Raw genomic sequence first — 57671 nt, forward strand, 5'->3', positions numbered from 1 at the left:
GCTGGAGATCTCGGCCAGACGACCGCGTTCCCCGAGTTCTTCGCGCAGTTCGGAGAGCTCCTCGCGCATCCCCTCCATCTCGGCGCGCTGGGACAACAGGGCCTCCTGGAGCAGTTCCTCGGAACCTCCCTGCGCCACACCGGCTTCAGCGTCTTCCGGCAGCAGATCGGCCACGATCTCCAGGCGGTCCTCCACCCCTTCGTCAGCGACGGACTCCTCGGCAACCGCCGGAACATCCTCGGCCGCCGCCGTATCGGTGTCAGCGACCGCAGCCGCGTCATCCTCCGCCGCTGGCTCGGACTCTTCGGCCGCGACCGTCTCTTCGTCCTCGACGGCGGCCGCATCGTCCTCCAGCGACACGTCATCTTCGGCGGCGGCCACGGCGTCATCGGCCGGTGCCGGCTCGGGCTCTTCCCGCGCGGCGCGCGCAGACTCCTGCCACGAGCGGGTCTGGTCGGCCACCTCGGCGCGCGCCGCGGCGGCGCTGCGGGCCTCCAGTTGCTCGCGCGACGGCGTGCGCAGCTCGGCGTCCGCCCGCAGCGTGTTGATGTTGTTCCCGATAAAGGCCTGGGGATTGGCATCCAGGAACGCGAGCATGGCCTGCTCGTCGCTGTAACCGGAGATCCCGCTGCGCCGCACGATCGCGTAGAGCGTATCGCCACTGCGAACCTGGAGGGTTTCACCGGCGCGGGGCGTGCGCGGTGCCGCGGCGTCGGCCTGGCTCACAGAAGGTGCCGAGGCCCCGGACGGCATGGTCCCGGGCGGGTCCAGCAGCAGGGAGACCTCTCGCATGGCACGCCCGCCATCCCAGCGCGCCTCCAGCAGAATCCCGACGTACGGTTCGCGCACCGGCCGGCGGGTGGTCAGGATCACGCGATCGCCATCCAGCTGGATGTTCAGGTCACCCGGAACACTCCCGCGGTTGAGACCGGCACGGCGGTACGCATCCTCGGACGCCTGGCGAATGCGGAGGGAGTCCGCGACCCCCGAGGCGCCGCGCAAGGGAATCTCCGCCCGCAAGGGCTGATTCAGGAAGGATTGCAGGTTGACTTCACCAAAGCCCACGGAGCTTGACGACGCCGGGGCCACCAGCAGCAAGAACAAAAACCCAACCAGAAACTTGCGCACGAATTCCCCCTGAAAGTGCCGCGTGGCCTAAACGCCCCCGCCGGTACGGCTGGCGACCCCCTGGCCACGAATGTGCCGGGCCGATGCCCGGCGTTTTCCCGGATTAAATCACAGGTAATCGCGGATCAAAACCTCCGCGATCTGGATTGTGTTCAACGCTGCGCCCTTGCGCACGTTATCCGAGACTACCCACAGGTCCAGCCCGCGCGGGTGCGAGATGTCCTCGCGGATACGCCCGACGAAGACGGCATCCTTGCCGGAACCTTCGGTCACGGCGGTCGGATAGCCGCCATCCTCGTGCTTGTCCAGCACCGTGATCCCCGGTGCGGCGGACAGGATCTCGCGCGCCTTCTCGGCGCTGATCTTCTCGCGGGTCTCGATATGCAGGGCCTCGGAATGGCCGTAAAACACCGGGATGCGCACCGCAGTCGGGTTCACCAGGATGGACTCGTCGCCCATGATCTTGCGGGTCTCCCAGACCATCTTCATCTCTTCCTTGGTGTAGCCGTTGTCCTGGAAGACGTCGATGTGCGGCAGCGCGTTGAACGCGATCTGCTTGGGATAGACGTTGCACTCCACCGGGCGGCCGTTCAGCAGTGCCGCCGTCTGGTGCGCCAGTTCCTCGATCGCATCCTTGCCGGTGCCGGAGACGGCCTGGTAGGTGGCGACGTTGATGCGCTCGATGCCCACCGCGTCGTGCAGCGGCTTCAGCGCCACCAGCATCTGGATGGTGGAGCAGTTCGGATTCGCGATGATCCCGTGGCGCGTGTAGTCCCCCACCGCGTCCGGGTTGACCTCCGGCACCACCAGCGGGATCTCCGGGTCGTAGCGAAACTGCGAGGTGTTGTCGATCACCACGCAGCCGGCCGCAGCCGCCTTGGGCGCGTACTCCGCGGACACCGAGGCCCCCGGAGAGAACAGCCCGATCTGCACGGTGGAGAAGTCGAAGGTCGCCAGGTCCTCGACCTCCAGCTCGCGCCGGCCGAAGGCGACCGTCTTGCCCACCGAACGCGAACTGGCCAGCGCATGGACTCGCCCGATCGGCAGGTCGCGCTCCGCCAGGATGGAGAGCAGGGTCTCGCCGACGGCCCCGGTTGCGCCCACCACGGCCACGTCAAACTTGCGATCACTCATCGTTCATTCCCGGTTTAATTTTAATCTTCAAGCTACTGATATTTGGTTATTCATCCAGCGCGGCCACCAGGGCATCACCCATCCCCTGGGTGCCGACCAGCGTCATGCCCTCGCCGAAGATATCCGGCGTGCGCAGACCCTGATCCAGCACCCGGCCCACGGCCTGCTCGATACGCTCGGCCAGGTCATTGCGGTTCAGGCTGTGGCGCAGCAGCATCGCGACGGACAGCACGGTGGCCATCGGATTGGCTTTGCCCTGCCCGGCGATATCCGGCGCGGAGCCGTGGATCGGCTCGTACAGACCGACCCCCTCGCTGTTCAGCGAGGCCGAGGGCAGCATGCCGATGGAGCCGGTCAGCATGGCCGCGGCATCGGACAGGATGTCGCCGAACATGTTGCCGGTGACCATCACGTCAAACTGCTTGGGATCGCGCACCAGCTGCATGGCCGCGTTGTCCACATACATGTGAGACAGCTCGACCTCGGGGAATTCCTTCCCGACGCGCTCGACCACCTCGCGCCACAGCTCCGAGACCTCGAGCACATTGGCCTTGTCCACCGAGCACAGGCGCTTGCCGCGCTTCATCGCGGACTCGAAACCAACCCGCGCGATGCGTTCGATCTCCGATTCGCTGTAGGCGGCAGTATTGAAGCCATAGCGCTCGCCGTTACGCTCCTCGATCCCGCGCGGCTGGCCGAAGTAGATCCCGCCAGTCAGCTCGCGCACGATCAGGATATCCAGCCCGCTGACCACCTCCGGCTTCAGCGTGGAGGCCGAGGCCAGCTGCGGATACAGGATCGCCGGGCGCAGGTTCGCGAACAGGCCCAGGTCCGAACGGATGCCCAGCAGCCCGCGCTCGGGGCGGAGATCACGTTCCAGCGATTCGTACTGCGGGCCGCCGACCGCACCCAGCAGGATCGCGTCTGCGCGGCGCGCCGCCTCGCGGGTGGCCTCCGGGTAGGGATGCCCGGCCGCATCATGCGCCGCGCCCCCGATCAGGCCCTGCTCGATCTCCAGATCCAGCCCGCCGATCTCGCCCACACGCTCCAGCACCTTCAGCGCCTCGGCCACGATCTCGGGCCCGATCCCGTCCCCGGGCAATACCAGAATTCGGCTCACAAACCTCTCCTAACCATCAGATCAATCGAATTTCTTCTCTACCTGTAGGAGGCCAGCCCCCTGGCCGATGGGGCGCCAGGACAGGCCCAATCGGCCAGAGGGCTGGCCTCCTACAAGGGGTGCCATTCAGCCCTGCGAGTGCTCCGCCATCCACGGCCACTCGCGGCGCTGGCGCTCCTCAAAGGCGCGGATGTCATCGGCGTACTGCAGCGTCAGGGCGATATCATCCAGGCCGTTCAGCAAGCGGTGGCGCCGGTCCTCGTCGAGCGTAAAACCGAATACGGTACCGTCCGGCGCCGTTACGGTCATCTCTTCCAGGTTCACCTCGACCTGTGCGCCCGGGTTCGCCTCGACCTGCTCGAACAGCGTCTGCACCTCGTCTTCCGCCAGCACCACCGGCAGCAGGCCGTTCTTGCAGCTGTTGGAGAAGAAGATATCCGCGAACGACGGCGCGATCACCGCGCGAAAACCGAAGTCGGTCAGCGCCCACACCGCGTGCTCGCGCGAGGAGCCGCAGCCGAAGTTCTTGCGCGCCAGCAGGATGGTCGCCTGGTCGAACGGCGCCTGGTTGAGCACGAAGTCCGGGTTGATGCGGCGCTGCGAGCTGTCCATGCCGGGCTCGCCCGGGTCCAGGTAGCGCCAGTCGTCGAAGGCATTGGGCCCGAAGCCCGTGCGCTTGACCGATTTCAGGTACTGCTTCGGGATGATCGCGTCGGTATCAACGTTGGAGCGATCCAGCGGCGCGACAATCCCCTTGTGTACGGTAAAGGCCTGCATCGCTTACGCCTCCTTCAGTGCCGACGGTTCGACGAAGTGCCCGGCCACGGCGGCCGCGGCGGCCAGCGCCGGGCTGACCAGATGGGTACGCCCACCCTGCCCCTGACGCCCCTCGAAGTTGCGGTTCGAGGTCGAGGCGCAGCGCTCGCCCGGCTCCAGCCGGTCCGCGTTCATCGCCAGGCACATGGAACACCCCGGCTCGCGCCACTCGAAGCCGGCGTCCAGGAAGATCCGGTCCAGCCCTTCCTGCTCCGCCTGCTGCTTCACCAGCCCGGAGCCCGGCACCACCATCGCCAGCTTGATGTTGTCGGCCTTCTTGCGGCCCTTCACCACCTCGGCGGCGGCGCGCAGGTCCTCGATCCGCGAGTTGGTGCAGGAGCCGATGAACACCTTGTCCGGCCGGATCTCGGTCATCGGCGTGTTCGGCTGCAAATCCATGTACGCCAGCGCCCGCTGCATGCCCTCGGCGCGCACCGGATCGGACTCGGCCGCCGGGTCCGGCACACGGCCGTCGATCGGCGCGACCATCTCCGGCGAGGTGCCCCAGCTCACCTGCGGGGCGATCTCGGCGGCATCCATCTCCACCACCGCGTCGAACTCGGCGTCGGGGTCGGAGACCAGCGTGCGCCAGTATTCGGCGGCCTGTTCAAACAACTCGCCGCTCGGCGCCTGCGGCTTGCCGCGCACGTATTCGATCGTCTTCTCGTCCACCGCGACCATGCCCGCGCGGGCCCCGGCCTCGATGGACATATTGCAGATGCTCATACGGCCCTCGATCGACAGACTGCGGATCGCCGAGCCGGCGAACTCGATCGCATAGCCGGTGCCACCGGCGGTACCGATACGGCCGATGATCGCCAGCACCACATCCTTGGCGGTCACGCCCGGGCGCAGCTCGCCCTCCACGCGGATCTGCATGGCCCTGGTCTTCTTCTGCCACAGGCACTGCGTGGCCAGCACATGCTCGACCTCGGAGGTGCCGATGCCGAAGGCCAGCGCGCCCAGCGCGCCGTGGGTGGAGGTATGCGAGTCACCGCAGACGACCGTCATGCCCGGCAGGGTCGCCCCCTGCTCGGGGCCGATCACATGCACGATGCCCTGGCGCACGTCCGCCATCGGGAAGAACTTCAGCCCCAGGCTCGTGACATTGCTCTCCAGCGTCTCCACCTGGGTGCGCGACACCGGATCCTCGATTCCGCGGTCGCGATTGGCAGTGGGCACATTGTGGTCCGGCACCGCCAGCACGGAATCCCCGCGCCAGGGCTTGCGCCCGGCCAGACGCAGACCCTCGAAGGCCTGCGGGCTGGTCACCTCGTGCACCAGGTGGCGGTCGATGTAGAGCAGCGTCGAGCCATCCGGCTCCTCGCGCACCACATGCGCCTCCCACAGCTTGTCGTACAGTGTCTTGCCTGCCATTACCTGCTCCCGCGATCGTGCCGCGTTCTGTCGTTCTTGCGTCCCACCGCCGGCGATCCACCGGCGCTATACAGGCTCGCCCTTGCACAGCGTCGCCACTGGCACCGTCATTGCACAGCGCCGCAACACGCACCGTCATTGCGAGGAGCCGAAGGCGACGCGGCAACCTCCGAAAGCTGGCAGAGCGCCAGTGTTGGTATCCGGTGGTTCCGGACGGAGGTTGCCACGGCCCCCGCGGGGCCTCGCAATGACGGTGCCAGTGGCCACGCCGCGCAATGACGTCGTTTCTTGACGACCGTTGCTACAGAGTTTGAGGACCGCCTTCTATTCTTTCAAATCCGATATATTATCTTTACCATTCCATCTGGTTATGGGTCAGCAATCCGGCGGCGCACCCGTCAGCCGGTCATTATCCCACGGAGGCGGTGGATGCGCCCGGAACAGTTGAGCGTAGAGTCCCTGCAGGCCTTCGTGGCGGTGGTCGATACCGGGGCCTTTTCCGCCGCGGCCGAGCGGCTGCACCTGACCCAGCCGGCGATCAGCAAGCGCATCCAGTCGCTGGAGGCCACGCTGCAGCGCCCTCTGTTCGAGCGCCAGGGGCGCCGCGTGCGCCCCACCGAGGTCGCCGAACGCCTGCTGCCGGAGGCCCGCGAGATCCTGGCCCGTCTGCGCGCGATCGAGCAGCAGGTGGCCGACCTCGATCAGGTCGTCCGGGGCCGCATCCGTCTGGCCACCTCGCACCACATCGCCCTGCACCGCCTGCCCGGACCGCTGGCAAGCCTGCGCACCCGCTACCCCGAACTGGAGCTGGAACTGGCCTTCATGGATTCCGAGGCGGGCATCGAGGCCGTGATGCACGGCGACGCCGATCTTGCCCTGGCCACCCTGCCCGAGGATCTGCCAAAGGGTGCCGAGGCCCACACCGTCTGGACCGACGACCTGGTCCCGATGATCGCCCGCGACCGCGCCCGGGATGCCCCGCAGGACACCCTGCAGCGCCTGCACGACTGGCCGGCGATCCTGCCGCCGGTGGACTCCACCACCCGCCGCCAGATCGACCAGGCCCTGGCCGCACAGGGCCTGCGCCCCGCCGCCGCCCAGGAGAGCCCGTACCTGGAGGTCATCCGCATGATGATCGCCGCCGGCCTCGGGATCGGCTTCCTCCCCCGCACCATGGCCACCAACGACCTGGCCATCCTCAAGTGGCCCGCCCCACCCATCACCCGCCAGCTCGGCTGGGTCCGCCACGCGGACCGCTACCGCTCGCGTACCCTCGAGGCAGTCATCGAGGAATTGCATAACGGGGTGGATCAGGAGCCTCCGGGCCTTATCGATCTCTAGGTTCGAGTCGACTAGGCAAGTCCATTGCATCATGGAGCACACGCAATAGCTCCACACAACGGGGGTTGTCGGATGCGGGCCGGAAAACGAGCATGTGTCGGCCTTTCCGACCTGCTCGTGCGACATGGAGCGTGCAGATACCCGGACCGATATCCTCGCGGCTGCGCACAGTCGGGATGGCGGGCCCGCCCTGCAATGCCCTGATCGCCGCGGAAAGGGTACCGGCATAGGCACGGGCCTGTTGCTCGCCAAAGTGCTCCGCCGTCCACGAAACAACCTCCCGGAGATCCTGCTCGGCACGCGCCGCAAGACGGACAGTCCATTGTCCGGATGATTCGTTCACGGCTTATCTCTTCGCGATGGCCTGTTCGGTCAGTGCCTGCAAATGCGCCTCGAGGACGCGCTCCGTATCGAGTTCGGTGTAGCGGCCTGCCTCGACGTCCGCAATACCTTCCGCAGTCGCCCGCCGCAGGGCTTCCAGACGCGCCTCCTGCTCCCGCTCACGAGCCTCTACGAGGCGGAGCCCGTCACGCAGAACCTCGCTGGCGTTCTGGTAGCGACCGGATCGAACCAGCTGCTCCACAAACCCGCTTTGCTCCGGCGTCAGGACAATGTTTCGGGTGGGCATGATCAACCTCCGTCCATCATTATTGGCAGTTTATGCCAAGGACAGTGGACGATCCAGCCGCCGCCCCGCGACATGCCCTTTCTCTACGGGCATCGCACTCGACAAAGCGAGCACTGCGATCCGGGACACCGGCAACCGAGCCTTGCCGGCATCAGGCGCGGGCGGCCTCGCGGGGGAGCAGGGAGGAGATCATCCAGGTGGCAAAGATGAACGCCGTGGAGGCGATCAGCGCGCCTTCCAGGCCCCAGACCATGAAGATGGCGCCGGAGGCAACGGTGCCGACCAGACGCCCGCCGGCGTTGGCCATGTAGTAGAAGCCGACCTTCATGGCGACCCGGTCGGCCTCGGCGTAGTCGAGGATCAGGAAGGAGTGCACGGCGGAGTTGATCGCGAACACCACGCCGAACACGCCCAGCCCCACCATTAGCACCCAGGCCGGGTCCAGGCCGACCTCTAAACCGATTACGATGGCGATCGGCAGGAGCATCAGGATGAACGCCCACAGGCGCGCGGTCAGCCCGGTCGGGTGCACCCCACTCTTGCCCAGCAGGCGCGGCACCGAGGCCTGCACGATCCCGTAACCGATCACCCACAGCGCGAGGAACGCACCCACCTGCATGTGGTTCCAGTCCAGTGTGGCGCTGAGGAACACCGGCAGCGCGACCACGAACCAGACATCGCGCGCGCCGAACAGGAAGAAGCGCGCAGCCGAGAGTACGTTGATCGCGGTGGAGTTGGAGAACATCTGGGTGAACTTTGGCTTGCCCCCGACCTTCCCCAGCCCGCGTGGCAACCCGACCACCGAGAACAGCATCACCACGGCCAGCATCCCGGCCAGGATCACCAGGGCCATCTGGAACCCGACGCTGTAGAGCAGCGCCCCGCCGACGAAGAACCCGACCCCCTTCAGCGCGTTCTTCGAGCCGGTGAGGACCGCCACCCAGCGAAACAGCCGTCCCTCCCCGTCGCCGGCGACCAGCTTCACCCCGGACTTCGCACTCATCTTGTTCAGGTCCTTGGCGATCCCCGACAAGGCCTGCGCGAACATCACGTAGGCGACCCCCAGCCACGCCTCGGGCAGCGTGAGCATCAGCAGTGCCGCGACCTGCAACAGCGTCCCGCCGATCATTGTGGTGTTCACCCCCAGCCGCGCGGCCAGCCAACCGCCGGTCAGGTTGGTGATCACCCCGAACAACTCGTAGAACAGGAACAGGAAGGCGATCTCCAGCGGGCTGTAACCCAACTGGTGAAAGAACAGCACGACCAGCATGCGAATCGCGCCGTCGGTGACGGTGAACGCCCAGTAGTTCGCGGTGATGCGCGCGTAGGCGCCCAGTCCCAGGGTGGGCGGGGCGCCCGGATTCGGCTGTTCGGCCCCTTCGCTCACGCCGCCGTCAGACGCCCAGCCGGGCCACGCGCGCGACCAGCTCCACCAGCCGGTTCGCGTAACCCCACTCGTTGTCGTACCAGGCCAGGACCTTCACCTGCGTCCCGTCGACCACCATCGTGGACTGCGCATCGACAATCGACGAGCGCGAGTCGGTGCGGAAGTCGCTGGAGACCAGCGGACGTTCCTCGAAGCCCAGGATGCCGGCGAGCTCGCCCGCGGCCGCCGCGCGCAGCAGTTCGTTGACCTCCTCCGCAGAGGTCTCGCGCGCGGCCTCGAAGGTGAAATCCGTCAGCGAGGCGTTCATCAAGGGCACGCGCACGGCATGGCCGTTCAGCCGCCCGTTCAGCTCGGGGAAGATGTCGCCGATCGCCTTCGCCGACCCGGTGGTGGTCGGGATCAGGTTCAGGCCGGCGGCCCGGGCCCGGCGCAGGTTGTCGCGCGGCAGGTCCACCGGCGACTGCGTGGCGGTCATGTCGTGTACCGTCAGGATCGTCCCGTGGCGGATCTCCAGGGCCGGGTGCAGCACCTTGACCAGGGGCGCCAGGCAGTTGGTGGTGCAGGAGGCAGCGGTGACCACATGGTGCCGCGCCGGATCGTAGGCCGCATCGTTGACGCCCATCACCACGTTCAGCGCCCGCTCGTCCTTCACCGGAGCCGCGACGACCACACGCCGGGCCCCACGGTCGAAGTGCGGCTGCAGGGTCTCCATGGTGCGGAAGGCGCCGCTGGCATCGATCACGATATCCACACCGGACTCGGCCCAGGGCACCTGCCCCGGCTCGCCCAGCTGCGTGTGGCGCAGGCTGCGGCCATCGATCTGCAGGGCGTCCGGCTCGGCCTGGATGCCGTGATCCCAGCGCCCATGCACCGAATCGAACTCCAGCAGGTGTCCGGTAACCGTACCGTCCGCCGCGACCTCGTTCAGGTGCACGATCTCGAGATCGTCCCGATCCCAGGCCGCGCGCAGCGCCAGGCGGCCAATCCGCCCCATGCCATTGATGCCAACTCGTACGGCCATGACGCCCTCCCGCGAAAAATCGCGTCAGGATACTCCGCCCACATGACCAACGCATGACACCCGGCCGCTGCAAAGCCCGGTTCCACCACGAAGCTCACGAAGGCACGAAGAAGGGCGAGGTCAAGGGCGATTTCACCACGGAGAGCACGGAGGACACGAAGAAGGGCTAAGGCTGAAAAGCGGGAAGGCCTGATAAACGCGGTCGCTGGTTCTGTCCTCTTTCGTCACCCGAAACGCCGTAGCCGCTTCGGTTTCTCTGTGTCCTCTGTGCACACTCTGTGGTAACAAGCCCTTGCCCTCCTTCGTGCCTTCGTGGGCTTCGTGGTCGAACCAGGTTTCAGCCGCAAGCCATCAGTTGAGCCAGACGATGCCGGCGTTGAGGTAGATGGCGAAGCCGACCCACAGCAGGTAGGGCACCAGCAGCGCGCCGGCGATGCGGTCGATGCGCCAGAAGGCGATTAATGTCGCCAGGATCAGCGGCCACAGGATCAGGATCTCGGCGAGCGCCAGATCCGGGCGCTGCAGGCCGAAGAAGAGCACCGACCAGCCCAGGTTCAGGGCGAGTTGCGCCAGGAACAGACCCAGCGCGACCGGCGCCCCGGTCAGGCCCACGCGGCGCCACACATGCCACGCCGCCAGCCCCATCAGCCCGAACAGCACGCTCCAGACCGGGCCGAACACCGCATCCGGCGGGTTCAACGGCGGCCGGGCCAGGGTCGGGTACCAGTCGCCCACCGAAAGACTGGTGGCCCAGCCCCCCAGCCCCGCCACGGCAAACACCAGTACCATCCAGGCCAGCAGCCCGAGCATGTCCCCACCGAAAGAGCGTCGCCGCGGACGCGGCGCACGGGCCGTATCGCGTGTCATTACAGAATTCTCCTCGAGATTCGCGGTCGCATGGCAGGATGTCCCGAACAAGGCCCGGATTCCGAACCGAATTCATTCAGGATTCAGTGAACCACGCCACACTCCCCCTGACCACCCCGAACAAAAGCGAGCTGCAATGCCCCGCCCCGCCACCCTGATCACCGCGGTTCTCTTCCTCCTGGCCGCCGGCCTGCTGGGCTGGATGCTGCTCGCTCCGGATGACGATGCAGCGCCCAGCAGTCGCCCCGGCGGTGGCGAGACGCGACCGGTGGCCGTGGCGGTGGCCGCCATCGAGACCCGTGACCTGGTCGAGCGCCGGCGCTTCACCGGGAGCATCGAGGGTGCGGACCGCATCGAGATCACGCCCCGTGTCGGCGGCCGGGTCGCCGAGATCTTCGTCAATCTGGGGGACCGCGTGGAACCGGGCGACCCCTTGCTGCAACTGGACACCGAAGAGTTCGAGCAGGACGTCGCCCAGGCCGCGGCGGAACTGGAAGTGGCCGAGGCCAGCCTGGCGGAGGCCATCGCCAGCCGCGACGCGTCCCGGCGCGAACTGCAGCGCACCCGTGAACTGCGCGATCAGGGGATCGCCTCGCGTTCCGAGCTGGAGGCCGCCGAGACCGAACTGGCCCTGGCGCAGACCCGAGTGGCCCTCGCCGAATCGCAGATCCGGCAGCGACGCTCCGCACTGCGCACCCGCGAGATCCAGCTCGGCTATACCCGCATCGAGGCGGATGCATCCAGCAGCACGCGCTGGGTGGCAGAACGGCATGTGGATCCCGGCACGGTCATCAGCGCCAGCGAGCCGGCGCTGGCGCTGGTCCGGCTCCAGCCGGTCCGGGCGATCCTGGCCGTGACGGAGTCCGACTACGGTCGGCTGTCTCCCGGTAAGGCCACTGAGGTACGCACCGGCGCCTACCCCGACACCGCATTCGCGGGGACCATCGCGCGGATCGCACCGGAGTTCCGCCCCGGCTCGCGCCAGGCGCGGATCGAGGTGGAACTGCCCAACGACGACGTCCGCCTGCGCCCGGGCATGTTCGTCGAGGCCGCGATCACCCTGGGCCAGCGCGACGGCGCGCGGGCCATCCCACGCGACGCGATCATCCAGCGTGAGGCCGGGCCCACCGTATTCAGCGTGGAACGCAGTGGCGAGCGCCCAACGGCCCGGCGCCATCAGGCCGTCACCGGTGTCCGTGACGGGAACTGGGTCGAACTGCTGGAACCCGATCTGCCGCCGGGCACCGAGGTCGTGATCCTCGGCCAGCACCTGCTTGCGGACGGTACCCCGCTGCGGCTGAGCGAACCGGGCCGCATCCCCGACCGCGATGACGCGCGCGAGGCACAGACCCCGTGAATCCCGCGCGCCTGACCGTCCACCGCCCCGTGCTGACCAGTATGGTGGCCCTGATCGTGGTCATCCTCGGGCTGACCGCGCTGACGCGCCTGCCGGTGGACCTGCTGCCCGACATCACCTACCCCGTGGTCACCGTGATGACCTCCTACCCCAATGCCGGGGCCGAGGAGGTCGAACAACTGGTCACACGGCCGGTGGAACAGGCAGCGGCCGCGATCACGGGTGCCCAGGAGATCCGTTCCACCTCGGCCGAGGGCAACAGCAACGTCCGCATCAACTTCGCCTGGGGCACGGACATCCGCCAGGCCGTGGACGACCTGCGCGATCGTCTGGCACGCATCGAGGACCGCCTGCCGGATGATGCCGACCGCCCGCTGGTGCGCCAGTTCGACACCCAGGACTCGCCCATCATGCGCCTGGGGGTGGGCTCGCAGCTGGACGCCATCCACCTGCGCACCCTGATCGACAACCGCATCGCCCCGCGCCTGGAGCGCATCCCCGGTGTGGCCGCGGTCGACACCTTCGGCGGGCTGGAGCGCGAGGTCCGCGTGGAGGTGGACCCGGAGCGTCTCGAGGCCATCGACCTGGGCCTAGACGACCTGCGCAACCGCATCCGCGACGCCAACGTGATCACCCCCGGCGGGCCGATCATGGACGGCCGGCGGGAGTACCGCCTGCGCACCCCGGCCGAGTTCCGCTCGGTGGACGAGGTCCGCGACACCATCGTGCAGCGCAGCGAGGATGGCGTGACCCACCTGCACCAGGTCGCGGAGGTACGCGATACCCATCAGCGCGTCACCCGCCGCTTCCGGGTCAACGAGGAAGAAGGCGTCCAGCTCGCGGTGCGCAAGCTGGCCGACGCCAACACGGTCGAGGTCTCCGAGGCGGTGCACGCCGAACTGGTGCGCCTGAACCGCGACTTCCCTCAGATCGACATCCGCGCGGTCACCGACGAGGCGGGGTTCATCCGCAACTCCATTACCAACGTCGGCCAGGCCATCCTCTACGGCAGCGCACTGGCCGTACTGGTGCTGCTCGTGTTCCTGCGCAATATCCGTTACACCCTGGTGGCGGCCACCGCGATCCCGCTGGCCGTGATCGCGACCTTTGGCCTGGTGTACTTCGGGGGCTACTCGCTGAACCTGATGACACTTGGCGGGATCGCGCTAGGGGTGGGGCTGATGGTGGACAACGCCATCGTGGTCATCGAGAGCATCGCCCGCCGACGTGAAGAACACGCCGAGCAGACCGCCGCCGAGGCCGCGATCAGCGGCACCGGACGGGTCGCGCCCGCCATCATCGCCAGCACCCTGACCACGGTCGCGATCTTCCTGCCGCTGTTCTTCGCCGAGGAACTCGCCGGCCAGCTGTTCAAGCCCCTGGCGGCCGTGGTCGCCTTTGCCCTGGCCGGCTCGCTGATCGTTGCCCTCACCCTGGTGCCGATGCTGATGGCCCGCGCTCCGATGCCCAGGCGCGACACCAGCGCCCTCGCGCGCATGGAACATCGCTACCAGGGCCTGCTGCAGCGCACCCTGACCCAGCCGTGGATGGTCATCGGCATCAGCCTGCTGCTGATGATGATCGCCCTCGCCGGCCTGCGCGGCGTGGGCACCGAGTTCCTGCCCGCCACCGACGAGGGCGAGCTGCGCGTGCATGTATCCATGGAACCCGGCACCCCGCTGGAAGAGCTTTACGCCACCATGGCCGGGCTGGAGGCGATCATCCGCGACGAGGTCCCGGAACTGGAAAACCTGGTCTCCAGCTCGGGCGCCTCGGCGTTCCGGGCCTCCTCGCCGGCCTCCGGCAACATGCGCGTAATGGTCGGTTCGCGCGCAAGCCGCAGCCGCTCCTCCGATGCCATCGCCGCCGCGCTGCGCGAGGCGCTGGGCAGCCCGCCCGGGGTCGAGATCCGCGTACGCGCCTCCAGCGGGATCTTCTTCCGTGGCTTCGGCCGTGGCGCGGACGAGGAGAGCCTGTCCATCGAGGTCCGTGGCTTCGAACTGCCCACGATGAACGCGGTGGTCGAGCGGTTCGAGGCCGCGCTGGCCGACATCCCCGGCGTGACCGATACCCGCGTCGGCTCCGACGGCGGTCAGCCCGAGTTCGCCACCCGCATCGACCGCGCCCGCGCCGCCGACCTGGGCGTGGACGTGCGCACCATCGCCCAGACCCTGGAGACCGCGCTGGGCGGCTCCAGCGCCGGGCAGCTGCGCGCCGGGGGCGAGGAGACCCGCATCTGGGTCCAGCTGCGCGACGCCGACCAGAGCTCGCTGGACGACCTGCTGAACCTGACGGTGCGCAGCGAGGACGGCGAGCGCGTCGCCCTGCGCAGCCTTGTTTCCTTCGATACCGCGATGGGCCCCGACAGCATCCAGCGCCGCGAGCAGGCGCGCATCAGCACCCTGTTCGTGAATATCGGCGACCGCTCGCTGGGCGAGGTCGCGGCGGACGTGCGTGCCGCCCTGGCGGATATCCCGCTGCCGGAGGAGATCGACTTCTCGGTCACCGGCGACATCGAGGAACAGGAGGCCGCCTTCTCCGAGCTGCTGCTGGGCACTCTGCTGGCCACGCTGCTGGTGTACATGGTCATGGCCAGCCTGTACGAATCCCTGCGCGACCCGCTGATCGTGATGTTCTCCATCCCGCTGGCCCTGATCGGCGTCACCGCGGCGCTGCTGATCACTGACACCACGCTCAACGTGCAGTCGCTGATCGGCATCCTGCTGCTGGTCGGGATCGTGGTGAACAACGCGATCCTGCTGGTGGACCGGATGGCCCGGCGCCACCGCGACGACGGCATGGAACTGAACGCGGCGATCGTGGCCGCGGCCGGCGAGCGTCTGCGCCCGATCCTGATGACCACGCTGACCACCATCCTCGCGCTGTCGCCGCTGGCGATCGGCATGGGCGACGGTGGCGAGGCCCAAGCCCCGATGGCACGGGTGGTGATCGGCGGGCTGCTGTCGTCTACCCTGATCACCCTGGTGCTGATCCCGACGCTGTACCTGCTGTTCCACCGCCGGGGCGAACATCCACAACCGGTCTATCGAGTCGCAACGGAACATGCCTAGAAAAACGCTGACCTTCCTCGTCGCGCTCGCCCTGACCCTCCCGGCCCAGGGCGCCGACGCCCAGGACGCCACCGAGGGCCTGCGCCTGTCCCTGCCCGCCGAGGCCCTGCTGGACACCCGCCCGTTCGAGCGCGAGGCGGTGGCGGAGGAGACGCTGTCGCTGGAGGAGGCCGTCGCCCGCGCCCTGGAGAACAACCGCGGCCTGCGCGCCGAGCGCCTGCAAACGGCCATCCAGGGCACCTTTGAGGCTCAGGAACGTTCGGTCTTTGATCCGGCGCTTTTCGCTGAATTCGATGTCTTTCGTGATCGCGAAGAGCGTGAATTCGAAGGCTTCACACAGGATTCCTTCTTTAGCGAAAGACGGGGACAAGCCGGATTGCAACAGTCCCTGCCGACTGGCACGGACCTGACCTTGTCCGTTCGCAGCTCTCGGGTTAGCAGCTCTTTTCAAAACCAGATCGAATACACCACCCGCGCCGGCCTGAGCCTGACTCAGGCATTACTGCGCGGGGGGCGGATCGAATCCAACCTGGTGCGCCTGCGCCAGGCCAGCCTGGACGTGGAGGCATCGGAATACGAGGTGCGCGGCTTCGTGGAGCAGCTGATCACGGACGTGGAGGGCCGCTACTGGGACCTGGTGCTGGCCGACGAACAGATCGCCATCTTCGAGGAGGCCCTGGCGGTCGCCCGCGCCCAGCTGGACCAGACCGAACGCCGCATCCGGGCCGGCGACCGTCCGGAGACCGAGGCCGTATCCGCGCGCGCCGAGGTAGCGCTGCGCCGCCAAGGCCTGATCGACGCGCGGGCCGACCGTGCCCGCGCCCAGGACGCGCTGGCCCGCCTGCTGCAGGGCGACAACGGTGGGCTCTGGGATACCCGGCTGGAGGCCCGCTCGGAGCCGGAGCTGGAGCGCTACACCCTGGAGCCACTGGATGCCTACGTGGCGCTGGCCCGCGACCACCGTGCCGACCTCAACGAGACCCGCCTGCGCGTGCAGCGCAACCAGCTGGAAGTGGTACGCACCCGCAACGGCCTGCTGCCGCGCCTGGACTTCTTCGTCACCCTGGGCCAGTCCGGCTACGCCGACAGCTTCAGCCGCACCTGGCGCGACCGCCAGGGCGACGGTTACGACCTGGCCGCCGGCCTGCGCTTCGAGATGCCGATCGGCAATCGCGCGGCCGAGGCCGAGCACACCCGCGCGCGCCTGACCCGCCAGCAGATCCAGGAGACCCTGGCCAACCTGGAACAGCTGGCCATCGAGGACGTGCGCGCCACCTGGTTCGACGCCGCCCGCGTGCGCGAACAGATCCAGGCGCAGAAGGAGACGGTGGAACTACAGGAAGAACTGCTGCGCGTGGAACAGACCCGCTTTCGGGTCGGGGCCGGGACCGCCCTGGCCGTGGCCCAGGCCCAGCGCGACCTGCTGGAGAGCCGCCTGAACCTGACCGAGACGGTGGTGCGCTTTCGCCAGCTGAGCACCGAACTGCTCAATGCCAGCGGCACCCTGCTGCTGCACCGCGGCATCGACGCCCCGGGTGCCGAACGCGTGGAGATTCGCCTGTAATCCGAATGCTGGAAGGACCGGCGCCCCGCTCAGGACGCCCGCCTATTGTCCCACCGGACGGGCACTGCCATCGGCGTCGATCTCGACGACGAGCATCGCCCCGGCCCCGATGCTGCGCCCGCTGAGCTCCATGATGTTGGCCCGGTGGGTCACGTAGACCGCAGGTCCCTGCGCCTGCCGGTATTCCTCCGCCAGGTGTTCGCGCCACGCCCGCATGCGCCGCTCACGGTGCGGGGCGTTGGTGCGAAACACCGATCCCAGGGCCTCCAGGACCACCGGTTCGCCATAGCCCAGCAGCTCCGCGGTATCGAAATTGCGACACCAGGGACCCGCGAATACCCGGATCGCATCCAGCCCGGCGGCCCGCAGGCGTTCGCCGGTCTCGCGGGCCTGCGCGCGGCCCTCCTCGGAGAGATTGCGCTGCGTGGCGCAGTCGTCGACATCAAAGCCCGATGGGTCGCCAATCCCCGGCGCCAGGGCATGACGCATCAGCAGGATGCGCTGCGGCTCCTGCAACTGCGCCACGATCACACGTTCTTCGGCCAGATCGTCCGCCGCCAGCGGCACAGCGAGTACCAGCACGATCACGGCCCAGACCCCCGGGAATACAGAGCGTTTCATGACGCCGTTTGCCTCGTACGACGACGCCGGCAGGCGTCGGAACAGTAGCGCACCTCGTCCCAGCAGCGCGCCCACTTTCTGCGCCAGGCAAACGGCCGACCGCACACGGCGCAGGTCTTTTGCGGCAGATGAGGCTTGGCATGCGCCACGGCGGCCGTTATCCCCCCGGGCGGCAGACCCCGTCGTCGCAGCGGGACCGCCAGCGATAGCGGGCGATCACGTTGTAGACGCGGTCCATCAGCCAGACGACCGGCGGTAGGCGATGCAGCACGCCGCCGAGCCAGCGGTAATACGGCAGATGCCGCCAGACCAGCACGAAGGCCCACGCGCCACTGCGAATGCGGCCCTCGGGACTGACGGCATGCATGCGCTGCATGGCCTGGTCCCAGGTGATGCCCCAGGCGGCGAGCGGCGCCGCATCGGCGTGGATGTCGCGCCAGTCGACCGCGGCAGCGGTATCCAGGCGCTGGTAGTGGCCGATCTCGCGACGGCACAGCGGGCAGCCGCCATCGAAGAACACGATCGGGCGTCCGGGGGCCTTTGGCGGTCGGTTCGCGGCCGGGTCAGGCATGTCCCACCGGCCCGGTCTGCTGGTGCTGCGCCTCGCCCAGCGATTTCAACGCGCGCTCCACCACATCGCGCGCGAGTCCCTGGGTCATCTCGGGGTCGGCCGGGATCATCTCGGTACGCACCGCCAGGGCCATCGCCAGGGCCTGCAGCACATCCCCGTTGCAGGTGTCCCCCAGCACCCCGATCTCGTTATCCAGGGTATCGGTCAACCGGTCCAGCAACTGCTGCACCCGCACCGCCGAACCCGTCTCGGGGTGCAGACGAAACTCGAAGGACACGGCCTCGCCGCTCGGGGTCACATAGCGATAGGGCAATACGTCCATGGCTCTCTCCTTCGCGTACGGTCGGGTTGTCGAGGCGGATTTCGGGGTCGGTCGGGCAGCCCCTCCGCCATTGGGCCACGAAACGGGCAAACAGTTCGACCGGCAGCGGGCCGACACGACCGGATCGCATCGCGAAAACCGCCCCGGCCGGCACGCGCAAGCGTTATCCTTGCGCCTCATGGAGACCCGCATCCGCAACATCGACTTCGCCGGTGCGCCGCGCGCGGCAGGGGTACGGTAATGGCGGCCCGCCGCAAGCGCCGCCCGCTGCGCCGCCTGCTCCTCTGGGTGGCCGGGCTGACCGCATTCCTGCTGGCGCTGGGCATCGGGGTTATGTTCGCGCTGGTCGTGCTGTTCGCTCGCGTCGACCCGCCCTACGGCATGGCCATGGTGGTGGCCACCGACTGGCAGACCGCCTCCAACCGGCGCCCGGACTGGCAGCGTCTGGATGACCTGCCCCGCCACCTGATGCTGGCGGTGATCGCCGCGGAGGACCAGCATTTTCCCAACCATCGCGGCTTTGACTGGGGCTCGGTGCGCCAGGCGCTGGGCGATCATGTGCGCGGCGGGCGACTGCGCGGCGCCAGCACCATCAGCCAGCAGACCGCCAAGAATCTGTTCCTGTGGCACGGCCGGTCCTGGGTGCGCAAGTCGCTGGAGGCCGGGTTCACGCTGGGGATGGAGACCCTGTGGCCGAAACGCCGCATCCTCGAGATCTACCTGAACCTGGCGGAATGGGGCCCCGGCATCTACGGCATCGAGAACGCCGCCCAGCATTACTTCGGTGTCTCCGCCACCGAACTGGACCGTCACCAGTCCGCGCGCCTGGCCGCCATCCTCCCCAGCCCCGGGCGCATGAACCCGGTCCAGCCGGGCCCGCAACTGGACCGCCGTATCGCCTGGGTGGAGCAGCAGATGGCCCAGCTCGGGATCGCCTGGCTGGACCCGATGCTGCTGGAGTAAGCCTTGTGCCCGGCCGACGCCGAGGTCGGGCACGGAGATCGCCCCGCGCCTTTGGCGCTCGCGATGAGCGTGCTTTCCCCCATCATGGCAAGGCTCCGCCAGGGGCGGCGGCCATCCCCGGACGCACCCCCGGCCCGCATTGTGGCGGGGAACTTCCAGCCTTTAGACTGCTCGCACTATCCGCACGGGCGAACCGCCGTTCAATAGGTCCATCGACATGGACGCCATGAGCGCGGCTCCCATGGATGCCCCCCGAACATTGAGGTTTGCCGTGACCCACCAGCGCTCGCCGTTTCGCTTCTTCTCCCGCCTGCTCGTCCTCGCCGCCCTGCTGTTCTCCGTGCCGCTGGGGGCCGTCTCTGCCCAGGATGCCGGCGCGACGGATTCCGGCAATGACCTGCGGCAGACGCTAATCGACGCGCTGGAAAACGAGGAGGCACGCGAACGCCTGCTGGAAGCCTTGCGCGCCGACAGCGGCGCCAGCGAGAGCGAGACGGCCGAAGATGCCGTCCCGGTGGACACCGGCGAGAGCGAATCGGTGGCGCGCCAGATTGCCCAGCTGACCCAGTCGCTGGCCGAGGGCACCGTGGCCGAGATCCGGGCCCTCAACGACATCGCCGCGGACATCGCCGAACAGGTCCGTGCAATCGAACCGAAGGTTTTCGGGATGGCCGTGCTCGATCTGGCGATCATCATTGTATTCACCGTGGTGGTGTTCCTGATCCTGCGCCGCCTGGGTGCCCCGTTGTTTACCGGCATCGACCGCTGGGCCCTGAATGCCGCGGAGCACATGCGCCTGATGCGGGCACTGCCCGCCGTCGTCCTCGCCGCCGCGATCGACTTCCTGATCGTCATCCTCGCCTGGCTGGCCGGCTATGCCCTCGCGCTGTTCGTACTGGGCGAGTCGGGCGAGATGAACACGCGCCACTCGCTGTTCCTGAACGCCTTCCTGCTGATCGAGGTGACCAAGGCGGCGCTGCGCCTGATCTTCGCCACCCGCTACCACGGTCTGCGCCTGCTGCCGATGGCCGGGGACGAGGCCGCCTACTGGAACGCCTGGCTGGCGCGCATCGTGGGCTACATTGGCTACGGCCTCCTGCTGCTGGTGCCAATCGCCAACAACCAGATCTCCTCCGAGGCGGGGCGCTCGCTGGGGCTGATCGTGATGCTGACGGCGTTCCTGTACGCCGCCGTGATCATCCTGCAGAACCGCAGCCGGGTGCATGACCGCCTGATCGCGATGGCCAACCGGGCCGAGTTCGCCTTCACCCGGATCGTGATCTCGCTGCTGGCGAATTTCTGGCACTGGATCGCACTGCTCTATTTCCTGGCGCTGGCCGTGGTCAGCGTCACGCGCCCGGAAGACGCCCTGCCCTTCATGGCCAAGGCCACCGGTCAGACCTTGCTCGCGGCCTTCGCGGGCGTGTTCGTCGCCAACCTGCTGACGCAGCTGATCGGCCGGCAGATCCGCGTGCCCGACGAGACCCGGGAGAAGTTCCCGTCGCTGGAACTGCGCCTGAACTCGTACATCCCGAAGGCGCTGAAGGTCATGCGCCTGGTGATCCTGCTGATCGTGCTGGCGGTGATCGCGGATGCCTGGGGCGCCTTCAGCCTGACCACCTGGCTCGCCTCCGACATCGGCATGGCGGTACTGGGCACCGCGATCTCGGTCGCCCTGATCCTGCTGGGCGTGCTCGCCATCTGGCTGGTATTCGCCAGCTGGATCGAACACCGCATGAACCCCAACACCGGCGACGGCGGTCCGACGGCCCGCGAGGCCACGCTGCTGACCATCTTCCGCAATGCGGTCGCCATCGTGCTGATCGTGATGACCACCATGATCGTGCTGGCCGAGATCGGCGTGAACATCGGGCCGCTGCTGGCCGGCGCGGGCGTCCTCGGCCTGGCCGTCGGCTTCGGTGCCCAGAAACTGGTCCAGGACGTGATCACCGGGGTCTTCATCCAGCTCGAGAACGCCATCAACGTCGGTGACGTAGTCACCGTCGCCGGAACGACTGGCGTGGTCGAACGCCTGACCATCCGCTCGCTGGGTCTGCGCGACCTGTCCGGGACCTACCACCTGATCCCGTTCTCCTCGGTCGATGCGGTGTCCAACTACATGCGTGAATTCGCCTACCACGTGGGCGAGTACGGCGTCGCCTACCGCGAGGACATCGACGAGGTCATCGTGCGCCTGCGCGAGGCCTTCGAGGAACTCAAGGAAGACCCCGACCAGGGTCCGAACATCCTCGACGAAATGGAGGTGCACGGCGTCACCGCCCTGGCCGACAGCTCGGTCAACGTGCGTATCCGCATCAAGACGCTGCCGGGCACCCAGTTCGGCCTGGGCCGCGCGTTCAACCGCCTGGTCAAGAAGCACTTCGACGCCGCCGGCATCGAGATCCCGTTCCCGCACCAGACCATCTACTTCGGTCAGGAGAAGGACGGGTCGGCCCCCGCAGCCAACCTGCGCATGATCGAGGCCGCGCCGGAGGGCAACGCCGACGACCGGGACTATTCGCGCGACCGCCGCGCCCGCCCGAACCCGAAACACAAGGGCGACTACGACGAGTCCGAGGACTGACGCAACCAGCGGGGCGAACGGCCGGCTGAGGGGCCTGCCGCCACGCGCGGTCATCCCGAACCGGCTTACCCTTTCCGCCAGGGCGGGATTTGGGTCAATATAGCCGCATGCGACTGTTGATCCTGCTCGCGCCGTTGCTGTTGTTCCTCGCCTGGGCCCCGGGCCTCTGGGTACGTCACGTCATGAAGAAGTACCACCAGCCGGGGGACCGCTACGACGGCACCGGCGCGGAACTGGCCCGCGATCTGCTGGACCGTCACGGGCTGCACAAGGTCCGGGTGGAGACCACCACGCACGGAGATCACTACGACCCCAACGCCCGCACCGTACGGCTGTCGCCCGAAAACCACGAGGGCCACTCCCTCACGGCGGTCACCGTGGCCGCCCACGAGGTCGGACACGCCATCCAGCATGCCGAGGGCTACGCCCCGCTGCGCATGCGCAGCTACCTGGTCTGCGTCGCGGGATACGGACAGCAGATCGGCGCCTGGCTGCTGGTCGCCATTCCCTTTGTCACCCTGCTCGCCCGACATCCCGCGCCCGCGTTCCTGTTCCTGCTGGCCGGAGTCCTCTCCATGGGGCTCGCCACGCTGGCCCACCTGGTCACCCTCCCCACGGAGTTCGACGCCAGCTTCCGCCGGGCCATGCCGATGCTGCGCGACGGGCGTTACCTGCACCCGCCCGACTACCCGCATGCGGAGCGCATCCTGAAGGCCGCCGCCTATACCTACCTCTCGCAATCCCTGATGAGCCTGCTGAATATCGCCTCGTGGTTCCGCTACCTGCGCCGCTGAGCGGCTCCGCTCGGCCTGCCTGCCCGTTGTGCGGCCAGCCGACCCGGCTGTTCCATCACCGCGGTCTCGGCGACCCCTCACCCGGTGACTATCGCCGCTGCCACCACTGCCGCCTGATCCACCTCGACACCGGGTCCTGGCCCGACCAAGAGACGGAACGCGGGTACTACCGCACCCACGAGAATCGGCCGGATGATCCCGGTTACCAGGCGCATCTGCAGCGGCTGATCGAACCGCTGCTCGAGGCCCTGCCGCCACCTGCCCGCGGCCTCGACTGGGGCTGCGGCCCCCAACCCGTTCTCGCGGCCCTGCTGCGGACACGCGGCTACACCATGGATACCTGGGACCCCGCCTTCGCACCCACCTGGCCCGACGCACCCGACTCCGGCTGGGATATCATCACCTGCACCGAGGTTCTGGAACACCTGCACAACCCCCTGGACACGCTGCAAACGCTGCGCACCCACCTGCGCCCGGGCGGCGTTCTTGGCGTAATGACCGAATGGCCGCCCGCGGCGGACCGCTTCCGCCGCTGGCACTATCGCCGCGACCCCACCCACGTCGCGTTCTACGGGCCCGACACCCTGCACTGGATCGCCGACCGGCTGGGTTGCGCCCTCGCGCTGCCCGCGCGCGACATAGCGCTGTTCACGCGCAGCGATCCGCCCTGATCAACCCGAAACCGCGACGGGCATCACACGGATACGCCCGCCACGGGGCCCCGGGGAACTCCTCCATCCGCGGATCGTCTTCGCCAGGTGCCACTCGCCAGGTTGGACGCCCCCTTGTCGGGCATGAAAGCGCCACGCTTGTTAAGCTGGGGTTAAGTGCGCTTGTCTAGGCTACCGTTACTACTTAAGCAGGAGAGACTCTATGAAGATTCGTTCCCGGTCCGTCGCCGGACTGATCGCCGCGGCCGCCCTTGCGCTGGCCAGCCCGCTCGCCATGGCGCAGGGCATGGGCCAGCAGGGTCAGGGCGGCATGGGCATGCAGGGCGGTCAGGGCGGCAACCCGCAGATGGAGATGCAGCAGCTCCAGCAGACGCTCGCCGAGACCCAGCAGCAGGCTATCCAGAACAATCCGCAGCTGGAACAGAAGGGCGAAGAGCTGGAAAACCTGGTCCTGGACAAGATGGAGTCCGCCGGCTATCAGCCGCGTCGGGACCTGGAAACCCTCGAGTCCGCCGAGGAACGCCTGCGCGATCCGGACCTCAGCGCCGAACAGCGCCAGGAAGTCATCCAGTCCGAAGACGTGCAGCAGGCGCAGATGAACCTGCAGGAGGCCCAGCAGGCGGTCGCGCAGGATGAAGAAATCCTGGAGGCCCAGGAAGCCCTGCGGGAAGACCTGATGGCCGCCATGCGCCAGGAAAACGCCGATATCGACGACGTCATCCAGCGCATGCAGAGCCTGCAGCAGCAGATGCAGCAGCAACAGGGTGGCCAGGGCGGCGGCATGATGCGCTAATCGCGCCACCGTAGACCCAATGAAAAAGCCCGGTCCCCGTCAAGGGGCCGGGCTTTCTTGTGTCGGGCCCATGCCTGCACTGAGGCGCGCGGGCCGAACGGTCCCTCATTCCAGGCGGCGGGTCTCCTGCGCCAGCGCGCGCAGCGCCTCGGTCTGTCCCTCGGGCAGCTGACTCCAGTCAAAGCGCCAGGTCCAGTTGCGTTCGTCCACCGTACCGGGAATGTTCGTGCGCGCCTCCGAACCCAGTTGCAGGGCATCCTGCATCGGCAGGATCGCGAGCTGTGCCGGCGAACGGCAGGCCGCACGGATCAGCGGCCAGGGCATCTCCTCGGCCCCGCCCTCATCCAGCGTTGCGATCACGTGCTGCTGCAGGGACGGCTCCAGGGAACGGAACCAGCCCAGCGTGGTGTCGTTGTCGTGGGTACCCGTGTACACCGCGCTCAGTTCGTCGTGATTCGCCGGCAGGTACGGGTTGTCCGGCCCACCCTCGAAGGCGAACTGCAGGATGCGCATGCCCGGCAGATCGAAGCGCAGGCGCAGGGCGGTCACCTCCGGCGTGATCACGCCCAGGTCCTCGGCCAGCAACGGCAGCACGCCGAGACGGGCCTGCAGCTGTTCGAAGAAGTCCGCGCCCGGCCCCGGCACCCAGTGCCCCTGCGTGGCATCCGGCTCGCTCGCCGGCACCGCCCAGCTGGCCTCGAAGCCACGGAAGTGGTCAATGCGCACGGCGTCCACCGTCTCCAGGGTCCAGCGCATCCGCTCCACCCACCAGTCGTAGCCGCGTTCGGCAAGGCGGTCCCAGCGGTAGTGCGGGTTGCCCCAGCGCTGCCCGGTCTCGGAGAAGTAGTCCGGCGGCACCCCGGCCACGGTCAGGGGGTGCCCCGTGTCATCCAGATCGAACAGGTCGCGGTGGGCCCAGACCTCGGCCGAGTCGTGCGCCACGAAGATCGGCATGTCCCCCAGGATCAGGATGTCCCGTGCGCGGGCATGCTCGCGCACGTCCTGCCACTGATCGAACAGCACAAACTGGGCGAAGCGTACCGCCTCCAGCTCCCGGGCCGCATCGACCTCCACAGCCGCCAGGGCATCCGGATCGCGGTCACGCAAGGCGGCCGGCCATTCCCACCAGGGACGCCCGTCTTCGCGGGCCCGGATCACCACGAAACGGGCAAAGTCCTCCAGCCACACCGGACCCTGGGAATCCCGAAAGGCCTGGTAGGCCTGCGCCCAGCCATCGCCGGCCTGCTCCAGCCGCTCCCGCGCCTGTTCCAGCAGTGTGTCGACGGGCAGCGTCGGGTCCGCAAGGCCCGCGCGCGCCGCCAGGCGCTGCGGGTCGATCAGGCGCACATCGCCGGCAAAGGCGGAGATACTGGCATACGGCGAGCCATCCTCCTGCGGCGGGTGCAGCGGCAGGATCTGCCACAGGCTGAAGCCAGCATCCCGCGCCCAGTCGAGGAAGCGAAAGGCCTCGTCCCCCAGCGTCCCGACCGGACCCAGGCCCGGCAATGAAACGGGATGCAGGAGGACCCCCGCGCGGCGGCGCTGCATCAGGGGGTTGCAGTGTTCTTCGCCCGCCTCCATCCGCTACGGCCCCTCGTACATGGTTACCGGGCACATGGTTACTTGGCACACAGTTACTGGCCCTTGCGCATGGTACCGCCCGCCGCGGGATCACCGCCCCCGACCGAGAGGACCTCGCCCAGCGAGTCGGGCACATCGAGATCCGCCAGCTGGTACAGGCGGGCCAGATGCCGACGGTAGAGCTGTTCGAAGTCGCTGACGGAACCCGCGGGGTTGTATTCCCCGAACCACCAGCACCAGTCGGATCCCTCGCATACCGCGAGCTGCTTGCGCAGCTCCGGCGTATCCAGTGCCGGATGCCGCGCGATGGCCTGGTCCACGGCGGTCCAGGCCTCGATCAGGCGGTCCCAGCCAAGGTTCTTGTCCGGGTCGCCAATCCAGGTGGAAAAGGTCCCGTAGACCCAGGAGCCCGCCACCATGCCCGTGAGTTCGCCGCGATCCGTCCGCGGACCCGTGCGCTGGCAGACGTCCGAGAAGGTGCACAGGTTCAGCCGCGGATTCTCCGCCAACCGCTCGTACAACGCCCGCAGGAAGTAGAAGCCGTTCTCCGGGTAGTACTCCCAGGCGTTCTCGCCATCCAGGATGACCGCCACCACGCCCCCGTCGGGCGAGACGGCGGCAATGTTCTCGAGGTGATGCACGAAGTCCCCGACCGCGTCGTCGGCGTGCCAGTCGGCGTAGCGAAACCCGATCGCATCGGAAAGCCCGTCGTCGCGGAAGAACAGCTCCGTCCGGGCGCCCTGCAGGCAATACGGGCGATGCAGCCAGCCCTCCTGCTCCGCCGACCCGGTATGCGACTCGGCGGTCTCCCCGGCCGCCGCCAGGCTGTTGCCGAGGACGGTCTGGCCACTGGCGGTCCAGCAGATGTCGTAGTCATCCAGCAGGCGCACGGTCGCCTCGCTGAGACTGCCCTCCGAGGGCCAGCAGCCGCGTGGCCGGAAGCCGAAGTACTGCTCGAACACCGCCAGGCCGCGTTCGATATGCCAGCGCACCCGGGCCTCTCCGTCCGGGTACGCCGGCGCCTGCGGCAATTCGACATCCGGCATCGCCTCGCGCGCCGACTGCAGATCCAGCAGCAGCGGCATGATTGGATGGGCATACGGGGTGAACGAGAGCTCCACGCGCCCCTGCTCGGCCAGCTCGCGGTAGCGCGGCAGGATCGCCTTGACCTCGTCGCGGATCAGCTTCAGCAGGCGGCCCCGCACGTCGCGGTTGAAGCCCTGATCCGCCTTCAGCCAGCCCTGCACCTCGGGATAGGCGCGGCGCACGGTCTCCCCCAGCCAGGCCAGGTGATAGCAGGTCGCCAGATCCTGGAAGAAGCGGTTGTCCAGATGCGCCAGCAGCACGGCGTCTTCCAGCGCCTGGCGGGCCAGGGTCGCCAGGCGCTCGAACAGCGGGAACGGCTCGATCATGCGCGGGGCATGCGCGCGCAGGCAGACGCGCAGGATCTCGCGCCGCTGCACCGGATCCACCGGGACGATATCCAGCTGGAGCAGGTCCAGCACCGGGTCGCCGAAGCTCGAGCGATTGCCGATCCCGGCCTCCAGCCGCTCGCCGTAGTCCGCGATCTGCTCCAGCAGGATCGGCGCGAAATTCACCACCGCGCGCGCCTGGGGACAGGCCTCCAGGTGCGCGGCCATGTCGGTGTAGTCCTTCAGCGCGTGCAGGTAGGTCCATGGCAGGACATATTCACCGGCCCCGGAGTCGTAGTACTGCGGCTGGTGCATATGCCAGCACAGCACCACGTCGAGCTGCGGCGGCTGGGTGGCGAGCGCGGTGGTACTGCCGGATTCAGCGGACATGGTGGGTCGCCTGTCCGAGCATCTCCGGCGTCACCACGCGCACCCCGCCCGGGGAGACGAAGTAGTCGCGGGCATCGGCCTCGTCGTCCACCCCGATCTCGGTCCCGTCCGGGATCTTGCAGCCCTTGTCGATCACCGCATTGCGGATCACGCAGTTCTCGCCGACTGTCACACTGGGCAGGATCACCGAGTCTTCCACGGTGGCACAGGCGTTGACCTGCACATTGGAAAACAGCAGGGAGTGGCGCACGGTGCTCCCGGAGATGATGCAGCCCCCGGAGACCATCGAGTCGATCGCCATGCCACGGCGGTCCTCGTCGTCGAACACGAACTTGGCCGGCGGCAACTGCTCCTGATAGGTCCAGATCGGCCACTCCGAGTCGTACAGGTTCAGCTCCGGCGTCACCCCGATCAGCTCCAGATTCGCCTGCCAGTAGGAGTCGATGGTCCCTACATCGCGCCAGTAGCCCTGGCGCACGCCCTGCTCGTCACGGAACGGATAGGCCATCACCTGGTTTCGCTCGATGATGCCGGGGATGATGTCCTTGCCGAAATCGTGGCTGGAGAAGGTGTCGTCCGCATCCTTGATCAGCTGGTCGAACAGGAACTCGGTGTTGATCACGTAGATCCCCATAGAGGCCAGCGAGTGGGTCTTGCTGCCGGGGATCAGCGCCGGGTCCTCCGGCTTTTCCGCAAACGAAGTAATGCGGCTGGAGGCATCCACCCCCATCACGCCGAAGGCCTTCGCCCGCTCCCGCTCCACCTCCAGGCAGCCCACGGTCATGTCCGCGCCGCTCTCCACATGGAAGGCGATCATCTGGCCGTAGTCCATCTTGTAGATGTGGTCGCCGGCCAGGATCAGCACATAGCGCGGATTGTGCTGCCGGATGATGTCGATGTTCTGGTAGACCGCGTCGGCCGTCCCCGCGTACCAGGAGGTCTCGATGCGCTGCTGCGCCGGCAGCAGCTCGATGAACTCGCCGAATTCCCCGCGCAGGAAGCTCCAGCCCCGCTGCATGTGCTGGATCAGCGAGTGCGCCTTGTACTGCGTCATCACCGCAACCTGGCGGATACCCGAATTGATGCAGTTGGACAGGGGGAAGTCGATGATGCGGAACTTGCCACCGAAGGGCACGGCCGGCTTGGCGCGCCACAGCGTCAGTTGTTTCAGTCGCGAGCCGCGTCCGCCGGCCAGGATCAGGGCAAGGGTCTCCCGGGGCAGGCGGCTGACGTAACGTTGCGGTTGTGGACTCATGCACCCATCCTTGTCGAGGCAAACACGTCCGCATGTACCCGCTCGCTGGGTCCTCGCTCCCACCCGCGGACAAGGCTCGGTGTGTGCCCTGACCCGCCTCGTGGAACCGCGGTATCCGACAAGCGCGCGTACATCCGTTCGTGTTCTCCAGGGAAACACTGATTAATGTACTCACTCGCGCTCGAGTCGCTTTTGCGTGCGAACAAGGCGCGGTGACTGCCGTGCAGCATTCTGCACAAGGGAACCGCAACGCTGTGCGCGCGCAAAAGCGGCCGAGCCCCTGCTCTCAATAGGTTGTGGGGTTGGCACCCCAGGTTCCCCGATCCTGCGTTGCGCCGATTGCGGGTAGAACCACTACCCGCTGCACGACGCGCCTTGCCTCGAAAAACCTGGGGTGCCAACGCGAGTGCGTACATTAATCAGTGTTTCCCTAGTATGTTGTACTCACGTGTTCTGCCGACCCGGCCTGAACCGCACTATTCCACGACCCAAACGCGAGCTTGATCCGAGTATGGCAACAGCCCCCGACAAATGCACCCGTTCCGTCGCCGATCCGTTAGCGCGCCTGGCCGAGGCCCGGCTCCATGATCCGCACAGCGTCCTGGGGCGCCATGCGCTGGATCAACAAACCACCTGTTATCGGGCCTGGCTACCGCATGCAACGGAGGCCTCCATCACACTTTGCGACGGGCGCCACATACCCATGGACGCCGCCTCGGGATTCCCCGGGCTGTTCCTGTGGCGTGGGCCGGTGGACGCCCTCCCCGCGCACCCGCAGCTGGACTGGATGCCCGAGGGTGGCACATCCACGTTGCAGGCAATTGACCCCTGGAGCTTTGCCCCGGACATCCCCGAATTCGATCGCCACCTGTTCGCCGAGGGCCGCCACTGGCATGCCCATCGCATGCTGGGCGCCCATCCGATGGCCCGCGACGGCATCCACGGCGTGCGCTTCGCCGTGTGGGCGCCCAACGCCGAACGCGTGTCGGTGGTGGGCGACTTCAACCGCTGGGACGGGCGCTGCCATCCAATGACCGTCCACGCGGGCAGCGGCATCTGGGAGCTGTTCATACCGGGGATGACCGCGGAAACGCTGTACAAGTTCGAGATCCGCAATCGCGAGCACGGCAGCCTGCACCTGAAGACCGACCCGTACGCCCGCGCCTACCAGGTTCGCCCCGAGACCGCCGCCCGCATCCAGGAGGCCAGCACCTATGCCTGGAATGACGAGCACTGGATGCGCAACCGCGATCCGGAGGCCTGGAAGCATCGGCCAATGAGCATCTACGAGGTGCATCTGGGCTCCTGGCAGCGCAGTCCCGAGGGCCACTGGCCCAGCTACCGCGAGCTGGCCGAGCGCCTGGTGCCCTACGCCCGCGACATGGGCTTTACCCATCTCGAATTGCTGCCGGTCACCGAGCACCCGTTCGACGGATCCTGGGGCTACCAGAGCACCGGCTTCTTCGCCCCCACCTCGCGCTTTGGTCAGCCGGACGACTTTCGCCATTTCGTCGACCAGGCCCATCAGGCCGGTCTTGGCGTGATCCTCGACTGGGTCCCCGGCCACTTCCCGCGCGACGAGTTCGCGCTGGCCCGGTTCGATGGCACCGCGCTGTACGAACACGCCGACCCGCGCATCGGCGAGCACCGCGGCTGGGGCACCCTGATCTTCAACTACTCGCGCCCCGAGGTCCGCAACTTCCTGCTCTCCAGCGCCCTGTGCTGGGTCGAGGACTTCCACCTCGACGGCCTGCGCGTGGATGCCGTCGCCTCCATGCTCTATCGCGACTACGACCGCGAAGGCGAGGACTGGCTGCCCAACATCCACGGCGGCAACGAAAACCTGGAGGCCATCGACTTCCTGCGCCACCTGAACGAGACGGTCCAGACCAGTCATCCGGGCGTCGCCATGATCGCCGAGGAATCCACCGCCTGGCCGGGGGTCAGCCGCCCGCCGTCCATGGGCGGGCTGGGCTTCACCATGAAGTGGAACATGGGGTGGATGCACGACACCCTGACCTACTTCGGGATGGACCCGATCTACCGCATGCACCACCACGGCCAGCTCACGTTCGGCCAGCTCTACGCCTATAGCGAGAACTTCGTCCTCCCGTTCTCGCACGACGAGGTGGTACACGGGAAGCGCAGCCTGCGCGGACGCATGCCGGGCAACGAGTGGGAACAGCACGCCAACCTGCGCCTGCTCTACAGCTGGCAGTGGCTCTACCCCGGCAAGAAACTCCTGTTCATGGGCCAGGAATTCGGCCAGGGCCCGGAATGGTCGGAGGATCGCGAACTCGACTGGTACGTGCTGCAGTACCCGCTGCACCAGGGCCTGCAGAACCTGGTGCGGGATCTGAACCGCGCCTACCGCGCCGACCCCGCCCTGCACGCCCGGGAATTCGAACCGGACGGCTTCGACTGGCTGGACTGCGACGATGCCGCGCACTCCACCCTGAGCTTCGTGCGCCGCGACCACCAGGGCCGCCAGGTCGTGGTGGTGCTGAACCTGACGCCGGTGGAGCGCCCGGCCTACCCCGTACCCGCGCCCCACGCCGGGCGCTGGCGGGTCACCCTGAACAGTGACGCCGAGGTCTACGGTGGGGGCTCGCGCGGCCCGGCGGAGGCCTATGCCGAGCCGGTGGAACGCCACGGGCACCCCGCGACACTCTACCTGCATCTGCCGCCACTGGCGGCCCTGTTACTGGAGCCAGCCGGCGACTGACGTCGGGGCGCCTCGGGCCGAAGCCGCTAAGACCGGCTCCTGTTTGCAGGCCCGTGCGGGCCCGGAACTCGCGGCCCCAATGCCGGCCATGGGCTCGGGATCGGGATCGGGCTCATTCCAGGCGATAAAGCCCGCCATCCGAATGGTCCGTCAGCACATAGATGTGCCCCTCCGGTCCCTCGCGGACATCACGAATGCGCCCGATCTTGCCGTGCAGCAGCTCTTCCATGTGCACGACTTCGTCGTCCTCGATCACGATGCGCAGGATCCGTTCGGCACGCAGGCCACCCGCCAGCAGATTGCCTTGCCAGGACTCGAAGCGATCCGCGGTCACCATCGCCAGCCCGGACGGCGCCAGCGTCGGCAGGAACTCGTAGACCGGGTCGATCATGTCCGCGTCGTGACGCGCCTCGCCAAAGGGTTCCTCGGACCGATAGTCGCGCCCCCGCGACACCACCGGCCAGCCATAGTTGCCCCCGGCTTCCATACGGTTCAGTTCATCCCCACCCCGGGGCCCGTGGTCCGTCAGCCAGATCGTGCCGTCCGCCGGATCCACCACCAGACCCTGCGAATTGCGCAGGCCATAGGCAAAGATGTGTGGCTGGGCATCATCGCGGTCGACAAACGGGTTGTCCGCCGGGGCCTCGCCATCCTCGGTCAGGCGCAGCAGGGACCCGGTATGTGCAGAAAGGTCCTGGGACGGGTCTTCCTGCCGACGATCGCCGATCGTCATCAACAGGGTGCCATCGGCCTGCCAGGCCAGCCGCGAACCGAAGTGGCCCGGATTGCTGCCGCCCCGGTCCTGACGGAACAGCTCCTCCACCTCGTGCAGGGCCCCGTCCTCCAGACGCCCGCGCCCCAGCGCGGTGTAGGACTGGTCGGAATCCCCGGTGACATAGGTGAAATACACCCGGTGGTTCGCCGCGAAGTCCGGGTGCAGCACAACATCCAGCAAGCCGCCCTGGCCGCGCGCCACGACCTCCGGCACACCCTCGACCGAGCTCACCTCGCCATCGCGCACCTGTTTCAGCGCACCCGTCCGTTCGGTCACCAGATAGCCGCCGTCCGGCAGGAAGGCTACCGACCAGGGATGCTCCAGACCACCGGCTACCCGCACGAGATCGAATTGTTCGTACTCGCTCGAGATGCCTTCCTCGACCACTTCGCCGGCCAGGGCCGAGCCCACCAGCGCCAGCCCCGCGACCAGCGCACCGGTGCGGATGGCGTAGCCTCGTGTCATTGCCTCTCGCATGCCGTACCTCCCGTTATCTGCCATTGCAGAAATGGGACACGACGACCGGGGGATTGTTCACGCGACGGCGTGGTGTGCCGAATCAGGCCTCCGGGCGCAGGTGCGGGAACAGCAGCACGTCACGGATCGACGGGCTGTTCGTCAGCAGCATCACCAGGCGGTCGATGCCGATGCCCTCGCCCGCCGTGGGCGGCAGGCCATACTCCAGGGCGCGGATGTAGTCAGCGTCGTAGTGCATCGCCTCGTCGTCGCCGGCGTCCTTCTCCGCGACCTGGGCCTGGAAGCGTTCGGCCTGGTCCTCGGGGTCGTTGAGCTCGGAGAAGCCGTTGGCGATCTCGCGCCCGCCGACGAACAGCTCGAAGCGATCGGTCACGAACGGGTCGTCGTCGTTGCGCCGCGCCAGCGGCGAGACCTCGGTCGGATAGGCGGTGATGAAGGTCGGGTGGCGCAGCTTGTTCTCGGCGGTGTATTCGAAGATCTCGGTCCACAGCTTGCCGAGCCCAAAGCTCGCCTTGATCGGGATCTCCAGACGCTCGCAGTGGGCGCGCACCTTGTCGATGTCCGCGAGGTCCTCGCTGCTGATCTCCGAATTGTGCTCGAGGATCGCCTCGCGAACCGTCATGCGGGTGAACGGCTGGCCGAAATCGTAGGTCTCGCCCTGGTACTCGATGGTGGTCGTGCCCAGCACGTCCTCGCACAGCCCGCGCAGCAACGTCTCGGTGCGGTCCATCAGCGCATGGTAGTCCACGAACGCCTCGTAGAACTCCAGCATGGTGAACTCGGGGTTGTGCCGGGTGGACAGCCCCTCGTTGCGGAAATTGCGGTTGATCTCGAAGACCTTCTCGAAGCCGCCGACGACCAGACGCTTCAGGTACAGCTCCGGCGCGATGCGCAGGTACAGCGGCATGTCCAGCGCATTGTGGTGCGTGGCGAACGGCCGCGCGGTCGCGCCGCCCGGGATCACCTGCATCATCGGGGTCTCCACCTCGATGAAGTCCTCGCGCTCGAAGTATTCGCGGATGTAGCGCACGATCCGGGTGCGGGTGCGGAACAGCTCGCGGCTGTCCGGGCTGGTGATCAGGTCCACGTAGCGCTGGCGATAGCGCTGTTCCTGATCGGTCAGGCCATGGAACTTCTCCGGCAGCGGGCGCAGGCTCTTGGTCAGCAGACGCAGCTCGTCCAGCTGGACCGTCAGCTCGCCGGTCTTCGTCTTGAACAGCGTACCCTGCCCGCCGACGATATCGCCCAGGTCCCAGTGCTTGAAGGCCGCGTAGACGCCCTCCGGCAGGCTGTCGCGCTGGGCGAACAGCTGGATGTCCCCGGACTGGTCGCGCAGGCGGACAAAGCTCGCCTTGCCCATCACGCGCTTGCCGATCATGCGCCCGGCGACAGTCACGCGGATCCCCTGCCCCTCCAGCGCCTCGCCTTCGGTGTCGTCATGCGCGGCGTGCAGATCGGCCGCCAGGGCATCGCGGCGGAAGTCGTTGGGGAAGGCCGGGCCGGCCTCGCGCAGCTCGTTCAGCTTGGCGCGCCGCTGGGCGATCAGCTTGTTCTCGTCGGTAATCTCGGTCATCGGGAATCCCGGTAAAAGAAAGCGTTACAGCCCGCTCTTCAGGCTGGCTTCAATGAACTGGTCCAGGTCGCCGTCGAGCACGGCCTGGGTGTTGCCGACCTCCACGCCGGTGCGCAGATCCTTGATCCGCGACTGGTCGAGCACGTAGGAGCGGATCTGGCTGCCCCAGCCGATGTCGGACTTGGTGTCCTCCACCGCCTGCTTCTCGGCGTTGCGCTCCTGCAGCTCGCGTTCGTACAGCTTGGCGCGCAACTGATTCATCGCCATCTCGCGGTTCTTGTGCTGCGAACGCCCCGCCTGACAGGCGGTGACCACCCCGGTCGGGACGTGCGTGATGCGGACCGCGGAATCGGTCGTGTTCACGTGCTGCCCGCCGGCGCCGGAGGACCGATAGGTATCCACCCGCAGGTCGGCCGGGTTGATCTCGATCTCGAAGTTCTCGTCGATCTCCGGCGAGGCGAACACGGAGGCGAACGAGGTATGCCGGCGGTTGCCGGAATCGAACGGCGACTTGCGCACCAGACGGTGCACACCGGTCTCGGTGCGCAGCCAGCCGAAGGCGTACTCGCCCTGGATGTGCACGGTGGCACTCTTGATCCCGGCCGTCTCGCCCTCGGAGAGCTCGGTGACCTCGGCCTTGAAGCCCTTGTGCTCGGCCCAGCGCAGGTACATACGCAGCAGCATATTCGCCCAGTCCTGGGCCTCGGTGCCGCCGGAGCCGGCCTGGATGTCGAGGTAGGCGTTGGCCTCGTCCATGTCGCCCGAGAACATGCGGCGGAATTCGAGCCCCTCGACGCGCGCGGTCAGGGCGTCGACATCGGTCTCGACCGACGCCGCCGTCTCCTCGTCGTCATCCGCCTCGGCCATCTCCAGCAGGTCCCGGCTCTCGTCCAGCTGAGTGCCGATCTCGCGGATGTTGATGACCACACCCTCGAGCTGGGCCCGCTCCTTGTTCAGGGCCTGGGCCTGCTCCGGGTCGTTCCAGATGTCGGGGTTTTGCTCCAGCTCCCGCTGGACTTCTTCCAGCCGTTCTTCCTTGGCCGGGTAGTCAAAGATACCCCCTAAGGGCGTCCAGGCGGCCCTTCAGGTCATCGATCCGGGAGTACAGCGCGTTCAGTTCCATGGCAGTTTCCGTCGGGTGTCGTGGCGCGCACGGCACGTTCCATCAGGTGGCGAGAAAAGCCGCGCAGTATAACACCGGCACGCGGCTTCAGGGCCGCCTTGGGCGGCGCCAGAAGGCCAGCGCCTGGCGGCGGTCGAGCCGCAGTACGGGGTGGGTGGACTGCGGGTCCACGAACTCCAGCGCACGCAGTTCCCCGCGGAACACGCCGCGCACCCCGGGCGCGACCACGTCATCGGCGACCGATTCCAGAAGCTCCAGGCGTCGTTCGGGGGACGGCGGCCCCCCCAGCGCGTCGACCACGACCACCGTGTCGCCGGATTCCGTCGGCGTGCAGGCCGGATCCGGGCACCAGTCGATACCGGCGCCCCGTGCCAGCCAGCGGCCGATCGCCCCGCCGCCACAGACCCGGCCCACGTCGCTGGCTCCGCCGGCAAAGCCCGGCGTCCATAGCCACAGCCCATGCACCGCACCCCGTCCCTCACGCTCGCGTTCCAGGTTGACGGGGTGCTGGAACCACGCCATCTGCAAGCCGGTCGCCAGGACCTGGAGACGCCGCGCGACATCGCCCTGCAGCGAGTGGGCCACCATGGATCGACCGAGCCCGACAGACGGCGGCGGGCCGGAGGCCTCGCCCTCGGCGTCCATCTGCAGCTCCCACAGGCCGTCTTCGCCCAGGCCCAGGGTGGCGCCGGCCGCCTCCAGTTCCGGCTGCGCGGTCGCCCACAACGCCTCGCGCTCGGCGTCCGCCACGGGCTCCACCGCCGAGGCCACCAGGTCCTTCATCCCGGGCGTCAGCTGGACCGGCTGGGCCAGCCAGGTCCGTGCGCCCTCGCCCTGCGGGCGATAACCCAGCCGTTCGGCGAGCGCCGCCTCCCAGCCCGGCACCGCCCCGGAATCGCCGGTCGCCCGCGCGCGCCCCAGCCAGCGAGCCAGACGCCGCACCGGGCGTGATGGCTCACCCGCGGTGGCCCCCGGTGCCGCCCACAGGCCGGGGAGCAGGTACGTCACCCGCCGGTCGGTCCGGCCTCCCGTCATGAAGCCCCCCCGCAACACGCCGGGGCGAAGAAAAAGGTGGGCAGGAATGCAAGCCTGTACATGGATCGGTGTTTCCTGGGGGACTGTCGGATCTGGATAGTCGCCGCGAGCGTGGCGCAAGCGCGGGCCCGTTGATGCCCGCTGTCTCGAGGCGCAGATCGCGCGTCGGCTAACCAGAGCCGGCGTGAAAAATGGCGCCATTCTACGACGCGCACAGCAGATCCGTCCCCAATCGGACCGACCCCGGGTCCTCGAGCAGTGATCAAGCGGGCATCCTGCCACACCGCCCCGTGCCGAACGCGCAATCCTTCAACTGGTCTATACCAATAGACACAAGCCCGGAAAGTGCCCGCGATGACCGGACCCTTCTACAACCCAGGCCCTTCCGTCGCCAGCGCCCTTCGTGGCGCCGCGCGCGGGCTCCTTGCGGGCGCCGCCCTGCTGGCGCTCGCGCTGCCAGTGGCCGCCGAGGACTATCCGGCCGACTCCAGCATCGACTGGCAAAGCTGGGACAGCGGGCTGTTCGACGAGTCCGAGGCACGCGAACGCCCGATCTTCTTCTATTTCCACGGCCAGTGGTGCACCTGGTGCCGCGACTTCCAGGACGAATCCCTGGAGAACCCGTCGGTGGTGGATGTCATCGACGAGCACTACATCCCCGTCCTCGTCGACCTGGACGAACGCGCCGACCTGTTCCGCCGTTATGGCGGGCGCGGCCTGCCCTTCGTGGTCATCGTGAATCACGAAGACGAGATGCTGACCCGCTTCACCGGCCACGTGAATGCCCGTGACCTCGAGAGCATCCTCCAGGCGCAGCGCGACATGTTCTCGGTCACCGGCCGCGAGATCACACCGGACGACGCGGCGATCGACGGCCTCGAGGCCTTCATGGAGATGCTCGACGAGGTCTATGACGAGCGCGCCGACCGCCTGAGCGGCAGCGCCACATTCGGAACGCTCAGCAAGCGCCCGCAACCCTGGACCTACCGCTACCTGCTGGCCAGTGACGACTGGGAGGAACGCATGCCCGGCCTGCTGGACCAGATCGCGGAGGATCTCTACGACGAGGTCGAGGGCGGCTTCTTCTTCTTCCACGATCCCGACCAGCGCGACCCGGTCCTGGCCCTGGAGACCTCCAAGCGCCTGGATCAGAACGCCGCGTTCCTGTGGCTGTTCTCCGAGGCCTACGAGCACATCGGCGACGAACACTACGCGGAGATCGCGCGCGGCATTCGCGACTATCTGCGCGACCACCTGTGGGACGCCCGTCAGCTGCGCTTCGGCAACAGCCAGTACGCCGACCGCGACTACTATCAGCTGGACCCGGAGACCCGCACGCAGACCGATCCACCCCGGGTCGACCGCAACACCTATGCCGACACCTCGGGCCAGGCCATCGCGGCGCTCGCCAACCTGGCGCGGGTACTGGAAGACCGCGACACCCTTGAGTGGGCCCGCGAGGCGCTGGAGGCGCTCGACCGCTATCTGCTCACCCGCAGCGGCTACCTGCACGGCATCACCGCCGGCGGACGGCCGGCGATGGAGGGCTACCTGCCCTCACAGATCTGGCCGGAGATCGCCCGCCAGGAACTGGCGCGCGCCGTGGAGGCACTGGATGGCGAACGTCCGGACTTGCCCGACCCGGTCGCCGCGCTGGATCGACTGGAGCCCTTCTTCGACGCGGAGCTGGGCACGCATGCCGAGCGGATCGGGACGGACCTGGAGCCCTGGTCGGAGACGCGCACCCAGGCCGCGCTCGCCTGGTGGCTGTATCGCCTGCCCGACGACGCGATCGAGGCGTCCCATATTGACCGCGACACCGTGCGTGACCGCCTGCGCATCGAGCCCGGCGCGGATCCCGACGACGTCGCCCTGGGCTTCGACGCCCTGCGCCGGGGCTTCTGACGCCAGGCCGGATCAGCCCTGCTGACGAAAGCCCGCAACCTCGTTCTGTAGCTGCTGCGCCAGCCCTTCCAGGGCCTCTACCGCCTGCTGCATCTCGTTGGCCCCGTCGGCGTTGCGCACCGCGATGTCATTGATGTGGTGGATGTTGCGGTTGATTTCCTCCGCCACCTGGCTTTGCTCCTCGGTCGCGCTGGCCACCTGGCGGGTCATGTCGTCGATGGTGGTCACCGAGTCGTGGATGTACTCCAGGGTCTCGCCCGCCTCGCCGGCCTTCTCCACCGAGGTCTCGGCGTGCTGCTGGCTCACCTCCATCGCCTGTACCGCGCGGGTCGCTCCGCCCTGCAGGCGCTGGATGATCTCGCGGATCTCCCCGGTCGAGTCGTTGGTTCGCTGAGCCAGATGACGCACCTCGTCGGCCACCACCGCGAAGCCGCGTCCCGCCTCGCCGGCGCGGGCGGCCTCGATCGCCGCATTGAGCGCCAGCAGGTTGGTCTTCTCGGCGATCTCCTCGATCACCTGCAGGATGGTGCCGATGTTGTCGCTGTCACCCTTCAGCTCACTGATCACGTGGCTCGCCTGGCGGATCTCGCCGGCCAGGGTGTTGATCGCGCCCTGCGTGGCCTGCACCACGGTGCGTCCGCCTTCCGCCGCCCGGGTCGCCTGACCGGCACTCTCGGCCGTGCTCTGGGTGTTGTTGGCCACCTCCTGCACGGTGGCGGACATCTGATTCATCGCGGTGACCACCTGCTCCACGTCGCCGCGCTGCTCGTGGGTCGCCCGGGTCAGTTCGTTGCTGCGACCCTCCAGTTGCCGCGCGGAGGCGGCGATACCGTCGGCCGCATCCGCGACCTGCCGGATCAGCCCGGAGAGCCGGCCCATCACCGTGTTGAAGGCTGCACCGGTGCGGCCGATCTCGTCGTCCGTAGTCACCTCCACGCGGTGCCCGAGATCCGCGCGCCCCTCGCCGATCGCCTCCAGCCCCTCGGCCAGGCGCTCCAGGGGCCGCGTCAGCACATTGGCATAGAACCAGCCAATCCCCAGCGCCACCACAAACGCGACCACCCACAGCGCCCACAGCAACCACCACAGCTGCGTCACCAGGGCCTCATCCACCCCCGCGGCAAGATCGCCCTTCATGGTGTGGAACGTCACCCCGCCCATGATCGACAGCGGCACCGTACTCACCACGATCACCAGAATAATCAGCTTCAGCCGCAGCCCACCCAGATTCCCAATCTTCATCGACACCCTCCTTTGGCTTCGTTAACGACCACCCGCGCCCGGCCTTGAGCCCGCCAGAGTATCGCCCGGCCCATCCCCCGCCGCCCTGATCCAGCTCAACTCCAACGCCTCGCCGCAACTCGAAAACCGTATTCACCACGAAGCACACGAAGGCACGAAGAAGGGCAAGGGCAAAAGCATTTCACAGGAAGACGCGAAATTTGGAAGTGTTTATGGGCCCTCGGCAATCACAACACGCTGTGATTAGCCTTGTACTGGGGCCAATCACCTGGCGCACAACACCAGTCCCTTCCTGTCTTCCAGCCTTCCTGTTATCGCTTTTCGCCCTTGACCTGGCCCTTCTTCGTGCCTTCGTGTGCTTCGTGGTGAATAAAGCCCTCCCCGCCAGACCCGGAACGAAAAAACCCGCGGCCCCGGACATCGGGACCGCGGGTTCGCGGTACTGCGCTGGCGCGTCGGACTAGCGGCTGCGCGCCGCCCGGTTGCCGTTGGAGGACGGGCGGCCGTTGCCGCCGCGACCGCCGCCGGGCTTGCCACCGCGGGCGTTGCGCGGGGCGCCATTGCGTGCCCCGCCGCCCGGCTTGCCGCCACGACCGCCGCGGCGGTTATTGCCATTGCCGTCATTGGCAGCCGGCTTCGGCGCGGCAAAGCCTTCGGTCTCGATGCGGTCGATCGGGCGCTGGATCAGGCGCTCAATGCCCTTCAGCAGCTTGATCTCCTCGCCATCCACCAGCGACAGCGCGGCACCGGCGGAGCCCGCACGGCCGGTACGACCGATGCGATGCACGTAATCCTCCGGCACGTTCGGCAGCTCGAAGTTGACCACCTGCGGCAGTTGATCGATGTCGAGTCCGCGTGCGGCGATATCGGTCGCCACCAGCACCGGCACCTGGCCGGACTTGAACTGCTTGAGCGCCTTGGTGCGCGCCGCCTGGCTCTTGTTGCCGTGGATCGCCTCCGAGCGCACGCCGTCTTTCGACAGCTTCTCGGCCAGGCGGTTGGCGCCGTGCTTGGTGCGGGTAAACACCAGCACCTGCTCCCAGTTGTTGGTGCGGATCAGGTGGCTCAGCAGTTCGCGCTTCTGGCTGGTCTCGACCAGGTGCACACTCTGCTGCACGCTCTCGGCGGCCGTGTTGCGCGGGGCGATGTCGATCTCCGCCGGGCTGGACAGCAGGCCGTTGGCCAGCTTGCGGATCTCGTCGGAGAAGGTCGCCGAGAACATCAGGTTCTGGCGCTTGCCCGGCATCAGCGCAATCAGCTTCTTGATGTCGCGGATAAAGCCCATGTCCAGCATGCGATCGGCCTCGTCGAGGACCAGGATCTCCACACCGGACAGGTCGATGGTCTTCTGGTTGGCGTGATCCAGCAGACGCCCCGGGGTCGCCACCACGATGTCCATGCGGTCGCGCAGGGCCTTGATCTGCGGGTTCATGTTCACGCCGCCGAAGATTGTCATCGAGCGCAGCTTCAGGTTGCGCCCGTAGGTCTTCACGGAATCGTGCACCTGGGCGGCCAGCTCGCGGGTCGGGGTCAGCACCAGGCAGCGCGGGCGGCCGTTGCCGGGCTTGGGCGCATCACTGGTGGAAAGGCGCTGCAGGATCGGCAGGGTAAAGCCGGCGGTCTTGCCGGTGCCGGTCTGGGCCGCGGCCAGCAGGTCGCCGCCCTTCAGGACTTCCGGGATGGCCCGGGCCTGGATCGGGGTCGGGTGCTGGTAGCCGGCGGAATCCAGCGCGCGCAAAAGGGTATCGGCCAACCCGAGGTCGGCAAAGGTCGTATCAGTCATGGAATGCTCCAACGCTACCCGCCACTCGTTCAACAAGAGCACCCATCGGGGGAAACGAAATCAGGGGGATCACTGCGAACCGGAATGGCTCTGGATCAGATGAACGGACGCTGACGGGCGGGGCGTTCGATAGACGCACTATACGCCTTTCGTCAATGAAAAGACACTCCACCCATTACCGTATGGATATATATTTGTTTTGTGGGGGAATATCGGCTAGCTTCCATCCAACAAGAATAACCGGCGCCCACGCAGCGCCGGCTGGGCCGACGCGACACCTATAACAACGATTCGGCCATCAGGGGAACAACATGAAACGCAACCTGCCCGTCACCGGGAACGAGGTGGATTATCCGGAGAGCGCCAACATCCTTTCCACCACCAACCTCAAGGGGGCCATCACCTACGTCAATCCGGATTTCATCGACATCAGCGGGTTCGAACCGGACGAACTGCTCGACAAAAACCACAACGTGGTCCGCCATCCCGATATGCCGCCGGCGGCGTTCGAGGACCTGTGGAACACCATCCAGGGCGGCCGCTCCTGGATGGGCCTGGTCAAGAACCGCTGCAAGAATGGCGATCACTACTGGGTCAACGCCTATGTGACGCCCGTAACGGAAGACGGGCAAACCGTCGAGTATCAGTCCGTTCGCACCAAGCCGCGGCGCGAACAGGTAGCCAAGGCTGAATCCGTCTACGCGGAACTCCTCCAGGGTCGCAGGCCCCTGGCCCTGCGCCTGCCCCCCATCGGCATCAAGGTCAGGACCGTAGCGGCCCTCGCCGGCGGCGTGATGGCAGGGCTGATCGCCAGCAGCGTATTGACCGGCCTGCCCTGGTCGAGCGCCCTGATCTTCGCGCTGACCGCGCTAGTGGTGGGCGGCGCCCTGGTATGGATCAGCCTGTCGCCCCTGTGCCGCGCGGTCGCCCACGCCCGCCGCATCGCCAACAACCCGGTCAGCCAGTACATCTATACCGGGCGCACCGACGAGGCCGGCGAGATCGCCTTCGCCCTGCAAATGCTCGAAGCGGAGGCGGGATCCGTCGTCGGGCGCATGGGCGATGCCGCCAACCGCCTGAGTGGCACGGCCGACGCGCTCGTGTCCGCAGTAGGCGACAGCCGCCAGGCCTGCAACCACCAGCAGAACGAGACCGAACAGGTCGCGGGCGCCACCCAGCAGATGGTGAACAGCGTGCAGGAGGTCGCACAGAGCGCACAGCACGCCGCCGACGCGGCGGACCGGACCGACCAGGAGGCCCGCTCGGGAAGCCAGGTAGTGCGCGACAGTTCACGGGCAATCGAGGAGCTGGGACAGCGCATTCGCCAGGGCTCGGGCGTCATGACGGAACTGGACCAGCACAGCCAGGACATCAGCGGCGTACTGGATGTGATCCGCGGGATTGCCGAACAAACCAACCTGCTCGCCCTCAATGCGGCGATCGAGGCGGCCCGCGCCGGCGAACAGGGCCGCGGCTTCGCGGTCGTGGCCGACGAAGTGCGCACCCTGGCCAGTCGAACCCAGGACTCCACCGCCGAGATCCAGCAGATGATCGAGCGGCTTCAGGACCGCGCACGCGCCGCGGTGGCCACGATGGAACAAAGCCGCGATCAGGCGGAAACCAGCGTAGAGCAGGCCCAGCAGGCCGCCGCGGCACTCGAGAACATCACCTCCGGCGTCAGCCAGATCCACGACATGAGCACCCGTATCGCGGCCGCCGTCGAACAACAAGGCGCGGCCGGGGAAGAGATTCGGCGCGGGGTCGACTCCATCCGTGGCGCGGCCGACACTACCGCCAACCGGGCCGACCAGAGCGATGCCGCCGCCCGCGAGGTCGCGCAACTCGCAACCGGCCTGCAGGGCCTCGCCCGGCAGTTCTGGGCGCGCCACCGCTGAACGCGACCGATCACCATGAACACCCACGCCGAAAAGCTCATGCGCCAGCACACCGTCCCGGCCTCCGGCCTGCTGCTGGCCCTGCTGCTGGTGCCCGTGGTGATCTGGATGCTCGGCATCGATCTCCCGCGGATTGTGCCGGGCCAGCATCTGACGGCGTTCCACACGGGGGCGGAGCTGTTCGCGGTCGTCGTCGCCGTGCTGGTGTTCGCGGTCGGGTATCACGTGATCGACCGGCGGCGGGTGGCGGCCTCCCTGCTGCTCGCCTGTGCCTTCCTGGCGGTCGCGCTCTTCGACTTCCTGCACCTGATGACCTACCCGGCGATGCCGGACTTCATCACCCCCAACTCGACGCAGCAGACGCTGTTCTTCTGGCTCGCCGCGCGGCTGGTCGGGGGCGCGGCCCTGCTGGCCTATGTGGCCTTGCCGATGGTCGCGCGCAGCGATGGTCCGCCGCGCGGGGTCTATCTGGCCGGAAGCCTGCTGCTGGTCGCGGTCCTCGCATGGGTCGGCCTGTGGCATGCCGATATCCTGCCGCCCCTGTTCGACCCGGTCAGCGGCCTCACGCCGTTCAAGCTGGGCCTGGAGGCCATCGTGATCGCCCTGCATCTGGCGACGCTGGCCATCCTGGCCCTGCGCCGCGATCTGCTGCAGCGCCCGGGCATGCCCCTGGTCGCCGCGGCGCTGGTCATCAGCATGGGCAGCGGCATGTTCTTCATGTTCTACGAGGATCTGACCGATACGCCGTTCGTGCTGGGGCATTTGTACAAGCTCGCGGCCTACCTGCTGATCTACCAGGGGCTGTTTCTGGAAAGCGTGCGCTCGCCCCTGGAGCGTCTGCACCAGGCCCACCGCGACATCGAGATGCGCGAGCGGCGCTACCAGCAACTGGTGGAGACGGCCCCCGACGGCGTCCTGGTTACCGATACGGAGGGCCGCATCGTGATGGCCAACCGAAACATCGAGCGCCTGTTCGGCTACCCCCGCCAGCAACTGATCGGCCAGCCGGTGGAGCGCCTGGTCCCCGATCGCCTGCGCGAGCGCCACCGGACCCATCGCCAGACCCAGGCCCACACCATCAACCGCCGCACCATGGGGCAGGTACCCCATCTGCGCGGCCAGCGTATCGACGGCACCGAGTTCCCGGTGGACATCAGCCTCAACGCCTTCGACGACACCGAAGGCCGGCGGATTACCGCCTTCATCCGCGACATCACCGACCGCCAGCGGCGCGAGGCGCGCATCCAGCATCAGGCCACCCATGACAGTCTGACCGAACTCCCCAACCGCTGGCTACTGCACGACCGCCTGACGCAGGGCATCGCCCAGGCCGAGCACAACGACCACCCGATCGCGGTAATGCTGCTGGATCTCGACAACTTCAAGATGGTCAACGACACCTTTGGCCATGACGAGGGCGACCAGCTGCTGAAGGCCGTGGCCGCCCGACTCCAGGGCGCCCTGGACCAGGAAGCCACCATCGGCCGCTTTGGCGGGGACGAGTTCATGATCCTGCTGACCCACGTGGCGGACGAACAGGCGATCGCCCGGGTCGCCCAGCGCATCCTGGGTATCTTCGACACACCCTTCCAGACCGAACACGCGCGCAACCTCGTCTCCAGCGGCAGCCTCGGGATCGCCATGTTCCCGCGCGACGCCCAGGACGATCGCAGCCTGGTGCGCTATGCCGACATGGCCATGTACGAGGCCAAGCACTCCGGCCGCAACACCTGGGCCTTCTTTTCGCAGCACCTGGATGCCCAGGTGCACGAGGAACAGCGCCTGCAACAGCGCCTGCAACAGGCGCTGGAGAATGCCGACCTCGAGCTGCACTACCAGCCACTGCTGGAGGTCGCGTCGAACCGCGTGATCGGCGTCGAGGCCCTGGCGCGCTGGACCGATGCCGAGCTCGGGCCGGTGGCACCGGCCCGCTTTGTCGCCAGCGCGGAGGCCAACGGCCTGATCCTGCCCCTGGGCGACTGGGTGATCCGCGGGGCCTGTGAACAACTCGCCCAATGGTCACGGTCCGGCGTCGGACTCCGCGTCGCCATCAATATCTCCGCGATGCAGTTCCGCCAGCACGACCTGGTGGAACGCCTGCGTGCGGCCCTCGAGGCGACCGGCGCCCCGCCCGAGCGACTCGAGATCGAGGTAACCGAGACCGTAGCCATGGCGGATGTGGCCCTGACCCACGATCAGCTCCGCGGCCTGAAGGCTCTGGGCATCCGGGTGGCCCTGGACGATTTCGGAACCGGCTATTCCTCGCTCGCCTATCTGAAGTCCCTGCCGATCGACAAGCTCAAGATCGACCGCTCCTTCATCGCCGACATCGGCGAGGACCCGGAATCGGAGATGATCCTGCGCTCCATTGTGCACCTCGGCCACAGCCTCGGCCTGACGCTCGTCGCCGAAGGCGTAGAAACGGACGCACAGCGAACCTTCCTGCGGGAAATCGGCTGTGACCTGTACCAGGGCTGGCTGCATTCGCATGCGATGGCCGCAGGGGCCCTCAAGGAACGCCTGCAACACGAAACGGTGTGACGCACGCCCCGCCACCACTCCCTGCAATTGGCCAGGGGATTACATTCCATGCGGATTGCGTCTAGGTTCTGAAGGGATGCGCTCACAGAAGGCGGCACAAGACCGCCCGGGCGAAGGCCAGGGGGCAGGATGGACAGCCAGGAAGCCAGCGACTCCACAGCAACCGTGGGGTCCAGTAATGCGCACGATTATCGCTCGGCCGTAGCGATCGCAGCGGGATTTGCGGTCGTCCTGCTGTTGATGATGGTGATGGTCATGATCGGCCTCGAGCGCATCGGTCAGGTACACGATCGCCTGGACGTGATCGTCCACGAGCACAACGTCAAGACCGAACTCCTCAACAACATGCGCACGGCCGCGCGCGAACGCTCGGTCACCCTGCTGCGCCTGTCGATCACCGATGACCCCTTCGATCTCGACGCGGGGATCATGGAGTTCCGCTCGCACGCGTCGGACTTCATGGTCAACCGCAACCAGCTCGAGGCCATGCCCCTCACGGAACGCGAGCAGGCCCTTCTAACCGAAGGCCGCGAACTGACATCGAGCGCGGTCGAGGTCCAGGAGCGCGTACTCGACAAGATCCTGGATGACGACCTGGAGGCTGCCACAAGCTGGCTACTCGAACAGGCCATCCCGATGCAGAACGAGGTCCTGGCGAATCTCGGCACCCTCCTGGAACTGCAGCAGGAGGCCTCCGAAGCCGCGGCGCGGGACACGGCCGAGCAATACCGGAACGCGGTGCAGTTCATGTCCCTGCTGGGGACCGCCGCCCTGCTGATCGGCATCGTCGTAGCGGTGGCCGTCCTGCGCCGCAGCCGTGATATCGAGGCGGAGCTGTTCCGCGAGAAGGAACGCGCCCAGGTCACCTTGCACGCCATCGGCGACGCGGTCATTACCATCGACACGGACGGGCGCATCGACTACCTCAACCCGGTGGCCGAACACCTGACCGGCTGGAGCGATGCCGAGGCCCGCGACGAACAACTGGACCGGGTGTTCCGCACCATTCGCGAGGACGACGGCCAGCTACTCCCCCACCCCCTGGTGGACATGGTCCCCGACGGCACGACCTGCAGCCTCAACCAGGACACGATCCTGGTCTCCCGTGACGGCCACGAATACGCCATCGAGGAGGTCTCCGCGCCCATCCGTGATCGCACGGGCGCCGTCATCGGGGCCGCCCTGGTATTCCGGGACGTCTCCCGGGCGCGCGAGATGGCGCGCGACCTGTCCTGGGCCGCCACCCACGACTGCCTGACATCGCTGGCCAATCGGCTGGAGTTCGAGCGCCGCCTGCGTCAGCTTGTTACCAGCGCCCATCACGACGGGCGCGAACATGCCCTGCTGTATATGGACCTGGACCAGTTCAAGCTCGTCAACGATACCTGCGGGCACGGGGCCGGCGACGACCTGCTGTGCCAGCTGACCTCGCACATGCAGGCTCAACTGCGCGAAAGCGACACCCTCGCCCGCCTCGGCGGCGACGAGTTCGGCGTCCTCCTGGAAAGCTGCCCGTTACAACGCGCCGAAGAGATCGCGGAGAAACTGCGGCGCGCAATGGAACAATTCCGCTTCGACTGGGACGGCCGCATGTTCCGGATCGGCATCAGCATCGGGGTCGTCCCGGTCCGTGGCGAGCACGGAGACGCGGCCCAGTTCATGAGCGAAGCCGACGCCGCCTGCTATCTGGCCAAGGAACGCGGGCGCAACCGTATCCATGTCTCGCGCCCCGACGACGCGGCCCTTTGCCGGCACCAGGGCGAGATGAACTGCCTGCAGCGCATCAATCACGCCCTGGAGAACGACCAGTTCTGGCTGTACGGCCAGCACATCGAGCCAATCACCAGTGGCGGTCCCCGCCACATCGAGGTGCTGCTGCGGATGATCAACGACGAGGGCGCGATCACACCGCCCAGTACCTTCATCCCGGCCGCCGAACGCTACGGCCTGATGGCGGCCATCGACCGCTGGGTCATCGACCGGGTATTGCAGGTCGCCCGCCACACCGCGCCCACGGACGGCCATTTCGCCATCAACCTGTCGGGCCAGTCGCTGTGCGAGCGCGGCATGCTGGACTACATCGTCGAACGCATCCAGACCAGCGGCGTGGCGCCTGGCCGCCTGTGCTTCGAGATCACTGAAACCGCCGCGATCGCCAATCTCAACCAGGCCAGTCGCTTCGTGAACACCCTGCGCGCCATGGGCTGCTGCTTCTCGCTGGACGACTTCGGCACCGGGATGGCGTCCTTCGGCTACCTCAAGACCCTGCGCGTGGATTACCTGAAGATCGACGGCAGCTTCGTGCGCGACATGAGCGACGACCCGATCAGCCATGCCATGGTCGAGAGCATCCACCACATCGGCCAGGTCATGGGCATCAAGACGGTCGCCGAATGTGTCTCCCACGAAGACCTGCTGCCACCCCTGCGCGCGATCGGCATCGACTACGCCCAGGGCTTCGGGCTGCACCTGCCGGAACCCCTGGAACCGTGCCCGGTTCCGAGCCAAGCCTCCACCACCGACACTCGCTACGCCTGATCGGGTCGCTCCGGAGGCGCGTCTCAGGGGCTCCAGCCCGCTCATGCGCGGGCCCAATCCCAGGGACCTTCGGGCCCCGGGTTCGGTTCCAACCGCCCCTCGCAGCGGCTGGGTCGCCGACACGAACGCCAACGTCCCAGCACCTTCCGGAACCAGAAAGAAGAAAGGCCGCCCGAAGGCGGCCTTTCAACCACGGGTCGATCACCACGCCGCCCATCCCGACGGCGCGGGTGGCCATCAGTAGCCGGTGCTGCCGTGCACGTCCGGCGGCGCTTCGCGGGTCAGCATCGCCCAGGTCAGGTGGGCCATCACCTCCGGTGCCACCACCGTATGGCGGTTGCCAGTGTTCTGCATGCCCTCGCGCAGCTCCTGGCGCACCTGCGGCTGGCCGCTCAGGTCAAAGATCACGTCCACCTGGTCGCCACGCGCCACGATATCCGCGACCGACTCCAGCGGGATACCCTTCTCCTCGGCCAGCCGGCGGCCCTCGGTCTCGCCCTTCTCCGAGACCGCACAAAGCGTCATCCCCGGCAGGCCGGACTCGAGCAACATCTCCAGGAAACGGCCGCCCACCCGGCCAAGCCCCACGACTGCAATCTGAATCGACATAAACACTCCATCCTTTTGGTTTTATTGTTGTCTCCATACACGCACCGCAGGCGCCACCCGCGAAACGTGTCCCCTGACTGTAGGCGATCCGCACCGCGCCTGCACGGCATCCCTCGCCCCGCCCCGCATCCGGCCATTTGGCGCGCATGGCCCCACGCCCTACAGTGCCCGCCACCCGTCAACGAATGGAGCCCCCATGGACAACGTGCACCTGCCGATCCGCGTCGACCGCCGCGAACAGGGCAAGATCATTCAGCGCATCGAACGCCTGGAAGGGGTGGAACTGGAATTCACCGACCTCGATGTCGGCGACTACCTGCTGCCCAACGGCGTCGTGGTCGAGCGCAAGTCCGCCACCGACATGGTGCTGAGTGTGGTCGACAAGACCCTGTGGGAAAACGCCGCCAAGCTGAAGGCCAACCACAGCCAGGTGGTCTATATCGTCGAGGGGGACCTGTACGAACCGCGCTTCCACCAGCAGGCACTGGATATCCACCGTGCCCTCGCGCACCTGACCATCGCCCTCGGCATCAGCGTGCTGCCCAGCCCGGATGCCGACAACAGCGGCATGCTGATCTACCTGCTGGGCCTGAACGCCCAGATGGAGCCGGACCCGGCCGACCGCCCCACCAAGCCGGACACCCGGCGCAAAGCCGCCGAGTTCATCGTCAGCGGCCTCCCCGGCGTCGAGGCCGACACGGCACGCGACTTGTTGCGCGACCTCGGCAGCGTACGCGACATCATCAACGCCGACGCCGCCACCCTCGCCCAGACCGACGGCCTCGACACCGAACGCGCCGAACGCATCGAATCCGTCGTCACCTACGGCAGCCGCACCACCTGAACGCCCCCAAGCCGCCAACCACACCACCCCCTGTGGGAGCCTGCTTGCAGGCGAAGCTCCTGCCCGCGCTGGAACTTACCTCGGGCAGGAGCTTCGCCGCCAAAGCGGCTCCCACAGGATCGGCCAATCTCCCCGTGGGAGCCTGCTCGCAGGCGAAGCCCCCGCCAAAGCCGGAACACCCCGGCCATCACCCGGCCCCGGCACCGTCACCCCAACCGCAGCACCACCCAACCCCCGGACATCCCGGCCGCAGCGCAGCGAAGCGCCGGGATCCCCCCGCCGGATGTACCCCAGGCCCAGGGCCACCCCAACGCTCGAGATCCCGGATAACCGCTACGCGGTTTCCGGGATGACGCCACCGCCCCCCGCACCTCCCTACGGCGCATCGTCCAGCCAGCGGCGCAGGCCGCCGCTGCGGCGGATCTGGCGCTGACTGGCCGCGGCCAAGGTGCCCGCTCGTGGCTCCAGCAGGCTGAACCAGCGGCTGGCGCGGGTGATCGCGGTGTAGACCAGCTCGCGGGTCAGGATGGGGCTGTCGGCCTCCGGCAGTACCAGCGCGACATGCTCGAACTCCGAGCCCTGGGCCTTGTGCACAGTCAGCGCAAAGGCGGTCTCGACGGCCTCCAGCCGGTTGGGCAAAACCCAGCGCACGCGATCCCCCGCCGCGAGAAAGGCGACGCGCAGCACCGGCGCCGCCGCCTCCGGACCCCCATGATCCCCGGTCGCCTCGGGCTCGCCCCGCGCCAGCCAGGCCGGAACGGCCAGGGCAATGCCGATATCGCCATTGATCAGCCCCAGCGCATAGTCGTTGCGGGTCACGATCACCGGTCGCCCCTCGAACCATGGCGCGTGCCCCTCTGACCCGCCGCCACGGCCGGCCTCCATCTCCAGCAACCCGCGCGCCTGCAACGCCCCGGCAATACGCCGATTGAGCCTTTCGAGCCCCCACGGCCCGCGCCGCACTGCGCACAGCAGCTGGAAGCGCCCGTGGGCCGCCAGCACGTCCCGCGCCCAGTCCTCCCAGGCGGCGCGCGGCGCCCCGGGGGCCGGCCGGGCCGCGCGCAGGCCTTCCAGGTAGTCCGCGTACCCGACCGCCTCGCCCTCGGGCGTGTCCGCGCGCCCCGCCACTGCCAGATCCACCAGGGCCGCATCCTCGGGGTGGGCGAGCACCCGCTGCCACACAGCATCGTCACCCTGCGGCGACCCCTTAACCTCGCCCGAGTTCACCCCGGCGGCCAGGCGTCCGATCCCGCTGTCGGCGCCAAAGCGGTGACTCTGGCGCAGCATCACGATGTGCTGGTCCAGGGCCTGCCCGTGCGCATCCTGCATCGCCGCTGGCACGGCCTCGCCGGTCACCGCTTCCAGCCACTGCACGGAGTCCGGTGTGTAGTGCCCACCCCCGGCGCGGTGGCACAGCTCGCCCAGCACCGCGCCGGCCTCCACCGATGCCAACTGGTCACGATCCCCCAGCAGGATCAGGCGCGCCGTGCGCGGCACCGCCTCGACCAGACTGGCCATCAGTTCCAGGTCGATCATCGACGCCTCGTCCACCACCAGCACATCCACCGCCAGGGGATTGCGCGCACCGTGGCGGAAGTGCCGCGTATCCGGCCGCGCCCCCAGCAGGCGATGCACCGTGACCACCTCGGCCGGCAGGTTTCGCCGCAGCGCGTCGCCCTCCGGCAGCGTCTCCAGCCCCAGGCGGTCCAGCGCCCCGCTGACCGAGGCATTCAGACGCGCCGCGGCCTTGCCGGTGGGCGCGGCCAGGCGGATACGCAGTGGATCCTCCGGACCCTGCAAGCCCTGCAGCAGCGCGAGCAGCCGCAGCACCGTGGTAGTCTTGCCGGTGCCCGGCCCGCCAGTGATCACGCTGAAACCGGAGCCGGCCGCCAGGGCACAGGCCAGGCGCTGCCAGTCCGGGGCGGCGCCGTCCGCCGGTGTGCCGAACAGCCAGTTCAGCCACTCGCGCGCCGCGGCCGTATCCAGCGCGCCCTGCCAGGCCGCGCGATCGGCCACCCGCGCACGGATCGCCTGCCCGATACGGCGCTCGGCCTCCCAGTAGCGGCGCAGGTAGACCTGCGCGCCGGTATAGACCAGCGGCGTCGAGCCAACCGCATCCGGTCCGGCCAGTGCCGTCCCGTCCAGGGCCTGCGCGACCGCCGTCGCCGAAACGCCCTGCAGCACGGACGACGGCCGCGGCAGGGCCGGCGCGTTCGGTTCCCCCTCCGGCGGCAGGGCCAGCGTGGTATCCGGTTCCTGCAGCAGGGCGTCCAGTTCCAGGCACACATGGCCGCGCCCGACCTGGTGACTGACCAGCGCGGCCAGCAGCAGCGCCAGTGGCGGTGCCCCGGGATCCTGCTCGTGCAGAAAGCGCACCAGCGCCCGGTCCACGCCGCGCAGCCACCCGGCCGCCTCCCATTCGCCCAGCAGCACCATCAGGGCCTGCACGGACCCCAGCGCCCCGCTATGCGACACCGCGTTCATGCCGCCCCCTCCCGATCGACCCCGTGCGTCATCCAGCGATCCAGCTGCTCGATCAGCGCACGCGGCGGGCAGTGGTGGAACACCCCGTGGCCCGGCGCGTCCACGCCGCGCAGGAACAGGTAGACCCCGCCGCCCATGTGCTGGTCATAGTCGTAGCCCGGCAGGCGAGCGCCCAGCTGGCGATGCAGTGCCAGCGTGTAGAGCACCAGCTGCAGGTCGTAGCGATGTTCCAGCACCGCCGCGCGCAGGCGCTCGGCGGTGTAGGCCCGAGCCGAGGGCCCCAGCCAGTTGGACTTGTAGTCCGCCACGTAATAGCGCCCGGCGTGCTCGAACACCAGGTCGACGAAGCCCTTCAGCATCCCGTTCAGCGTCACGTCCCCTACCGGCGGGCGCCCCTCGCCCGGCAGAATCTGCGCCCGCACCGCCTGATCCAGATCCCCGGCCTTGAGGCTTTGCGCCGGGTACAGGAACTCCAGCTCCGGCTGATACGTGGCCAAGCCCCCCAGCGAGAACGTCCCGCCCTCCTCCAGCGGGAAGCCGGCCGTCAGCAACTGCTGCATCCAGTCCGTGACCACCGTGGACCACTCGCCCCATCCCCGGCGCTCGCAGCGCGTTTCGATCTCCCGCGCCAGGCGTTCGGGCTGCGCCACCTGCGCGGCGAGGCCCTGCTCCGCCGCCCACTCCAGCAGCCCGTGCAGGAAGGTGCCCGGTCCCGGCCCGCGCGGGAAGGCGTGCAGCCCGCTGGCCGCGCGTGGCCCGGCCTCGGGCTCGAGTTCGGGGAGCTCCACGGCCTCGCGACCCGCATCCGCGACGCCCTCGCGCAGCACATCCTCGCGCGCCGAGTCGGGCGCGACCGGTGTCACACCGTCGTCGTGCGCCGCAATCGCGCTGTAGCTGGCCACCCACCAGCGCTCGAAGCGCCGCGCCGGCGCTTGCCGGGCCGGCCCGGTGGTCGGGGCATTGGCGCCGGTCTGCACCGCAGCGTCGCGCACTTCCGGCAGCGGGCCCACCCGGATCGCCGGCTCGTCGCCCGCGGCGGTACGCAGTGCCGCCTCCAGCCCGCCGTCCGCCACGCCCTCGGGGCCGGCCAGCAGATACCCGGCTGCGGTCTGGTCGAAATGGTTGGTCTTGCTCCTTCCCGAGACAATCGGAGCAATCCCCAGCCAGCAGGCATGGCGCGCCCGGGTCATGCCCACGTACAACAGGCGCAGGTCCTCGGCCAGGCGTTCGCGCTCGGCCCGCCGGTACACCGCGTCATCCATGTGGAACACCCAGCGCGCCCCGCCCTGCGGCGGATGGTCGCGCCAGGGCACGTCCTTCTTCGCGTCCGTGGGCCGGAAATTGCAGGCGAACGGCAGGAACACCAGCGGATACTCCAGCCCCTTGGACTTGTGCAGCGTCACCACCTTGACCAGGTCCTCGTCGCTCTCCAGGCGCAGGATCTGCTCCTCGCCGGTTTCGCCGTCGCCGTTCCGGTGCTCCATCACATGCCGGATCAGGGCCTGCTCGCCATCCAGCTCCGCGGCCGCCTGCTGCAGCAACTCGCTCAGATGCAGCAGGTTGGTCAGCGCGCGCTCACCCCCCGCCGTGGCGCGCAACCGCCGGGGGACCTCGAAGTCGTGCAGCAGCCGGCGCAGCATCGGCAACACCCCGCGTGTCTGCCACAGGCGGCGGTAGTCGCGGAACTGCTCGACCCGCGCCTCCCAGGCCAGCTCGTCCACCGTCAGCCGGTGCAGCTCGGCCAGCGACTGCCCCAGCGTCGCGGTCGCCAGCGCCGCGCGCAGCAACCGCTCGCTGGTGGGCTCGGCACAGGCGCGCAGCCAGCGCAGCAGGTCCCCCGCCTCATCGCTGGCATACACCGACTCGCGATCCGACAGGTACACGCTGCGCACGCCGCGTCGACGCAGCTCGGCGCGGATCGCGTCGGCCTCCGCGCGGCCGCGCACCAGCACCGCCATGTCGCGCGGCCGCACCCTGGTCAGGTCCGCGCCCTTGCGAAAGCCGCAGGTCCCGGCGACACCCCCGTTCAGCAGCTCCACCATATGGCTGGCGCAGGCCTGCGCCATGCGCTCGCGGTAGGCGCCCTTGGGCACCGGCTCGCCGGGGTCATGGCACCACAGCGTGACCGCCGGGGCCGCCTCCCCGTGCTGCTCGAAGACCTCCGCACGGCCATTGGCCGTAACCGGCACGAACGGCAGCGGGTTCTCCGCGCCGGTACGGAACAGAAACGCCCCGTCCGCCCAGCCCTCGGCATGCCCGAACAACCGGTTCACGCCATCCACCAGGGCCTCGGTGGAGCGGAAGTTGCGCTCCAGGGTGTAGTGACGACCGGCAGTGGCCGTACGCGCCGCCAGGTAGGTATGGATATCCGCCCCGCGAAAGCCGTAGATCGACTGCTTGGGATCGCCGATCAGCAGCACGCCGAGGTCGCGCGGGTTCTCGTCGATGCGATAGACGCGCTGGAAGATCCGGTACTGTACCGGATCGGTGTCCTGGAACTCGTCGACCAGGGCCACCGGGAACTGCGCCCGCAGGGTCGCGGCCAGGTGCTCGCCCCCCGGGCCGTCCAGGGCATCGCGCAGCCGGGTCAGCAGGTCGTGGAAGCCCATCTGCGCGCGCTGGCGCTGAACCTGACGAAAGCGCGCATCCACCTGGCGCGCCGCCGCCTGCAACAGACGCTCGCGGTCATCCACGCAGACCTCGGCGTGATCGTCCAGCCCCGCAAAGGCCGGGTGCAGATCCTCCGGCAGTGTCTGACCGCCTTTCAGCCGGTCCCGCATGCCGGCCGCACTGAAACGCAGCAGCGGGGAGTCGCCGGAGACGCCACCGGGCCGCAGCGCGCCCGGATCCTCGGCCCATTCGCGCATCGCACCCAGCAGCTTGTCCGGATTGCTGTACTTGCCCGGCTGCAGAACCGGGCCGCGCAGCGCGTCAAACTGCTCCTTGATCGCCTCGAAATCCTCGCGCCAAGGGCGCTTCATCGCCTCCAACCGCGCCAGCTTACCGTCCAGCGCGGCCTCCAGCCCCTCCGGGGTCTCCAGCTCCGCATCCGCCGCATCCGCGGCCAAATGCCCGACCAGTGGCCGGATCTTCTGCAACAGGGTCTCCGGATCGGGCCCGAAGGCATTACGCAGCAGGGCCAGCGGCGCGGGCGGCTGCGGGTAGACGAAGCGGCGCCAGTAATCGCGCGCCGCCTCGGCCAGCAACTCCTGCTGATCACTCGCCAGGTCCTGGGTAAACAGGCTCCCGCTGTCGAAGGCGTGCTCGCGCAGCATGCGGTAGCACCAGCCGTGGATGGTCGACACCGCGGCCTCGTCCATCCACTCCGCCGCCAGTTCCAGCCGGCGTGCCGCGCCCGGCCGCTCCGCCTCGCTGTATTCGCCGCGCAGCTCCCTGTGGATGTCCTGCACGCCCGGCACCGCATCCGGATCCTCCGCGCGGAACACCCGCGCCGCGATTGCCAGGGTGTCGCGGATGCGGCTGCGCAGCTCCTGGGTCGCGGCATCGGTAAAGGTCATCACCAGGATCTGCGGCGGCGTCAGGGCGCTGGTGCCCTCGGGCAGCTCGCCGTGGCCCAGCACCAGGCGCAGATACAGCGCGGCGATGGTGTAGGTCTTGCCGGTGCCGGCGCTGGCCTCGATCAGGCGGCTGCCGTGCAACGGCAACGTCAGCAGGTCCAGCTTGTGCGCGGTGGCCGTCATTCCGCGACCTCCGACTGGTTCACGACCACAAACACCGGTCGGTACACGCGGTCCCGCCAGAAGCCGAAATCGGGATCGGCCAGCAGGGTCTCGGGATCCGGCCAGGCCCGTGCCAGCGCGGGACTGCGCGACCACTCGCCAGGGCTGTAGTCGTTCCCCCGCAGGGTCTTCAACGCCTCGTCATACGGGTCCTTTTGCCCATCCTCCGCCTCCAGCCAGGCAAAGGCGGCGGCGCAGGCCAGCGGCAGCGGGCGCTCCTGTCCGGCCGCCCAGGCCTCCAGCAGCGTGCCCAGCAGTTCCTCCGCCAGACCCGACTCCAGCCCAGGGAGGGTCAGGCGTGTGTCCAGCGCGACCAGTTCGGAACCCACATCCCCCGCGCCGGCGTTGGCGAGCAGATGCATCACCCACGGCGCCATCAGCTTGTCGTAGCGCCACTTCTTGCCGTTGGCAATACGGCTCGCCGTGTAGTCCAGGCAGACCCGAACCCGACCCTCGCCGTCGCCGCGCAGCGCGGGCGGCACCGCCTCCAGGCCCCAGTGCGCGTGTTCCAGGCGCAGCGGACGCCCCGCCTCCAGCCGTTCGGGATACAGCGCAAGGCGCTCGCCGATCCGCTCCAGGAGCCGCGCGGCCTCGTCCACCATCGCCCCGCGTTCCAGCTCGCCGGCCGCCCCCAGAGGCAGCCAGCCGGCGCGCTGCAGGCGTGCGGATTCGGCCTCCAGGATCTCCGGCCAGGCGGCCGCATCAGCGGCGGATTCAAGCGCGGTCGCAACCAGATTCTGGCGCACCTGCCACTGCTCCAGCCCGCCCAGCCCGAACGGCTCCAGGTCGTCACCGGGGGCCTCTTCTTCGTCGAAGAACACCCCCAGGCGATAACGAAAGAACGCCTCCACCGGGAAGCGCAGAAAGCGCGCAAGGGCCTCCGGCGCCACCGCGCGCGGCTCGCGCTCGGCCTCCAGCAGCGGGATCGGCTCGCAGGCGCCCTCGGCCGGGGCCACATCCGCGGCGTGCACGGCCTCCCATTCCCGGGCATAGGTGAAGTGCCGCTCGTCATCGTCCGCCGGGAAGTTCACCGGCGAGAAGGGCTGGAGCGGGTGCCAGGTGGTCAGGTGTTCCACCAGGGCCGGTCCGGCCTCGGGCCCGTCAACCCCGGCCAGTCCCCAGCCGGCGGCCAGGTGATCGCGTAACTGCCCAACCAGCACCGAGGGCGGGCGCGGCTCGTTGTCGCGCACATGCCGCCCCACCCAGCTCACATGCAACTGGCGCCGGGCGGAGAGCAGCGCCTCCAGGAACAGATAGCGGTCGTCCTCGCGCCGCGAGCGATCGCCCGGGCGGTAGTCCTGTGCCATCAGATCGAAGTCCATCGGGGTCGGGCTGCGCGGGTAGTCGCCGTCATTCATGCCCAGCAGGCAGACCACCTGGAACGGGATCGCCCGCATCGGCATCAGGGTGCAGAAGTTCACCGAACCCGCCAGAAAGCGCTGCCCCACGCCCGAATCGTCCTGACTGGCCAGCCACTGTTCGCGCACCACGGCCAGCGGCAGCGCCTCCTCCAGCCCAGCGGCCGCACAGTCCTCGCGCCACTGCTCCAGGGCCTCGCCCAGACGCTCCAGGGTGAACAGTTCGGCGTCCGTCTCCGGCGCGAAGAACTGTTCC

43 protein-coding genes (2 of these 43 only partly in view) are annotated in these 57671 nt (G+C 68.1%); 16 read left to right on the forward strand and 27 right to left on the reverse strand.

What is annotated here, in order from left to right; genetic code table 11:
* From H609_RS0100555 to leuC, 5 genes are all read right to left on the reverse strand, one after another.
* A protein-coding gene (locus H609_RS0100555) for a FimV/HubP family polar landmark protein (protein ID WP_028484030.1) crosses the window boundary here: on the reverse strand, window positions 1–1128 show its start. It extends 1368 nt beyond the left edge of the window; only the first 1128 of its 2496 coding nucleotides appear in the window; its start codon is at window positions 1126–1128; its stop codon lies off the left edge, out of view.
* Window positions 1129–1236: 108 nt separating this feature from the next.
* Window positions 1237–2262 carry an aspartate-semialdehyde dehydrogenase gene (locus H609_RS0100560; RefSeq protein ID WP_018882187.1) on the reverse strand — a complete coding sequence of 342 codons (1026 nt, stop codon included), beginning with the start codon at window positions 2260–2262 and terminating at the stop codon, window positions 1237–1239.
* A gap of 46 nt (window positions 2263–2308) precedes the next feature.
* Window positions 2309–3382, reverse strand: coding sequence for a 3-isopropylmalate dehydrogenase (gene leuB / locus H609_RS0100565; protein ID WP_196799887.1), 1074 nt, complete (start codon window positions 3380–3382; stop codon window positions 2309–2311).
* Between the two features lie 126 nt (window positions 3383–3508).
* On the reverse strand, window positions 3509–4159 hold the full coding sequence (gene leuD / locus H609_RS0100570; protein ID WP_028484031.1) for a 3-isopropylmalate dehydratase small subunit: 651 nt from the start codon (window positions 4157–4159) through the stop codon (window positions 3509–3511).
* A gap of 3 nt (window positions 4160–4162) precedes the next feature.
* Window positions 4163–5575 carry a 3-isopropylmalate dehydratase large subunit gene (gene leuC / locus H609_RS0100575; RefSeq protein WP_028484032.1) on the reverse strand — a complete coding sequence of 471 codons (1413 nt, stop codon included), beginning with the start codon at window positions 5573–5575 and terminating at the stop codon, window positions 4163–4165.
* 429 nt (window positions 5576–6004) lie between these two features.
* Between leuC and H609_RS0100580 the strand changes: the two genes are divergently transcribed.
* Entirely contained in the window at window positions 6005–6916 is a 912-nt protein-coding gene (locus H609_RS0100580) for a LysR family transcriptional regulator (RefSeq protein WP_028484033.1), read from the forward strand.
* Here the strand turns inward: H609_RS0100580 and H609_RS14345 are convergent.
* The 5 genes from H609_RS14345 to H609_RS0100605 all read right to left on the reverse strand — a co-directional run bounded on the left by H609_RS14345 (window position 6903) and on the right by H609_RS0100605 (window position 10819).
* Window positions 6903–7259: a type II toxin-antitoxin system RelE/ParE family toxin gene (locus H609_RS14345; protein WP_081618674.1), complete on the reverse strand. Its 357-nt coding sequence runs from the start codon at window positions 7257–7259 to the stop codon at window positions 6903–6905. The genes H609_RS0100580 and H609_RS14345 overlap by 14 nt on opposite strands.
* Window positions 7260–7262: 3 nt before the next feature.
* On the reverse strand, window positions 7263–7544 hold the full coding sequence (locus H609_RS0100585; protein ID WP_018875646.1) for a type II toxin-antitoxin system ParD family antitoxin: 282 nt from the start codon (window positions 7542–7544) through the stop codon (window positions 7263–7265).
* A gap of 151 nt (window positions 7545–7695) precedes the next feature.
* A complete protein-coding gene (arsJ, locus tag H609_RS0100590; RefSeq protein ID WP_028484034.1) occupies window positions 7696–8931 on the reverse strand; it encodes an organoarsenical effux MFS transporter ArsJ in 1236 nt (411 codons plus the stop codon).
* A gap of 7 nt (window positions 8932–8938) precedes the next feature.
* Window positions 8939–9952 (reverse strand): ArsJ-associated glyceraldehyde-3-phosphate dehydrogenase, encoded by a 1014-nt coding sequence (locus H609_RS0100595; RefSeq protein WP_028484035.1) that lies wholly within the window; start codon window positions 9950–9952, stop codon window positions 8939–8941.
* A gap of 351 nt (window positions 9953–10303) precedes the next feature.
* Window positions 10304–10819: a TspO/MBR family protein gene (locus H609_RS0100605; protein WP_018875649.1), complete on the reverse strand. Its 516-nt coding sequence runs from the start codon at window positions 10817–10819 to the stop codon at window positions 10304–10306.
* A 136-nt stretch (window positions 10820–10955) separates the two neighbouring features.
* Here H609_RS0100605 and H609_RS0100610 point away from each other — a divergent pair, with 136 nt between their 5' ends.
* From H609_RS0100610 to H609_RS0100620, 3 genes are read left to right on the forward strand one after another with little or no spacing between them, the layout of a single operon-like run.
* Window positions 10956–12176, forward strand: a complete 1221-nt coding sequence (locus H609_RS0100610; RefSeq protein WP_018875650.1) for an efflux RND transporter periplasmic adaptor subunit — start codon at window positions 10956–10958, stop codon at window positions 12174–12176.
* Window positions 12173–15247, forward strand: coding sequence for an efflux RND transporter permease subunit (locus tag H609_RS0100615; RefSeq protein WP_028484036.1), 3075 nt, complete (start codon window positions 12173–12175; stop codon window positions 15245–15247). Before H609_RS0100610 ends, H609_RS0100615 begins: the two co-directional genes overlap by 4 nt.
* Window positions 15240–16811 carry a TolC family protein gene (locus H609_RS0100620; RefSeq protein ID WP_028484037.1) on the forward strand — a complete coding sequence of 524 codons (1572 nt, stop codon included), beginning with the start codon at window positions 15240–15242 and terminating at the stop codon, window positions 16809–16811. The genes H609_RS0100615 and H609_RS0100620 overlap by 8 nt, the downstream gene beginning before the upstream one ends.
* Window positions 16812–16853: 42 nt before the next feature.
* Here the strand turns inward: H609_RS0100620 and H609_RS0100625 are convergent, their stop codons facing one another.
* Genes H609_RS0100625 through H609_RS0100635 form a run of 4 tightly spaced genes read right to left on the reverse strand, consistent with a single transcriptional unit; the run spans window position 16854 to window position 18325 of the window.
* The gene (locus H609_RS0100625; RefSeq protein WP_028484038.1) at window positions 16854–17432 is read right to left on the reverse strand and encodes a histidine phosphatase family protein; all 579 of its coding nucleotides are present in this window, start codon (window positions 17430–17432) and stop codon (window positions 16854–16856) included.
* Entirely contained in the window at window positions 17429–17581 is a 153-nt protein-coding gene (locus H609_RS13540) for a DUF2256 domain-containing protein (RefSeq protein ID WP_081618676.1), read from the reverse strand. The genes H609_RS0100625 and H609_RS13540 overlap by 4 nt, the downstream gene beginning before the upstream one ends.
* Window positions 17582–17589: 8 nt before the next feature.
* On the reverse strand, window positions 17590–18003 hold the full coding sequence (locus H609_RS0100630) for a thiol-disulfide oxidoreductase DCC family protein (protein WP_038032689.1): 414 nt from the start codon (window positions 18001–18003) through the stop codon (window positions 17590–17592).
* On the reverse strand, window positions 17996–18325 hold the full coding sequence (locus H609_RS0100635) for a hypothetical protein (protein WP_018867076.1): 330 nt from the start codon (window positions 18323–18325) through the stop codon (window positions 17996–17998). The genes H609_RS0100630 and H609_RS0100635 overlap by 8 nt, the downstream gene beginning before the upstream one ends.
* Between H609_RS0100635 and H609_RS0100640 the strand changes: the two genes are divergently transcribed.
* The 6 genes from H609_RS0100640 (at window position 18324) to H609_RS0100665 (ending at window position 24130) form a co-directional block, all read left to right on the forward strand.
* Window positions 18324–18566 (forward strand): hypothetical protein, encoded by a 243-nt coding sequence (locus H609_RS0100640; protein WP_028484039.1) that lies wholly within the window; start codon window positions 18324–18326, stop codon window positions 18564–18566. The two genes, H609_RS0100635 and H609_RS0100640, sit on opposite strands and share 2 nt — an antisense overlap.
* Window positions 18566–19288, forward strand: coding sequence for a monofunctional biosynthetic peptidoglycan transglycosylase (gene mtgA / locus H609_RS0100645; RefSeq protein WP_018867078.1), 723 nt, complete (start codon window positions 18566–18568; stop codon window positions 19286–19288). Before H609_RS0100640 ends, mtgA begins: the two co-directional genes overlap by 1 nt.
* Before the next feature lie 271 nt (window positions 19289–19559).
* On the forward strand, window positions 19560–21872 hold the full coding sequence (locus H609_RS0100650; protein WP_028484040.1) for a mechanosensitive ion channel domain-containing protein: 2313 nt from the start codon (window positions 19560–19562) through the stop codon (window positions 21870–21872).
* Window positions 21873–21979: 107 nt separating this feature from the next.
* Window positions 21980–22666 (forward strand): zinc metallopeptidase, encoded by a 687-nt coding sequence (locus H609_RS0100655; protein WP_018867080.1) that lies wholly within the window; start codon window positions 21980–21982, stop codon window positions 22664–22666.
* A 26-nt stretch (window positions 22667–22692) separates the two neighbouring features.
* Window positions 22693–23337, forward strand: coding sequence for a class I SAM-dependent methyltransferase (locus tag H609_RS0100660; protein WP_028484041.1), 645 nt, complete (start codon window positions 22693–22695; stop codon window positions 23335–23337).
* Between the two features lie 202 nt (window positions 23338–23539).
* Window positions 23540–24130 (forward strand): hypothetical protein, encoded by a 591-nt coding sequence (locus H609_RS0100665; protein WP_018867082.1) that lies wholly within the window; start codon window positions 23540–23542, stop codon window positions 24128–24130.
* A gap of 105 nt (window positions 24131–24235) precedes the next feature.
* Here the strand turns inward: H609_RS0100665 and malQ are convergent, their stop codons facing one another.
* Genes malQ through glgC form a run of 3 tightly spaced genes read right to left on the reverse strand, consistent with a single transcriptional unit; the run spans window position 24236 to window position 28768 of the window.
* Window positions 24236–25711 carry a 4-alpha-glucanotransferase gene (gene malQ, locus H609_RS0100670; RefSeq protein ID WP_028484042.1) on the reverse strand — a complete coding sequence of 492 codons (1476 nt, stop codon included), beginning with the start codon at window positions 25709–25711 and terminating at the stop codon, window positions 24236–24238.
* Window positions 25712–25764: 53 nt separating this feature from the next.
* Window positions 25765–27513, reverse strand: coding sequence for a glycoside hydrolase family 57 protein (locus H609_RS0100675; RefSeq protein ID WP_028484043.1), 1749 nt, complete (start codon window positions 27511–27513; stop codon window positions 25765–25767).
* Entirely contained in the window at window positions 27503–28768 is a 1266-nt protein-coding gene (glgC, locus tag H609_RS0100680) for a glucose-1-phosphate adenylyltransferase (protein ID WP_028484044.1), read from the reverse strand. Before glgC ends, H609_RS0100675 begins: the two co-directional genes overlap by 11 nt.
* Before the next feature lie 511 nt (window positions 28769–29279).
* Here glgC and glgB point away from each other — a divergent pair.
* Window positions 29280–31493 carry a 1,4-alpha-glucan branching protein GlgB gene (gene glgB, locus H609_RS0100685; protein ID WP_081619271.1) on the forward strand — a complete coding sequence of 738 codons (2214 nt, stop codon included), beginning with the start codon at window positions 29280–29282 and terminating at the stop codon, window positions 31491–31493.
* Window positions 31494–31605: 112 nt separating this feature from the next.
* On the opposite strand, the gene H609_RS0100690 is transcribed toward glgB, so the two are convergent.
* The 4 genes from H609_RS0100690 to H609_RS0100705 form a co-directional block, all read right to left on the reverse strand.
* Entirely contained in the window at window positions 31606–32733 is a 1128-nt protein-coding gene (locus H609_RS0100690) for a PQQ-dependent sugar dehydrogenase (protein ID WP_017942141.1), read from the reverse strand.
* Window positions 32734–32827: 94 nt separating this feature from the next.
* Entirely contained in the window at window positions 32828–34318 is a 1491-nt protein-coding gene (lysS, locus tag H609_RS0100695) for a lysine--tRNA ligase (RefSeq protein ID WP_018877533.1), read from the reverse strand.
* Window positions 34319–34342: 24 nt separating this feature from the next.
* A protein-coding gene (gene prfB / locus H609_RS0100700) for a peptide chain release factor 2 (RefSeq protein WP_155984731.1) occupies window positions 34343–35441 on the reverse strand; the annotation gives its coding sequence in 2 pieces (ribosomal slippage) (window positions 34343–35368 and window positions 35370–35441; 1098 coding nt in all).
* 87 nt (window positions 35442–35528) lie between these two features.
* Entirely contained in the window at window positions 35529–36449 is a 921-nt protein-coding gene (locus H609_RS0100705; protein ID WP_028484045.1) for a hypothetical protein, read from the reverse strand.
* Between the two features lie 381 nt (window positions 36450–36830).
* On the opposite strand from H609_RS0100705, the gene H609_RS0100710 reads away from it, so the two are divergent.
* A complete protein-coding gene (locus H609_RS0100710) occupies window positions 36831–38381 on the forward strand; it encodes a DUF255 domain-containing protein (protein ID WP_018882205.1) in 1551 nt (516 codons plus the stop codon).
* A 12-nt stretch (window positions 38382–38393) separates the two neighbouring features.
* Here H609_RS0100710 and H609_RS0100715 read toward each other — a convergent pair whose 3' ends face one another.
* The gene (locus H609_RS0100715) at window positions 38394–39623 is read right to left on the reverse strand and encodes a methyl-accepting chemotaxis protein (RefSeq protein WP_018882206.1); all 1230 of its coding nucleotides are present in this window, start codon (window positions 39621–39623) and stop codon (window positions 38394–38396) included.
* A gap of 460 nt (window positions 39624–40083) precedes the next feature.
* The gene (locus tag H609_RS0100720; protein ID WP_028484046.1) at window positions 40084–41406 is read right to left on the reverse strand and encodes a DEAD/DEAH box helicase; all 1323 of its coding nucleotides are present in this window, start codon (window positions 41404–41406) and stop codon (window positions 40084–40086) included.
* A gap of 311 nt (window positions 41407–41717) precedes the next feature.
* On the opposite strand from H609_RS0100720, the gene H609_RS0100725 reads away from it, so the two are divergent.
* The 3 genes from H609_RS0100725 (at window position 41718) to H609_RS0100735 (ending at window position 48380) form a co-directional block, all read left to right on the forward strand.
* Window positions 41718–43301 (forward strand): PAS domain-containing methyl-accepting chemotaxis protein, encoded by a 1584-nt coding sequence (locus H609_RS0100725; RefSeq protein WP_028484047.1) that lies wholly within the window; start codon window positions 41718–41720, stop codon window positions 43299–43301.
* A 15-nt stretch (window positions 43302–43316) separates the two neighbouring features.
* The gene (locus H609_RS0100730) at window positions 43317–45842 is read left to right on the forward strand and encodes an EAL domain-containing protein (RefSeq protein ID WP_028484048.1); all 2526 of its coding nucleotides are present in this window, start codon (window positions 43317–43319) and stop codon (window positions 45840–45842) included.
* 129 nt (window positions 45843–45971) lie between these two features.
* On the forward strand, window positions 45972–48380 hold the full coding sequence (locus H609_RS0100735; RefSeq protein WP_028484049.1) for an EAL domain-containing protein: 2409 nt from the start codon (window positions 45972–45974) through the stop codon (window positions 48378–48380).
* Window positions 48381–48617: 237 nt separating this feature from the next.
* Here H609_RS0100735 and H609_RS0100740 read toward each other — a convergent pair whose 3' ends face one another.
* The gene (locus H609_RS0100740; RefSeq protein WP_019583489.1) at window positions 48618–48989 is read right to left on the reverse strand and encodes a hypothetical protein; all 372 of its coding nucleotides are present in this window, start codon (window positions 48987–48989) and stop codon (window positions 48618–48620) included.
* Window positions 48990–49185: 196 nt separating this feature from the next.
* Between H609_RS0100740 and H609_RS0100745 the strand changes: the two genes are divergently transcribed.
* Window positions 49186–49833 (forward strand): ERCC4 domain-containing protein, encoded by a 648-nt coding sequence (locus H609_RS0100745; RefSeq protein WP_018877540.1) that lies wholly within the window; start codon window positions 49186–49188, stop codon window positions 49831–49833.
* Window positions 49834–50208: 375 nt separating this feature from the next.
* Here H609_RS0100745 and recD read toward each other — a convergent pair whose 3' ends face one another.
* The 3 genes in view from recD to recC are tightly spaced (each overlapping or abutting the next) and all read right to left on the reverse strand, a layout consistent with a single transcriptional unit that may run on beyond the window.
* Window positions 50209–52317 carry an exodeoxyribonuclease V subunit alpha gene (gene recD / locus H609_RS0100750; RefSeq protein WP_028484050.1) on the reverse strand — a complete coding sequence of 703 codons (2109 nt, stop codon included), beginning with the start codon at window positions 52315–52317 and terminating at the stop codon, window positions 50209–50211.
* A complete protein-coding gene (recB, locus tag H609_RS0100755; protein WP_028484051.1) occupies window positions 52314–56018 on the reverse strand; it encodes an exodeoxyribonuclease V subunit beta in 3705 nt (1234 codons plus the stop codon). The genes recD and recB overlap by 4 nt, the downstream gene beginning before the upstream one ends.
* On the reverse strand, window positions 56015–57671 hold the final stretch of the coding sequence (gene recC / locus H609_RS0100760; protein WP_038035971.1) for an exodeoxyribonuclease V subunit gamma. The gene runs 1832 nt beyond the window's last position; 1657 of the gene's 3489 nt are visible here — the last part of the coding sequence; the start codon falls outside the window, past its right edge — the gene reads right to left on this strand; the stop codon is at window positions 56015–56017. Before recC ends, recB begins: the two co-directional genes overlap by 4 nt.

Origin of the sequence: Thioalkalivibrio sp. ALE17, assembly GCF_000425605.1 — a bacterium.
Lineage (GTDB): Bacteria > Pseudomonadota > Gammaproteobacteria > Ectothiorhodospirales > Ectothiorhodospiraceae > Thioalkalivibrio.

Bases quoted from the DNA above. Each gene is read 5' to 3' on its own strand.
- H609_RS0100560 (WP_018882187.1), bottom strand. From the start codon at position 2,262: ATGAGTGATCGCAAGTTTGACGTGGCCGTGGTGGGCGCAACCGGGGCC.
- leuD (WP_028484031.1), bottom strand. From the start codon at position 4,159: ATGCAGGCCTTTACCGTACACAAGGGGATTGTCGCGCCGCTGGATCGC.
- leuC (WP_028484032.1), bottom strand. From the start codon at position 5,575: ATGGCAGGCAAGACACTGTACGACAAGCTGTGGGAGGCGCATGTGGTG.
- H609_RS0100580 (WP_028484033.1), top strand. From the start codon at position 6,005: ATGCGCCCGGAACAGTTGAGCGTAGAGTCCCTGCAGGCCTTCGTGGCG.
- H609_RS0100585 (WP_018875646.1), bottom strand. From the start codon at position 7,544: ATGCCCACCCGAAACATTGTCCTGACGCCGGAGCAAAGCGGGTTTGTG.
- H609_RS0100595 (WP_028484035.1), bottom strand. From the start codon at position 9,952: ATGGCCGTACGAGTTGGCATCAATGGCATGGGGCGGATTGGCCGCCTG.
- H609_RS0100605 (WP_018875649.1), bottom strand. From the start codon at position 10,819: ATGACACGCGATACGGCCCGTGCGCCGCGTCCGCGGCGACGCTCTTTC.
- H609_RS0100610 (WP_018875650.1), top strand. From the start codon at position 10,956: ATGCCCCGCCCCGCCACCCTGATCACCGCGGTTCTCTTCCTCCTGGCC.
- H609_RS0100620 (WP_028484037.1), top strand. From the start codon at position 15,240: ATGCCTAGAAAAACGCTGACCTTCCTCGTCGCGCTCGCCCTGACCCTC.
- H609_RS0100625 (WP_028484038.1), bottom strand. From the start codon at position 17,432: ATGAAACGCTCTGTATTCCCGGGGGTCTGGGCCGTGATCGTGCTGGTA.
- H609_RS0100630 (WP_038032689.1), bottom strand. From the start codon at position 18,003: ATGCCTGACCCGGCCGCGAACCGACCGCCAAAGGCCCCCGGACGCCCG.
- H609_RS0100640 (WP_028484039.1), top strand. From the start codon at position 18,324: ATGGCTCTCTCCTTCGCGTACGGTCGGGTTGTCGAGGCGGATTTCGGG.
- H609_RS0100635 (WP_018867076.1), bottom strand. From the start codon at position 18,325: ATGGACGTATTGCCCTATCGCTATGTGACCCCGAGCGGCGAGGCCGTG.
- mtgA (WP_018867078.1), top strand. From the start codon at position 18,566: ATGGCGGCCCGCCGCAAGCGCCGCCCGCTGCGCCGCCTGCTCCTCTGG.
- H609_RS0100655 (WP_018867080.1), top strand. From the start codon at position 21,980: ATGCGACTGTTGATCCTGCTCGCGCCGTTGCTGTTGTTCCTCGCCTGG.
- H609_RS0100665 (WP_018867082.1), top strand. From the start codon at position 23,540: ATGAAGATTCGTTCCCGGTCCGTCGCCGGACTGATCGCCGCGGCCGCC.
- malQ (WP_028484042.1), bottom strand. From the start codon at position 25,711: ATGGAGGCGGGCGAAGAACACTGCAACCCCCTGATGCAGCGCCGCCGC.
- H609_RS0100675 (WP_028484043.1), bottom strand. From the start codon at position 27,513: ATGTCCGCTGAATCCGGCAGTACCACCGCGCTCGCCACCCAGCCGCCG.
- glgC (WP_028484044.1), bottom strand. From the start codon at position 28,768: ATGAGTCCACAACCGCAACGTTACGTCAGCCGCCTGCCCCGGGAGACC.
- glgB (WP_081619271.1), top strand. From the start codon at position 29,280: ATGGCAACAGCCCCCGACAAATGCACCCGTTCCGTCGCCGATCCGTTA.
- H609_RS0100690 (WP_017942141.1), bottom strand. From the start codon at position 32,733: ATGACACGAGGCTACGCCATCCGCACCGGTGCGCTGGTCGCGGGGCTG.
- lysS (WP_018877533.1), bottom strand. From the start codon at position 34,318: ATGACCGAGATTACCGACGAGAACAAGCTGATCGCCCAGCGGCGCGCC.
- H609_RS0100710 (WP_018882205.1), top strand. From the start codon at position 36,831: ATGACCGGACCCTTCTACAACCCAGGCCCTTCCGTCGCCAGCGCCCTT.
- H609_RS0100715 (WP_018882206.1), bottom strand. From the start codon at position 39,623: ATGAAGATTGGGAATCTGGGTGGGCTGCGGCTGAAGCTGATTATTCTG.
- H609_RS0100720 (WP_028484046.1), bottom strand. From the start codon at position 41,406: ATGACTGATACGACCTTTGCCGACCTCGGGTTGGCCGATACCCTTTTG.
- H609_RS0100725 (WP_028484047.1), top strand. From the start codon at position 41,718: ATGAAACGCAACCTGCCCGTCACCGGGAACGAGGTGGATTATCCGGAG.
- H609_RS0100730 (WP_028484048.1), top strand. From the start codon at position 43,317: ATGAACACCCACGCCGAAAAGCTCATGCGCCAGCACACCGTCCCGGCC.
- H609_RS0100735 (WP_028484049.1), top strand. From the start codon at position 45,972: ATGGACAGCCAGGAAGCCAGCGACTCCACAGCAACCGTGGGGTCCAGT.
- H609_RS0100740 (WP_019583489.1), bottom strand. From the start codon at position 48,989: ATGTCGATTCAGATTGCAGTCGTGGGGCTTGGCCGGGTGGGCGGCCGT.
- H609_RS0100745 (WP_018877540.1), top strand. From the start codon at position 49,186: ATGGACAACGTGCACCTGCCGATCCGCGTCGACCGCCGCGAACAGGGC.
- recD (WP_028484050.1), bottom strand. From the start codon at position 52,317: ATGAACGCGGTGTCGCATAGCGGGGCGCTGGGGTCCGTGCAGGCCCTG.
- recB (WP_028484051.1), bottom strand. From the start codon at position 56,018: ATGACGGCCACCGCGCACAAGCTGGACCTGCTGACGTTGCCGTTGCAC.